The organism is Actinoplanes sp. ATCC 53533, from assembly GCF_003947245.1.
The window spans coordinates 114,022-170,269 of the sequence record NZ_QHHV01000046.1; the positions used below are offsets into that span (position 1 = coordinate 114,022).

The following is a 56,248-nucleotide window of genomic DNA, read 5'->3' on the forward strand; positions in this document are numbered from 1 at the left end:
CGGCTGACCCGCTGGGCGGCCGCGGAGGCCGTGCTGGCGGAGCGGTTGCGCCTCGCCGGGGACCTGCACGACATCGTCTCGCACGGCCTGGGCCTGATCACCGTGCGCGCCGCGGCTGCCCGCCTGAACGGCGATCCCGCCGAGGCCACGGCGGCGCTGGCCGACATCGAGGCCGCCGGCCGCGACGCCACCGCCGAGCTGCGCCGGATGCTGACCGTGCTGCGCACCGCCGGCGACGCCGGGCCGCGGCTGCCGATGGAGGACCTCGGCGGGCTGCCCGCGATCGTGTCCGGCGCGCGGGCCACCGGCGTGCGGGCCCGGCTGACGCTCGATCCGGTCGGCGCGGTGTCGCAGGGGGTGCAGGTGGCGGTCTGCCGGACGGTGCGGGAGGCGCTGCACAATGTGGCCCGGCACGTCGGGCCGAGCGACGTGCGGGTGCATGTGTACCGCGACGGCGACACGGTGGTGACGACCGTGCACGACGGCGGCCCGGACGGCCCGTGGCCGCGCACACCCGGCGCCGGGCACGGCCTCGACGGCCTGCGCGAACGGGCGGCCGGGCTCGGCGGCACCCTGCACGCCGGCCCGGTGGAGAACGGCTTCCGGGTGGTCGCGCGGATCCCCGACCGGGCCGGCGCGTGACCGGCCCCGTACGGGTGCTGCTGGTCGACGACCAGCCGCTGCTGCGCCGCAGCCTCGCGATGATCATCGACAGCGCGCCGGACCTCACCGTGGTCGGCCAGGCCGGTGACGGCGCCGACGCGCTCGCCGTGGCCCGCCGGACCCGGCCGGACGTGGTGCTGATGGACGTCCGGATGCCCCGGCTCGACGGCTTGCAGGCCACCCGGCGGATCTGTGCCGCCCCGGAGCTGGCGGCGACCCGGGTGGTCGTGCTGAGCATGTTCGAACTGGACGAGTACGTGCACGAGGCGCTGCACGCCGGCGCCTCCGGCTTCCTGCTCAAGGATGCCCGGCCGGAGGACCTGATCACCGCGATCCGCCGCACCCACGCCGGCGAGTCGCTGTTCGCGCCGTCCATCCTGACCCGGCTCATCGAGCACTACGTCGCGGTGCCACGCACGCCGCCCCGGCCGGCGCCGCAGCCGCTGACCGCGCGGGAGACCGAGGTGCTGACGCTGATCGGGCGCGGGCTGTCCAACGACCAGATCGCCGGGCGACTGATCATCTCCATCAAGACGGTCAAGACGCACGTGTCGCATCTGCTGGCCAAGCTCGCCGCCCGCGACCGCGCGCACCTGGTGATCGCCGCCTACGACGCCGGCCTGGTCACGCCGCGACCACGCTGAGGCTCCCCAGTCCGCCGATCGCAGCGCGGCGCGGCGTTCGGACAGGGCTTCGTTCATACCCGCCAGAAAGCGGCGGACCAGGGCCGGCTCCGCGTCGCTGCAGGCCGCCATCACGTGGTCGACGCGCTTGCCCGGCCGCGCCGCGCGGCGCGGCCGGATCTCGCGGGAACCGCCCCGGCGGTGCCGGGACAGCCAGCTCACGCTGGTGCGGCTCCGGCACCGTCGCCGCGCTCAGTTCGTGAGCATGCCGCGCAGCAGGCTCTTGCCGGAATGCGCGGCGTTATCGTCGTACGCCTCCGCCGACACGTCAACCAGCCGGTAGCGGTTCAAGTCCGCGCCCGGCGGCAACGGCAGCACCACGTCGGCGGCGCCGGACAGCGCGGCGCCGGAGAGGTTGCCCATCGCCAACATCCTGGCCGGGTTGTCCGGGTCGATCAGCCAGACCTCGTAGTATCCGGTGGTCAGCGGCAGGTCACGCACGTCCAGCCGGAGCCGGTCACCGGCGATGACCTCCGCCGCACCCCCGGCGGCCGGCGGCGCACCGCCCAGCCGGGCCAGGTTCGCCTTCGCGGTCACCGCGGGCGGCGCCGGCCGGTCGATGAAGCGCTGCACCGTGACGGTGCCGGCGACAGCGAGCACCGCCGCCGCCGCCGCTGTCAGCGCGGGCAGGACCCAGCGCCGCGCACGCCGCGCCGGCTGCCGCACGGGAGCGCTGACGGCGGCCTCGATACCGGCCCAGACCCGATCGGGGGGCGGCGGCAGCGCCCGCAGGCCCTGCGTCTCCGCACCCAGCTCGGCGACGTGCCGAAGCTCGTCGATTTCCGCGCCGCACCCTGGGCACTCGGCCAGGTGGACGGCCTCGTCGGTGTCCGCCGCCTGCTCAGAGAGCGCGAGTAGGACCAGCCGATCGGGATCCAGATGCCGCACCGTCCACCTCCCACCGTCGCCGTAGATTCGCCATGCCCCGCCGGATGTGACTCTTGATCGTGCCCAGCGGCAGGCCGGTCAGGGCCGCGATCTGCGGATGGGTGAGGTCGTCGTAGAACGCCAGCTCCAGGCTGCGTCGTTGCTCGGCGGGCAGCCGGGCCAGTGCATCGGCGACGACCAGTCGATCCAGCACCCGTTCAGGGCTCTCCTCCTCCGCGACCGGCTGGGCCCGGACCGTCGTGGCCACCCGTTCCTCGCGGGCCGCCGAGCGCAGCCGGTCGACCGCCTTGCGCCGGGCTATGCCGAGCAACCAGCCGAGCATCCCACCACGTTCCGGATCGAACGTAGCGCGACCCTGCCAGGCCGCCACGAAGGTCGTCTGCGTGACGTCCTCCGCGTCGGCGCGGTTGCCCAGCAGGCGTACGCCTAGGTAGAGCACCGCCCCGCCGAAGCGGTCGTACGCGAGGCGGAGCGCCTGCTCGTCGCCGGCCCGGAAGCGTTCGGCGAGTTCGTCGTCGGGACTCATCGGCCTCCTCTCCACCTGCTCATTCGCTCCCTCACCGCGCCGTGGACGCACCGGGATCAATTTTTCTCAGATGCATCTAGCCGCTACGAGCCGAACGAAACCACCGGATGTCCGACCGACCACGAACTCGCAAGGAGAAATTCGATGCGCTTCCTGCCCCTGCGTCGCGGCACCGCTGTCGGCGCGGCCGCACTGGTCACCTTCTGCGGTCTCGGTGCGCTGACCGCGACCCCGGCCTTCGCCGCCACCTCACAGGTCTCCGTCGTGCACGGCATTCCCGGGCAGAACGTCGATGTCTACGTCAACGGCGAGAAGACCCTGCCGGACTTCGCACCCGGCAAGGTCGCGGGCCCGCTGTCGCTGGCGGAGGGCAGCTACGACCTCGTGCTGACCAAGCCCGGCGACGACATCGGTCAGGCCCTGCTCAAGGTGGACGACGCGGAGATCCCGGGCGGTGCGAACATCAGCCTCGTGGCGCACCTCAGCGCTGACGGCACGCCGACGCTGACCCCGTTCCCGAACGACGTCAGCAAGGTCGACGCCGGCCAGGCCCGGATCATCGTGCGGCACACCGCGGCGGCCCCCGCCGTCGACGTGCGCGCGGCCGGCGAGCCGGTCTTCGAGAACCTGACCAACCCGAAGGAGGCCAAGGCCGACCTGCCCGCGGGCGACGTCGAGGCCGATGTCGTGCTGGCCGGCACCGACACCGTGGCCGTCGGGCCGGCGGACCTGAACCTCAAGGAGGGCACCGCGACGATCGTCTACGCCGTCGGCTCGGCCGAGGACAAGTCCCTCGACCTGGTGACGCAGTCGATCACCGGGCTGCACTCCGCACCGGGCGGCGTGCCCAGCGGCAGCGGTGGCCGGGCCGATGGTGGCCTGAGCCCCGCCTGGTACGGGATCGCGGCAGCCGGTCTGCTGATGCTGGCCCTCGGCGCGCGCCGGTCGGTGCTGGGCAGCCGATGACGCTCGGATCGTCGGGCGCGTCCCGCGAGGGGCGCGCCCGGCTCCTCATCGGCTGCGGGCTGGTGGTGATCGTCGTGGCGGGCGTGGCCGCATACCGGTCGCGGCCCGAGCCGACTGTCGGCGGCACCGCGGTCGCCGCCCTTGAGTCAGCGCCGGCCGCGGCGTCGGCCCCGGCCGCGCCGACCGGCTCGTCGGCTGCTCCCCGGGAGGCGGCACCAGCCGACGAGGTCGTTCCGGCGCGGTTGCGGGTCCCCGCGCTCAAGCTCGATGTCACCGTCGCCGCCGTCGGCGTCGATGCCGAGACCGGTGAGCTCGCCGTCCCACCGAGCGTCGACCGGGTCGGCTGGTACCGCTTCGGCCCGGGAGTCACCGCCAGGGCCGGGTCGATCGTCGTCGCGGGTCACGTGGACAGCGCGGACCAGGGCAGGGGTGCCTTCTTCCGGCTGAGCCGCCTGGCTCCGGGCGACACGATGACGCTGGCCGGTCCGGACGGCGCGGACCGCGCCTTCGAGGTGGTGGCCCGTGAGCGCTATCGCAAGACGCGCATTCCGCTGGACAGGTACTTCGCCCGCGACGGTGCGCCCCGGCTGACGCTGATCACCTGCGGCGGGCCGTTCGACGCGAAGACCCGGCACTACCGGGACAACATCGTCGTCACGGCGAAACCGACGTCCTGACCATTGATCCACCCGCCCGGGTGACGCCCGGGCGGGTTGTCCGCCGGTAGGCTCACCGCACCGATCCCCCTCCCCCGCACCTCCACCGTTCGGTGGAGGTCGGACATCGACCGAACGGGGGAGGTCGGGAGTTCGGAATGGGACCCATATTTTTGCATTAATTTGGGCTCAAGAAAGCCTCAATTTTCGCTGGGAAATTGGTGTTAAATGGCGGCTGCTCCTAACCTCTGCATGCCGGCACCGCCCAGAACGGCACATGACCTGGTGGGGCCGGAAAATCCGCCACCAAACGGTTACAGAAGAGGTGCCACCCATGCGCAGGCCGACACGTCGTCGGGCCGCCCAACGCCGGGGCCCGGACCGTCGCATCATCGCCGCAGTCGCCGTACTGGTCGCGTTCGGCGGGGTGATCGGTATCACCCAGATCTCCAACGCGGACGAGAGCAAGACCGTGGCCTGCGAGGCCCCCGCCGCCGCACCGGCCGCGCCGGCCGGCAAGAACGCCGCGACGGACCCGAAGGTCGGCACCTACACCGACAAGGACGGCGACGTCCAGCACAAGGGCGACGGGCAGCTCGCCAAGGGTGAGAAGGCCCCCGCGCCGAAGCCCGTCGAGGAATGCGTCACCGGCAAGACCAAGGTCAAGCAGGTCAACGGACTGCAGATTCTCGCGAACAGCTGCGAGGACAGCGACCTGGACGCGCACGACGGCTTCCAGAAGGGCAACCGCTGCGTCTCCACCGAATTCGGTGAGGTCGGCGACCAGAGCAGGAACCCGACGCTGCTGATCACGGAATTCCCCAAGTCGGTCAAGGCGAACACCCCGTTCACGCTGAAGGTCAGCACCCGCAACCTGGTCCGCGACCGCTTCCTCGCGGCCGGGCAGGGCGGCTACTACGTGGAGAGCTCGCTGCTCACCGCCGAGGGCCTGGTCCGCGGCCACTTCCACACCGCCTGCCGGATGCTGTCCAGCACCAGCGAGGCGGTCGACCCGGCGCCGGCGCCGGCGTTCTTCGTGGCGACCGAGGACAAGCGCGGCGGCGCGCAGCCCGACACCGTGACCATCCGGGTGCCGGGGCTGCCGCAGGAAGGCATCGCGCAGTGCGCCTCGTGGGCCGGTGACGGTTCGCACCGCGTACCGATGATGCAGCGCGCCAACCAGACCCCGGCCTTCGACGCGGTGCGCGTCAAGGTCGAGGGCGGCGACCAGGACGAGGAACCGCCCGCCGACGACGACGGCGACAACGGTGGGAACAACGGCGGCAACGGGAACAACGGCAACGGCGGGAACAACGGCGGCGACAACGGCAACGATGACGGCGACAACGGCAACGGGAACAACGGCAACGGGGACAACGGCGGCAACGATGACGGGGACGACGGCGCTGAGCCGACCCCCGGCGCCACCGCGACCCCGCGGACCGGAGACGGCGCCACGCCGCCCAAGACCGGCACCGTGACGATCCCGCCGAGGAACGACGCCGAGGCGCCGAAGCCGGCCAAGACCACCAAGCCCGCGACGGCGAGCGACGACGAGCCGGCCGACGACGACAACGCCGCAGCGGACGACCAGGCGCAGGCCGTGGACGGCGAGACCACCAAGCCGGCCACCACCAAGAAGCGGATCGCCCCGGCCACCGAGGAGCCGGCCGCCGACGTCGTGGCGGACGACAGCGACGACGGCGCGCCGGACCTGCAGGCGGTGCAGAACGTGCAGACCGGTGACGACTCGAAGCTGGCGCTGACCGGCGCGAACTCGATGACGTTCATCATCGGCGGGGCGCTGCTGATGCTCTGCGGCGTGGTGGTGCTCCGCGCGACCCGGCGCCGCCGGGCGGTCGACCGGGACTGACAGCGGTACGGTTCGGGCCCGCCACCGGCCGCCGAGTCCACTCAGGACCTCAGATGCTAGATCTTGGGTGTTCCGAACCGGTAGGTTGCGCGCATGGAGGCATTTGATCAGCTCGCCGAGCTCTACCAGGGCGAGCACAGCCACAACCCGTTCCAGGCCGCGCTGGTCGAGAAGGTCGCCGCGCTGGTGCCGGTGACCTCGCCGATCCTCGATCTGGGCTGCGGCACCGGCGTGCCGACCGCGCGGATCCTCACCGGCTCCGGGCACCGCGTCGTCGGCGTGGACATCTCCGAGGGCATGCTCAAGCTGGCCCGCGAGCAGGTTCCGGCCGCCGAGTTCGTGCGCGCGGACTTCCGCGAGCTGAACGGCGACCTCGGCACCTTCGGGGCCGTCACCGCGTTCTTCTCGCTGCTCATGCTGAGCCGCGCCGAGATCAAGCAGACCCTGACCAAGATCGCCGACCACCTGGAGCCCGGCGGCTGGTTCGCGCTGGGCATGGTCGACCTGGACGCCGACAGCCTGCCGGTGGAGTTCCTCGGCGTGCCGGTGTTCGTGACCGGCTACCCGCAGGACCAGCTCGCCGAGAGACTGACCGAGGCCGGCTTCCGCGTCGAGAGCATCGAGACGGTGCTGTTCACCCCGACCGGCACCCCGCCGGAGAGCCAGATCTTCGCCCTGGCCCAGCTACCCGCCTGACACCGGCCGCGCGGCGCCGCTCGGCTCGCCGCTCGCCTGGCACCGGCGAACGGGCCCTGAGGCGTGCCCCCGTCACCACGCCCACGCCTCAGGGCCCGGGCCGCCGTTGCCGACGGGCGGGAAGATCCGGTCCAGCTCGTCCACGGTCGCCGCGGAGAGCTCGGTGTCGAGCGCGAGCAACGGCAGGTCGAGTTGCTCAGGCGTGCGCGGGCCGAGCACCGGCGCGGTGACCCCGGGCCGCGACAGCAGCCAGGCCAGCGCGACCGTGGCCGGCTCCTGGCCGAGCCCGGCGCACAGCTTCTCGAACTGTTCGAGCGCCGCGCGGTGCGGCTCGACCCGCTCCGGCGCGTGCAGGACGCTGCGGCCGGCGATCCCCTCGCGCTGCTTGCGCAGCGCGCCGGACAGGGCGCCGAAGTGCAGCGGCGAGTACGGCAGGATGCCGATGCCCAGCTCCCGGGCGGCCGGCAACACCTCCATTTCGACGTGCCGGGTGAGCAGGTTGTACTTGGGCTGCTCGCTGACCAGCCCCAGATAGTGGCGCCGGTCGGCGGCGGCCTGGGCCCGGGCCAGATGCCAGCCGGCGAAGTTCGACGAGCCCGCGTACCGGATCTTGCCCTGGCCGGTGAGCGTCTCCATCGCCTGCCAGATCTCCTCCCACGGGGTGTCCCGCTGGATGTGGTGCAGCTGAAAGAGATCGATCCAGTCGGTGCGCAGCCGGCGCAACGACGCCTCGCAGGAGGCGATGATGTGCCGGGCGGAGAGGCCGCCGTCGTTGGGCCAGTCGCTCATCGGCTGGTAGACCTTGGTGGCGAGCACGACCTTGTCGCGGGCGCCGGACCGGTCGAACCAGCTCCCGATGAACCGCTCGCTGAGCCCGTCGCCGGTCTCCCGCCCGTACATGTTGGCGGTGTCGACGAAGTTGATCCCCGCGCCGAGCGCGCGGTCGAGGACGGCGTGCGACTCCGGCTCGCCGATCTGCCAGCCGAAATTCATGGTGCCGACGCAGAGCCGGCTGACCCGCAGACCGGTACGGCCGAGCTGAACGTATCGCATGGCGGAAACCGTAAGGTCGCCGGCGCGTTGGCCCGAGCCGTTCGACCGTGCTCGAATGGTCGAATGATCCGGCTCGCATTCGCCCCCGCCGACCTCGCGGGCGTCCGGTTCGCCCACTCCCCGATGGTCGAGGTGATCGCCAGCAGCGTGGCACTGACCAAACCGGACCAGTTCTGGATGTACGCCTCGTGGCGTGCCCAGGTGCGCCCGGCGCTGGCCGCCGCCCGGCTGGAGACCTTCCGGGCGGTGCTGGCCCGCCCGCGCGGCTGGATGCCGGACTTCCTGACCCCGGTGCCCGCCGTCGCCCGGCCCCTGCTGCGCGACGAGCTCGCGACGGTCGCGGCCACCCCGCTCGATCAGGTGGCGGCCGAGGTGGCCTACGCGTGGCGCGGGATCGCGGACGTGCCGCCGGTCATCGCGCGCTTCGACCGGGATCCGGCGGGCGGGCTCGCGGTGCTGCTGCGGGAGATCCGGCAGTACTTCGAGCTGGCGGTGGCGCCGTACTGGCCGCGGCTGCGCGCGGCGGCCGAGGCGGAGATCGCCCACCGCGCCCGGTCGGCGGCCGAGGACGGTCCCCGGGCCCTGGTTCGGTCCCTGCACCCGACACTGAGCTGGGACGAGACCTCGCTGCGGATCGGGCACGGCGACGACGCGGTGGACTTCGGCCTGGACGGCCACGGGCTGACGCTGATGCCGTCGGGCTTCGCCGGGCCGAAGGTGTTCGCGATGACGGAGCCGACGCAGGGGCGCGCGTTGTGGTATCCGCCGCGGGGCTACGGCACGCTGTGGGACGGCACCGGGCGGGTCGCGCCGTCGGCGGCGCTGGCGGCGCTGCTCGGCCCGACCCGCGCGGCGGTGCTGACCCTACTGGCGGTGCCGCACAGCACCGGCGAGGTGGCGGCGGAGCTGGGCCTGGCGGCGGCGACGGCGTCCCATCACCTGACCACCTTGCGCGACGCGGGCCTGATCGCCGGCTCGCGGGTCGGGCGGAAGCTGGAATACCTGCGCACGGGACTGGGCGAGCAGCTGGGTGGTGGCGCGGGCTGATCCCCACCGGGGCTGGTCACAGCGCCGCGCTGCACGCCCTGGTCTTCCGGTCGGTCCCGGCGTCGGGCTGGTGCCCGGCGGTATTCCGGGAGGTGCGCTTGTCGCGCGGCAGCAGGATCCCGACCAGCACGGTGCCGACCGCCAGGATCACCACGCCGACCAGGCTGGTGTAGGCCACGGCGTCGGCGAAGGAGGAGCCGACCGCCTCGGCCATCTGCCGTGCGCCGTCGGCGAGTTGGTCGGCCTGGGTCTTCAGCTGCGCGGCCTGTTCGGCGTTGCCGGCGGTCGCGGCCCGCTCCCCGAGCTGCCGCGCCTGGTCGCCGATGTCCCGGGCGACGGCGTACCCGGCACCGACCGAGTCCTGTGCCTGGCTCAACGCCTCGGCCGGGAGCCGGCTGCCCGTGGTGGCGTCGGACAGGTGTGCGGCGTACGAGGTGGACAGCAGCGAGCCGAGGATGGCGATGCCGATCGCGCCGCCGAGCTCCGTCGAGGTGTCGTTGACCGCGCTGCCCACGCCCAGCTCCGACTCCGGGAAGGCACTCATGATCGCGTCGGTGCAGGGTGCGAGGGCCAGGCCGATCGCGAGTCCCAGGATGATCAGGGGCGCCACGAGATCCCCGTACGAGGATGCCGCGTCGACCTGGGTGAGCAGCACGAGCGCTGCCGTGCCGCCGAGCATGCCGACCAGGATCGTGATCCGCATGCCGAGCTTCGGGGTGAGATAGCCGGTCAGCGCGGAGCCGGCGAAGACCGCCCCGGCGAGCGGCAGCATGCGCAGGCCGGTCGCGAGCGCGTCGTGTCCCAGGACGAACTGCAGATACTGGGTGAGGTAGAAGAAGGCGCCGAAGACCACCAGGAAGAACAGCACGACGGCGAGGTTGGCGCCGGTGAACCGGCGGTTGGCGAAGCGGCGCATGTCGAGGAGCGGGTGCGGGTGGCGGAGTTCCCAGAGCACGAACGCCACGAGCCCGGCGCCGGCGACGGCCGTGGCCGTGATCGCCCTGGTGTCCCAGCCGGAGTACGGGACCTCGATGAGGGTGTAGACCAGCGCGCTGATCCACACCACCGACAACAGCCCGCCGATGTAGTCGATCCGGTGCTGCCGCACGGCCCGGGACGGCGGCACCAGGACCAGCGCGCCGACGACGGCGAGCCCGACCACCGGAACGTTGATCAGGAACGTGGCCGACCAGGTGTAGTGCGCCAGCAGCAGGCCCGCGACCAGCGGTCCGGCCGCGATGGCGAACCCGGCGGTGGCCGTCCACAGGGTGATCGCCTTGGTCCGCTCGGCGCGCGGGAAGGTCGCGGCGAGCAGGGAGAGCGTGGCCGGCATGATGAGCGCCGCGCCGACGCCCATCACGGCGCGGGCCGCGATGACTCCCACCGCGCCGTCGACGAGTGCGCCCAGCACGGCGCCTCCGCCGAAGATGACGAGCCCGAGAATGAGCGCGCCGCGCCGGCTGTATCTGTCGCCGATCGCGGCGAACAGCAGCATCAGGGCGGCGTACGGGATGGTGTAGCCGTCGATGACCCACTGCAGGTCGCTGCTGGACAGGCCGAGGTCCGCCGTCATCGAGGGCGCGGCGACCGTGAGGGCGGTGTTGGCCATCACGATCATCAACAGGCTCAGGCAGAGCACCAGCAGCGCCCACCAGCGCCGGGGGTAGGGCCCGGCCATCTTCTCCACCGGTTCGTTCATGACGAGACGCATGGGCAGGAGCCGCCCTTCCTCAAGTATTTGCACACCGCTGTGCATTTGCACAGTGGTGTGCAAGTTACTTCATTGCACACCACTGTGCAAGTTGCGTAGAGTGCAGCCATGAACCCGCGTGACAGCAGCCGCGCCGACCTCAACCGCCGGCGCATCCTCGACGTCGCCCTCGCCGAGCTGCTCCGCGACCCGGACGCGTCCATGGACCAGATCGCGCGCGCGGCGGGCGTTGTCCGCCGCACGGTGTACGCGCACTTCCCGAGCCGCGAGGCGCTGATCAGCACCCTGCTCGACGGCGCCGTGGAGATGGTCGCGGCGGCGAACATGACGGGCCTGGAAGGCGTGGCGGACCCGGCGGAGTCGCTCGTGCGCTCCACGCTGGCGGTCTGGGACGTCGCCGACCGCTACCGGATCCTCGTCGCGCTCGCCCAGCGCAGCGTCACCGTGCAAGGCATCCGCGATCGCCTCGCCCCGGTCCGCGAAGCGTCCGTGGAGATGCTTCAGCACGGCCTCGATCAGGGCCTGTTCACGTCCCCGCTGTCGGCACGGGCCCTGACGTTCCTCCACGAGCAGATGCTCATCGCCCTCATGGAAGCGGTGAACGACGGCCTGCTGGAGGCCGACGCGGCCGGCCCGGCCGCCGCGGTCACCATGCTGACCGTCTCGGGCGTGCCCGCCTCCCGGGCCACCGAACTCGTCGCGAAGCTGAGCGCCGGGACCGAACGCTGATCTCCGCCCGGTGCGGCGTGGTCAGCGGCCGGAACCGCTGCACTGGGCTGAGGCGTACCTGCCCTCGGCGGTGGTGGAGCTGAGCAGCTTGCCGTCCAGGGTGATGGTGCAGGTCACCGGTCCGGCATCGCCGCCACGCTTGCGCTGCGCGTTGAGTATCAGCGGCTTGCGCTCCCCCCTCGGAAAGGTCATGCGCCACGGGAAGGGAATCCCGCTCAGGCGGATGATGTCGCCGTCCTGATCGGTGTAGGTGACGCTGCCCACGTTGCGTGATCCGCTGGCCGTCACCTGGTAGACCACCTCCGGGGAGCCCGGGTTCGCGGAGGTGGCCGGCCCGGCCGCGCCGGCTGGGCTCTCCGACGGGCCGCCGGTCGCGGTGGGTGTCTGCTTCTGCCCGTTGCCGGTACGGGTGGGCAGCGGCGCGGTCACCTCGGTGGCCGGGCCCGGCCCCTGGGCGTCGCTGCCGTCGTCGGGGCCGAACTGGTCGATGGCGAGCATGCCGGCGACGAACAGCGCGCACGCGGCGAGGACCGCCACCACCCAGCGGGTCGCGCGGCGGCCCCGGCGGCGCGGTGGCGTCCCGCCCGCCCAACCGGCGTCCGAGCCGGCATGCGGTGCCATGCCGGCGAACGGGCCGGCGTGCGGTGCCTCGTCGCCCGCCGGTGCCGGGCCGGCGAACGGTGTCGTGTCGGCCGGCGGCGGCTCATCCGGGCCCGGCACCGACGCGGCGTCGCCGAGGGCCGAGGTGGAGGCCTCGGTCAGCCAGGGGTCCGCGGGCGGGGCCAGCCGCACCGGATCGTCGTCGTGCGGCCCGGGACCGCCGGCCGCGGCGGCGCGGCGACCCGGCCCATCGGGGTGCGGGTCGTCGCCGGCGAAACCGCCGCCATCGAAACTGGTCACAACGCCGAGGCTACGGCCCGGCCGCCACACCGTCACCACGATCTTGCCCTGGTCAGCGGGCTTTGGCATGATCACCGCTGGCGTGCCACCGCGCGCCATGGACGTCATCCCGGCGGGAGGCCTGGTGCGCGGGCGATGGCTCATCGGGGCGGCAGCGGCCCTTGTGGTCGGGCTGGCCGCGCTCTGGCTGGGAACGTCCCTCCCCCACCGCGACGCCGCCGGGCGTGAACCGGCCGTGCCGCTCGCCGACATCCCGGCGCCCGGCGCGTCCGGCAGCGTCCTGGTGTCGGTCGCGCCCGCGGTGCGGTCCCCGGCCACGACGCCTCCCGCCTCCGCCGCGGCGGCGCGGCCGTCGGCCACGGGCAGCCCGTCGGCCAGGCCCGGCTCGGCGCCGCTGGCGGGACGGATCCGACCCAACGTCACCTACCGCGGGAAAGCCACCTTCTACGACGCCGGGAACGGCGACGGCGCCTGCCTGTTCGGCCCGGCCGACGACATGATGATCGCGGCGATGAACCAGACCGACTACGAGTCGGCCAAGGCCTGCGGGGCGTATGTGCGGGTGCGCGCGGCCAACGGAGCCTCGGTCACGGTCCGGATCACCAACCTGTGCCCGTTGCCCTGCGCGCCGGGGCAGATCGACCTGAGCCCGCAGGCGTTCGCCAAGCTGGCCGAGCCCTCGCTCGGCGAGGTGCCGATCACCTGGAAGCTGCTCAGTCCCGACCTGTCCACCAAGATCTCGATCCGGTACAAGACCGGGTCCAGCCGGTGGTGGTGCGCCCTTCAGGTGATCAACCACCGCAACGCGGTGGCGCGGCTGGAGGTCCGCGCCGGCGGCGGCTGGCGGCGACTGCCCCGGGAGAGCTTCAACTACTTCGTCTCGGACCGCGGCGACGGATGCGGCGACGCGATCCGGGTCACCGACATCTACGGACAGCGATTGACCTTCACCGGCGTCGCGATCTCCCCCGATGTCGTGCAGCCCACCCGCGAGCAGTTCGACCGGCACTGAGCCCGCCCCGTCCCGGTGGACGGGCGGCCCGGGCCATCAGACCGCCAGGAGCCGGCGTCCCGCGGCCGCCGGCCGGACACCCGGCCCGTCGGCCGGCACGGCGTCCGGTCGATGGCCGGCGGCCGCGACAGCGACCTCGTCGATCGTGATGCCCAGGCCCGGCGACTCCCCCAGGACGAACGCGCCGTCCTCGACGGACAGGTCGGCGGACACCCCCACCGGCGGCAGCAGATCCTGCAGCTCGCTGACCATGTGGTTCGGCACGGACGTCGCGGCGTGCAGCAGCCCGACGGGGGTGGTGCCGATCGGGCTGACCGGCAGGTCGTGGGCGTGCGCCAGGGCGGACACCCGCAGGAAGTGGGTGACGCCCCAGACCGCGGCGGTCTGGACGATGTCGACGGCCCCCGTGGCCAGCAGCGGGCGGAACTGTTCCAGTCCGGTGAGGTTCTCGCCGGTGGCGACCGAGGCCCGGACCCCGGCGCTGACCGCGGCCAGGCCCTCGGCGTCCCACCGCCGCACCGGCTCCTCGACCCAGGTGAGGTCGATCGTGCGCTCGATCTCGCGGACGTGGCGGACCGCCTGCTTGCGGGTCCAGCACTCGTTGGCGTCAAGCATGAGACCCGGCCGAGTTCCGCCCGCGGCCTCGGTCAGCACGTCCCGCACCAGCGCCAGGCGGTGCCGGTCCCGGTCGACGTCCAGGCCGCCCTTGAGCTTGGCCGCCCGCAACCCGTGCCGGGCGTAGACCTGGTAGGTCGCGACCAGCTCGTCGTCGGTCAGGCCGATGTCCAGGCCCGAGGCGTACGCCGGCACCCGCCGGTCGCGCCCGCCGAGCAGCCGCCAGAGCGGTTCACCGGCGGCCCGCGCCTTGATGTCCCACAGGGCGCTGTCGAGCGTGCCGATGGTGCCGAACACCGGCCCCGCGTGGCCCGCTTTGAAGGTCTGCCGCAGCATGCGGTCGTACAGCGCGGTCACGCAGCGGGGATCCTCGCCTTCGATCGCCGCGAAGATGGCCTCGATCTCCACGTGCGAGCCCAGGCCCACCCCGGTGATGCCCGCGTCGGTCTCGACCAGGACGATCGGCACCGCGATGACCCCGTCCGGGTAGACCCCGTTGGCGTCACCGACGGGCCGGCCCCATCGCTGGACCGTGGTCAGCGTCCGATACCCGGTGATGCGCATGTCAGCCCTTCATGGAACCGGCGGTCACACCGTCGGCGATCTGGCGTTGCAGGAAGAGGTAGATCACCAGGACCGGCACGGCGGCGATCAGCACTCCCGAGGCGAACAGGGGAATGTCGGACGTGTACTGCCCGCGCAGGGACGTGACGCCGACCATCAGGGTCCGGCGTTCCGGCGAGGGCGTCATCAGCAGGGCGATCAGCACGTCGTTCCAGCAGAACAGGGCGTTGAGCACGCCCACCGACAGCAGCGCGGGGCGCCCCATCGGCAGCATGATCCGGCGGTACACGCCGTACGGGCTGTTGCCGTCGATCCTGGCCGCGTCCACGATCTCGCTGGGAATCCTGCTGTAGTAGCTGGTCATCAGGTAGATCGTGAAGGGCAGGAACTGCGCGACGTAGGCGAGGATCAGCCCGGGGTAGGTATCGATCAGGCCGGTGTCGGCCATGGTCCGGGCGAGCGGCACCATGATCACCTGGAACGGTACGAACAGCGCGGCCAGGCAGCCGAGGAACAGGGCCCGCGAGCCACGGAACCGCAGGTGGCTCATGGCGAAACCGGCCATCGAGCCGATCAGCAGGAGCAGGGCGACGGCGCCGGTCACGACGATGAGCGAGTTGACGAAGTATCGCGCCATGCCACCGCTCTCCCACGCGGTGCTGATGTTGTCCCAGCGCAGCGCGGAGCTCAGCGAGAACCGGTCGAAGATGTACTCACGCCGCGTCTTCATCGCGACGTTGGCGGTGAACAGCATCGGGTAGATCGTGGCGATCGCGAGCGCCGCCATGCCGGCCGCGATCACCCATTTGCCCAGCCGGGATCCGCGCATCAGTCCTCCTTCAGGCCGCGGCGCAGGATCGCGATCTGCGCCAGCCCCACCACGAGCATCACCAGGAAGAGCACCGTCGACGCGGCCGAGGCGAGCGCGGGCCGGCTCATCTGGCCCTGCTGGATCCAGATGTAGTACTCCGGCAGGTAGGTCGACCCGCCGGGACCGCCGCTGGTCATCACGAACAGCAGGCCGAACATCGACGTCAGCATGCCGATCATGGTGGTCACGAACACGAACTGGATGGTGCGGGACAGGCCGGGAATGATGACGTGCCGGATGACCTGGGGCGTCGACGCGCCGTCGACCCTGGCCGCGTCCAGCAGCGTCGGGTCCAGCGTGGCGAAGCCGGACAGGAAGACCACCAGGCCCATGCCGAAGGTGGCCCAGATGTGCACGCCGACCACCGAGAAGATGGCCACCGACGAGTCACCGAGCCAGTCCACCGGGTCCAGCCCGACGAACCCGAGGACGGCGTTGAGCGGGCCGTCGACGGAGAGCAGCAGGTTGAAGATCGCGCCGATGATCACCGGCGACAGCACGGCGGGGAAGAAGTACACGCTGCGGAAGAACCGGTTCCCGGGCACCCGCAGGAAGATGAACGTGGCCAGCAGGCCCGGGATCGCGACCGCGACCGGCAGCAGCAGCACGAGCAGCCCGACGTTGCGCAGGGCCGTCCGGAAGACCGGATCGTCGAACAGCTCGGCGTAGTTGCTCAGGCCGACCCGCATCCCGTTCTGGTCGCCGTCGCCGGTGAAGGAGAAGTTGACGCCGAGCAGCAGCGGCCACAGCCGGAAGACGACAATGATCAGCAGCGCCGGCGCGACGAGCACGAAGGGAGCGAGCCGTTCACCGAGCGGCCGTCCGGGCCCGCGAGCCGCTGGCGCCTGGTCGGCCCGCCCCGCCGGAGCGGAGCGGACCAACAGGGGTGAGTCACCGGTCGGCACGGGCTCAGGCCTTGTCCGAGGCGGCGAGCTGCTTGACGGCCTGGTCGACGGTGATCTCGCCGGCCAGCAGTTGCTGGGACACCCGGCCCATCACGTCCTGGGTCTTGGCGGAGAGCGCCACGTGCAGCGCCGGCTTGCCGTCCTTGATCTCCGCGCTGATGGCGGCCGCGGCGGGACCGCCGTCGGTGACCGTCACCGTGGTGTCGGAGGCGATGGAGCCGGCGTCGGTGGAGTACGCGGCCAGCGCGTCGGTACTCGTCAGGGACCGGACCATGTCCGCCGCGAGGGCGGGGTCCTTCGTCCACTTCGCCACGCCGTAGCCGACGCCGCCGTCGTAGGCGAGGCTCGGAGCGGCGCCGGCGGTGACCACCGGTGCCAGCATGACGCCGAGGTTGTCGGCGCCCAGGATCGGGTTCATCTCATGCCAGCCCCCGACGTCCGACATGAGACCGATCATGCTCGCGGCCTTGCCGCCCTCGAACTTGGTGAAGGCGTCCATGAACATGGCGGTGGAGTTCGGACCCGTCGTGTTCAGGCCCTTGTCGTTGACCTCCTGCCACAGCGCGAAGAGCTTCCGCACGTTCGGGCTGTTCCAGTTCCGCTCGCCGGCGATCCACTTGTCGTACTCGTCGGGAGACAGGATGCCGGAGCCCATGCCCGACATCCAGAACTGGATGCCGTAGCCCTCCTTGTTGCCCTGGGAGAAGCAGGGCACGCCGGCGGCCTTCTTGATCGCGGCGCAGGCGCTGATCATCGCGTCCCAGGTGGCCGGCGGCTTGCCCGGGTCGAGGCCGGCCTTGGCGTAGAACGTCTTGTTGTAGTAGATCGGGTGACCCTGCAGGGTGATCGGCGCGGCGTAGATCTTGCCGTCCTTGCCGAACGCGTCCCAGCCGGCCAGCCGGGACTTGTCCGGCGCCACGTACTCATCGAGCGGAAGAAGCGAGTCCGCCCGGTCGCGGAGCTGGCCGCCGCCGTTGAAGAGGATGACGTCGGGGCCCTTGCCGGACTGAATCGCGGCGCCCAGCAGGGTGTAGTACTGATCGAAGGGCTGAGCCACGAATTCGACCGTGGTGCCGGGGTGCTTCTTGGCGAAGTCGGCCTTCGCCTTGGCGACGTAGTTGGTCGCCGTCTTGTCGCTCGACTTCCAGTCCCAGACCACGATCTTGCCGGCCGAGCCGCTGGTCGAGGATTTCTTGCTGGAGGCGCTTCCACACCCGGTCAACACCAGGCTCCCGATCAGGACGGCCAACCACAGTGCACGCTGCTTCATGGCTGCTCACTCTCAATGGCGGGCTGGCCGGCGCACCGGCCGACGCGGCGAAGTGAGGCGAAACATAACTCGTATGATGTTTGCCGTCAAGACAGTGCGCTAGGGTATGCCGCGTAGGACGCGTGGCACCGCCCGCGGCGGGCCGGTGGAGGGAACATGGCGGCACCTTGGCAGACGACACCGGCCGGATCGGAGTCCCCCGGCTGGGTGCGGCGACCGGCCAGCCTCGGCAAGGCCCTCACCGGAGAGCTGGTGGAGCGCATCGTCCGCGGGGTGCACCCGCCGGGGACGTCGTTGCCGCCGGAGCCCGTCCTGTGCGAGACCTTCTCGGTGAGCCGGACCGTCGTTCGGGAGGCCGTGAAGATCCTCCAGGAGAAGGGGCTGGTGCAGGTCCGCCAGGGCGCCGGCACCATGGTCAATCCGCCGGCGATGTGGGACATGCTCGACGAGCTGGTCCTCGCGGCGACCATCGCCGACGACGACGGCCTGGAGATCCTCGACGACCTCGTCGCCACCCGGCGCGTGCTGGAGTCCGACATGGCGAATGTCGCCGCCCGGCTGGCCGGGCCGGACACGATCGAGCAGCTGCGCGCGCTGGTGGACCGCATGGACGAGCTCGTCGACGACCACGTCGTTTACGAGGAGCACGATCGCGCCTTCCACGACACGATCATGCGGACGTCCGGGAATCGCATCGCCCGCGCCGTGGTGCGGTCGCTGGAGAGCCAGGTCATCACCATCGCCCGATACATGGGCCGGCCCGAACGGGCGCTGTGCGAGGCGTCCAACCTCGGCCACCGCCGCATCTACGAGCGCGTCGCCGCCCAGGATCCCGACGGTGCCGCGTCGGCCATGTGGAGCCACATCACCGACGCCTGGCTGGTCCGGCGGACCGGCCCGGGCGATCCGGTGCGCCTGAACCGTTAGGGGATGGCTGGCGGATCATGGCGTCGCCGAGACGCCCCGTTACGGGCGCGCGGCGGCCTTGAGGGGCTGGACCTCCGGCATGGTGCCGTTGACCCTCAGATGGTCGCGGAGCCAGCCCTCGGTGTTGCTGACATGCAGGAGGGCGGCGGCCTGGGCGAGCGGGCCGTCCTGTTTGACCAGCGCCAGATAGATGGCCTCGTGCTCGGCGAGGGTGCGGCCGGCGGCGTCCCCGTCGACGAGTCCGCGCCAGATCCGGGCCTGCAGGGTCTGGCTCGAGATGCCGTCCAGCAGAGACACCAGGGTGTCGTTGCCGGTGGCCGCGACGACGGCGCGGTGGAACGCGGCGTCGTGGTGGTTGAGCAGCTCGACGTCGTCGCGCGCCTCGCGCATCGCGTCGAGGTGCCGCTTCACCTCGGCCAGGCCGGTGTCGCCGATCCGGGTGGCGGCCAGCGCCGCGGCGACCGGCTCGAACAGGCGCCGGACCTCCATGAGCTCGAGCAGCGTGCCGGTGTCGCCCTGCAGCAGCTCGACCGCGCCGACCAGGCCGCCGAGGAGAAGGTCGGGCTGGAGACTGGTGACGTAGGTGCCGTCGCCGCGGCGGATCTCGAGGACGCGAGCCACGGCGAGGGCCTTGACCGCCTCGCGCATGAGGTTGCGGGACAGCCCGAGCTGGGCGGCGAGCTCCGCTTCCGGCGGCAGCTTCGAACCGGGAACCAACTCACCGGCCTGGATGAGCTCGCGGATGCGGGCGATGGCCCTGTCGCTCAGTGACACCGGCGGACACCTTCCTGGCTCACCACGCGAGCGCGGCTCGCCCCGGGCACAGGATATCAGTGACATCCCATGTCTGTGGCGATCGGCCCCGCCGCCCGCCCGGGACGGCGAAACCACCGGGGTTGTCTACCAGCAGACGTCCTACCTTTGGCGAGGTGACGAGGGCGTCCCGGGGCGGCCGCCGCGATCGTGTCGCCCGCCGCGAGGCGGTCCAGCAGGGCCCGCTGTTCCGGCCGTTCCCGCGGTGCCGCGCCGGAGCCCGGCCCGGTCGGCGGCACAGCGGTCACCGGCCCAGCCATCCGCCGTCGACCGCCAGGACGGCGCCGTGGACGTACGCCGCCGCGTCGGAGGCGAGGAAGACCGTCGCCCCGGCGATGTCGGCGGCGGCGCCCCACCGGCCCGCGGGTATCCGGTCCAGGATGGCCGCGGCCCGGACGGGGTCGTCGCGCAGGGCCTGGTTGTTGTCGGTGGCGATGTAGCCCGGAGCGATCGCGTTGACGTTGACCCCCCACGGCGCCCACTCGTTGGCCAACGCCTTGGTCAGGCCCGCGACGCCGTGCTTGGCGGCGGTGTAGCTCGGCACGGTGATGCCGCCCTGAAAGCTCAGCAGCGACGCGGTAAAGATGATCTTTCCGTACCCGCGGGCGATCATGGCACCACCGAGCGCCCGGGCCAGGACGAACTGCGCGGTGAGGTTGACCTGCAGCACCAGGTCCCAGTCCGGGTCGCGGTGCCGCTCGGCCGGCGCCCGGCGGATCGTGCCCGCGTTGTTGACCAGGATGTCGACCGGACGCTCGCGGCGGGCCAATTCCTCGCCCAGGTCACGGACGGCGGCGGGGACGGCGAGGTCGACCCGGATCGCCTCGAACGACCGGCCGGCGGCGATGACGTCCTTCTCCACCTCGCTGCCGGCCGCCTCGAGGTTGGCGCTGACGCCGATGACGTCGGCGCCCGCCGTGGCCAGCGCGTGTGCCATGGCCCGGCCGATGCCGCGCCGGGCACCCGTCACCACGGCGAGCCTTCCGGTCAGGTCGAAGGGGTTCACGAGCCGGCTCCCTCGCGTGCGCAGTCGATCAGGACCTTCATGACGTCCCCGCCCGTCTCCAGGGCGTCGAATGCCGACGCCGCCTCGGCGAGTGGCACCACCTTGCTGATCAGCAGGCCGGCCGGCACGGTCCCGTCCGCCACGAGCTCCACGGCCCGCTCGAAGTCCGCGCGGTCGTACAGGCGCGCTCCCACCAGGGTGAGCTCCCGCCAGAAGAAGCGGTGCAGGTTCACCGGGCGGGGTTGCGGGTGGATGGCCACCAGGCAGAGCCGGCCGCGCACGCCGAGAACGTCGACGGCGGCGGCGACGCCCCCGGCGGCGCCGGAGACCTCGAAGCTGACGTCGGCGCCCGCGCCGCCGGTCCACTCGTCCGCCAGGCCGGCGACGTCGTCGGTGGCGGGGTTCCAAGTGGACAGACCCATCCGCCCGGCCACCGCCCGGCGGTAGTCGCTGAGCTCGGCGAGGCGGACATCGGCGCCGCGGGAGCGCGCGACCAGCCCGATCAGCACGCCGATCGGCCCGCCGCCGATCACCACGACCCGCTCGCCGGCCCGCACGGCCGCGCGGCCCACGTCGTGGACGGCCACGGCGGTCGGCTCGACCAGCGCCGCCCGGTCCAGCGGGAGCGTGGCGGGCAGGCGCACGAGGGTCGAGGCGGGCACCGTCCAGCGCTGCTGCATGGCACCGGGCGAGTCGATGCCGATGAAGTTCAGCCGGTGACAGATGTGCTGGTGGCCGGCCACGCAGGCCGGGCAGTCACCGTCCCACCGCAGCGGCATCACGGTCACCTCCTGCCCGGTCCGCCACTCCGCCACGCCCGGCCCGACCCTGGTGATCCGGCCGGACATCTCGTGGCCGAGGACGGCGGGCGGCTGGACGCGGGCGTCCATGCTCCCGTGATAGATGTGCAGGTCGGTGCCGCAGATGCCGACGAACGCGGGGGCGATCTCCACTTCCCCGGGGCCCGGCGGTGCGGTCGTGACCGGTCCGGTCTCCAGCGTTCCGGGCGCGGTGTAGCGGACGGCGAGTTCGGTCGTCATGGCAGGGTCCCTTCGTCACGGGCACCGACGGTCAGCAGCACAGTCGATCAGCTCCTCGTCGAGGCCAACTGGTAGAAAGTCGTGGCGGTGCCGGCGAGGACGGCGTGCCGCTCCGCGGGCCGGAGATCGCCGAGCAGTTCCTCGACGGCGGCGGCCCACCCGTTCCAGCCGCCCGCGATCACGCAGACGGGCCAGTCGGAGCCGAACATGAGCCGGTGCGGCCCGAACGCCTCGAGCAGCAGGTCCCATACCGGGCGGAGGTCGGCGGTCGTCCAGGACGCGTGGTCGGCCTCGGTGACCAGTCCGGACACCTTGCAGCACACCTGGGGGTGCGCCGCGAGCTCGCCCATGTCCCGGCGCCAGGCGGCGAGGTCGCCCCCGGCGATCGGCGGCTTGGCCGCGTGGTCCACGACCAGCCGCAGGCCGGGCAGGCGTTCGGCCAGGCGGATCGCCTGCGGCAGTTGGCCGGCCCGGATGAGGACGTCGTAGCCGAGTCCCCGCTCCGCGAGCGCGCCCAGGCCCCGCTCGACGGCGGGCCGCTGCAGCCAGCCCGGGTCGGTCTCGGCCTGGACGATGTGCCGCAGGGACCGCAGGAGATGCCCGCCGGGCCCGGCGCGGAGCCGGTCGACCGCATCGCCGAGCGCCGGGTCGGTCAGGTCCGCCCAGCCGACGACGGCGCCGACCCGCGGCTCCCGCCCGGCCATCGCGAGCAGGTCCTCGGTCTCCGCCGGGGAGGTCACGCACTGCACGACCACGCTGGCGGTCAGCCCACGGCCGGCGATGGTCCGGGTCGCGGCGGCGTGCAGGTCGGCGAGGACGAAGGTACGGCGGATGGGTGCGTAGGCCGGTTCGTCGAGCCAGTCCTGCGGGCGCCGGGCCAGGTCCCACACGTGGTGGTGCGCGTCGACCAGGGACAGCGGATCGTCAGACACGGTCGGCCCACACGGGTCCGTCGGGGTAGCGGTATTCCTTGAGCGAGGCCGGCAGCATCCGCGCGCTCAGCCCGGGCAGGATGGGTGCGAGATAGCGGCCGTGCTCGACGCGTACCGGATCGACGAAGTGCTCATGCAGATGATCGACATACTCGATCACCCGGTCCCGCATCGTCGCGGAAACCGCGACGAAGTCGAACATCGACAGATGCTGGACCATCTCGCACAGCCCGACGCCACCGGCATGCGGGCAGACCGGCACCCCGAACTTCGCGGCCAGCAAGAGGATCGCGATGTTCTCGTTGATCCCACCGACCCGGGCGGCGTCGATCTGCACGATGTCCACCGCACCGGCCTGCAGCAGTTGTTTGAACACCACCCGGTTCGCGACGTGCTCACCGGTGGCGACCTTGATCGGTTGGACCGCCCGACGGACGGCTGCGTGGCCGAGGATGTCGTCGGGCGAGGTGGGTTCCTCGATCCAGTACGGGTCGTACGGGGCGAGCCGGCGCATCCAGTCGATGGCAGGCTGCACGTCCCAGCGTTGGTTGGCGTCCACCGCGATCCGGATGTTGTCACCGACCGCCTCCCGGGCGGTCTTCATGCGCCGCACATCGTCCTCGACGCTGGCACCGACCTTCAGCTTGATCTGCGTGAAGCCGTCAGCGACCGCCTCACGGGCCAGCCGGGCGAGTTTCTCGTCGGAGTAGCCCAGCCAGCCCGGCGTCGTCGTGTACGCCGGATAGCCACGCTCCAGCAACAGGGCGATGCGTTCGGCGCGGCCCGGCAGGGCCCGCCGCAGGATCTCCAGCGCCTCGTCCGGGGTGAGCGCGTCGGAAAGCCAGCGGAAATCGACCTGGGCCACGATCTGCTGAGGTGACATCTCGCCGAGGAACCGCCACACCGGCATCCCGGCACGCTTGGCCGCCAGATCCCAGGCCGCGTTGACCAGCGCCCCCGCGGCCATGTGAATCACGCCCTTCTCCGGGCCGAGCCACCGCAGTTGCGCGTCGTGGGTGAGCGACCGGGCGAAACCACCGAGGTCACCACACACCTCGGTCACCTCCCGGCCGACCACATACGGGGCCAGCGCGGCGATGGCGTTCGCCTGCACGTCATTGCCGCGCCCGGTAGTGAACGCCAGGGCGTGTCCCTCGATGCCGTCCTCGGCGTCGGTGCGCAGCCGGACGTACGCGGCGGAGTAGTCCGGCTCGGGGTTCATCGCGTCCGAGCCGTCCAGCTGCTCGGATGTCGGGAAACGCACGTCCAGGACGTCCAGCGCCACGATGCGGGCGGATTCGGGAGAAGACATGGTTGCGGCTCCTGTCAGGGGTGGGCGATGTCAGTCCTGGACCTTGCCGCCGGTGATCCGGGAGACGATCAGCGCGGCCAGGATGATCAGCCCGTTCAGGGCGCCGATCCACTGCGCGGGGATGCCCGCGAGGGTGAGCACGTTCTGGATCATGAACAGCAGGAGGATGCCGGTGAACGCGCCGACCATGCTGCCCTTGCCGCCGTTGAGGCTGATGCCGCCGATGACGGCCGCCGCGAAGACGGTGAAGATGTAGCCGTTGCCCTGGGCCGAGGCGACCGACGCCAGCCGGCCGGACAGCAGGAGACCGGCCAGGGCGGCGAGCAGGCTGCCGGTGACGATGACGATCCACAGCACCCGGTCGGTGCGGATGCCGGCGGCCTTGGCGGCGTCGACGTTGCCGCCGATCGCGTAGAGCGACCGGCCGAAGCTGGTCCAGCCGAGCACGACGACGGCCACCGCGAACAGTGCCAGGCAGATCCAGATGGACGCGGGTGCGCCGAGCCACTGGGTCGTGCCGAGGTAGAGCATCGACGGCGGCAGGCGGAAGAAGGTCTGGCCGCCGGAGATGCCGGTCAGCGCGCCGCGCAGCACGATGAGCATGCCGAGCGTGACGATGAACCCGTTGAGCCCGAACCGGATGATCAGGACCGCGTTGACGACGCCGATGAGCGCGCCCACGGCGAGGGTGACCGGGATCGCCCATCCCCCGGGCAGCAGGCCGAGCCCGTGTCCCGCGCCGGCCGGCACCACGAGCCAGGCCGCCACGCCGGGGGCGAGGCCCATGGTGGATTCGAGGGACAGGTCCATCTTCTTGACGATCAGGATCATCGTCTGGGCCAGCACGAGCAGCGCGATCTCGGACATCGTCTGCAGCACGTTGAGCAGGTTGTCCGGCTGCAGGAAGACCGGGCTGACGATGTATCCGACGACCAGGATGATCAGGATCGCCGGGACGAGGGCGAGGTCGCGCAGCCGCGCGAGGGGGATCCGGCCGCCGAGCAGGCCGCGTCCCTTCGCGGCGGCCGCCGTCGCGTCCGGTGCGGGGCTGTCCGCGAGGGCGGTGTCAGGCATCGAGGTCCATTCCTTCCATGGCGGCGACGAGTTCGTGGTCGTGCCAGCCGCGGTCGATCTCGGTGGTCACCCGGGCCTGGAACATCACCAGCACGCGGTCGCACACCCGCAGGTCGTCGAGTTCGTCGGAGGCGATGAGCACGCCCGCCCCGGACCGGGCGGTCTGTTCGACCTTGTCGAGGAGGAACTCCTTGGACCGCACGTCGACTCCCGCCGTCGGGTTGATCAGCACCAGCAGCCGCGGGTCGTCGGCCAGCGCCCGGGCCATGACGACCTTCTGCTGGTTGCCGCCCGACAGCCCGGACACGGCCAGGTGCGGGCTGGGCGTCTTGATCGCCAGGTTCTCGATCAGGCCGCCGGCGATCGCGTCCCGGCGCCGGGAGTTGATGAAGCCGTGCCGGCCCAGCCGGGCCGGCACCGACAGCGTGCCGTTGTCCGCGACCGACATGTCCGGGACGAGACCCTGATGGTGACGGTCCTGCGGCACGAACCCGGCGCCGGCGGCCAGCGCGTCGGGCACGCTGCCCGGGCGCGGCCGGCGCCCGGCGATCTCGACCTGGCCGCTCGCGGCCGAGCGCAACCCGACGACCGTCTCCGCCAGCTCGGTGCGCCCACTGCCGGCGGCGCCGGCCAGACCGACGATCTCACCCGCGCCGACGGTGAAGCTCACTTCCCGGTACGCGCCGTCGGCGCTGATCAGCCCGCGCACGCTCAGGGCGGCCGGCGCGGCGGCGTCGACCGTACGGGTGCTGTCCCGGCGCTGGGCTCCGGTGGTGTCACCGGTCATGGCGGCGACGAGATCGGCGCGCGGCAGGTCGGCCACGGGCGCGGTCACGATGTGCCGGGCGTCCCGGAAGACCGTCACCACGTCGCAGATCTCGTAGATCTCCTGCAGGTGGTGGCTGATGAACAGGAAGGTCACGCCCTGGGCCTGCAGGTCGCGGATGCGCCCGAACAGCCGGTTGATCGCGGCCCCGTCGAGCTGGGCGGTCGGCTCGTCGAGAATGATGAAACGCGCCCCGAAGGACAGCGACCGCGCGATCTCCACGAACTGCCGCTGCTCCACCGACAGGTCGCCGGCCGGGGTCCGCGGGTCGACCTCGACCGACCACTCGGCGAGCAGGCCGGCGGCGCGGCGGCGCAGCGCGGGCCAGGCGATCAGACCGGAACGCCCGCGGTCGTGGCGGTTGAGGAAGAGGTTCTCGGCGACGGTCAGCTCCGGGATGATTGTCGACTTCTGATAGACACACGCCACCCGCTGCCGCCACCCGTCGCGGTCGGCGAGCCGCGGCGCGGGCCGGCCGGCGAAGGTCACCGCGCCCTCGTCCGGGGCCTGCAGCCCGGTCAGGATCGACACCAGCGTGGACTTGCCGGCCCCGTTGCGGCCGACGAGCGCGTGCGTCTCCCCCGCCGAGACCGTCAGGTCGACCCCGTTCAGGGCGACTGTCGGCCCGTACTTCCTGGTGACGCCCGTCGCCTGGACGACGGGCGGTTCCGCGGGGTTCCGCGCGTCGCCGGCGCGGGCGGGTGCGTCAGGCATCCCAACCGCCTTCACAGTCGTCAGCTGAGGTTGTTGCCCCACAGCGACTTGTCGTCGCTCTTGAGGCTCGTTTCGCCGCCGTAGGTCGCGCCGTCCCTGGTGACCAGCGGGGCGGACAGCTGGTCTTCCAGCAACCCGTCGCGGACCTGGATGATCGTGCTGTCGTGATCGGTCGGGCCGGGCTTGAACGTCTGCCCGTCGATCGCGGCCTTGACGTAGAACAGGGCGTACTTGGCGTAGAGGTCGGCGGGCTGCGACACGGTGGCGTCGATCTGGCCGGACGCGATGTTCTTCAGCTCTTCGGGGATGCCGTCGTTGGAGACCACGAAGACGTGCTTCGGGTCCTCCGGCGCGACCAGCAGGCCCTTCTGCTTCAGCACCTGCAGCGTGCCGGACAGCGCGAAGCTGGACTGCATGTAGATGCCCTTGATATCGGGGTTCGCGGTGAGGTCGGTCTGCAGCTTCTGCGCCGCGATCGCGCCGTCCCAGTTGGTGGCCTCCCCGAAGACCTTGATCTGCGGGAAGTCGGCCTTCATGCAGTCGTTGAACGCCTCGGTCCGGTCCCGGCCGTTGATCGAGTCGAGGCCGCCCTGGAGCATGACGACCTTGCCCTTGCCGCCGAGCTTGGCGCCGAGGAACTGGCACGCCTTGGTGCCGTAGGCCCGGTTGTCCGCCCGGACCACCATCGCGACGCTGCCCGAATCGGGACGGGTGTCCACGGTGACGACCGGGATCTTCTTCGCGGCCAGCTGATCGAGCGTGGGCGCGATCGCCGCGGTGTCCTGCGGCGCCATCACCACGCCCTGGACGCCCTGGCTCATGAAGGTCTGCACGTTGGCGGCCAGCTTGGCGACGTCGTTCTGCGAGTTGGTGGTCTTCAGGGTCAGCCCCAACTGGTCACCGGACTGGGGCGTGTACTTGATGAACGAGTTCCAGAAGTCGGTGTCCGAGCGCGGGTAGTCGACACCGACCACGGGCTTGCCGCCCGCCGCCGGGTCGGAGTCGGAGCCGGAGCCACGGTTGCAGGCGCTCACGAGAAGCAGCGCGGACGTGACGGTGACGATGGTGCGGAGCACGGCTGTGGGACGCATCGCTGCTCTCTCCTGCTGGTGTGCCAGACGGACGGGCGATGTTTCGAGTCCGAGAACGCCATGTGACGCCCAAGTTGGACATGGGATGTATGTATAGACCGCCGCGCAGGCTGTGTCTATCACCTCACTCGTCTTCCCGAGAATCGGCCGCTTTAAATACGTTTTATGGCGTCAAGGGTGTTTCGCCGCCGATGTCGAGACATCCAATCTCTCCCCTTGACATCACGGGCCCATCCGCATGAGATTCATCGACAACTTCCGAGCCACCGAGGCCCGCTTGCTGGAGGACTTCATGTCGCCTTCTGGGATGTCCCGCCGGATCCTGCTGTCCGCTGTCGGGCTGACCACCGCCACCGCGGGGCTGGCGGGGGCGGTCGGCGCGGGACCGGCACTGGCGTCGAAACCGCACGCCGGCGCGCCCGACCTGCGGAGGTTCGCGAACCTGCGCTTCGGGATGTTCAACCACTTCAACGTGGGCACGTTCACCGATGAGGAGTGGGCCCGGCCGAACCAGGACCCGAAGCTGTTCGCGCCACCGCAGGTCGACTGCGACCAGTGGGCGCGGGCCGCGGTGGCGGCCAAGATGAGCTACGGGGTGCTGACCACCAAACACCACGACGGCTTCAGCCTCTGGCCCTCGAAATTCGGCACCTACAACGTGTCCACCAGCGGCTACCAGCACGACGTCGTCGCCCAGTACGTCAACGCGTTCCGGTCCCGCGGCCTGAAGGTCGGCCTGTACTTCTCGATCTGGGACCGCAGCCACACCGTCGAGGCATACGACACCCGGCACGGCGTCGGCGCCAGCGAGGCGATCCAGCCCGGCGACCTGGCCTACGTGCTCGGGCAGATCCGCGAGCTGCTCACCGGCTACGGCAAGATCGACATGTTCATCACCGACGGGTACGCGTGGCAGATGGGTCAACAGGCGCTGCCGTACCGGGAGATCCACCGGCTGGTGAAGTCGCTCCAGCCGGGCATTGTGATGATCGACCACGGCGGCCTGTCCCAGCCCTGGCTCGGCGACGCGATCTACTTCGAGGAGCCGCTGGGGATCACCGCCCCGGACGGCAACCGGTACGCCGGCATGCAGGGGCAGACCATCAGCAACGGCTGGTTCTGGCATCCCAGCACGCCGACGACCGAGCCGATGGGCCGGGACGCGATCCTCGACCACCTGGCCGACCTGGAACCGAAGTGGACGTCGCTCATCCTCAACTGCCCGCCCAACCGCGACGGCCGGCTCGACGACAACATCGTCGCCCGGCTCGGCGAGGTCGGCGCGGCCTGGCAGCCCGTCAGGCGCTCCGCCCTGCCGGCCCAGCCTGCCCGGTGCGAACACCAGGTCACTCCCGTCAACGCGTACGCCACGGCCTTCCACACCGGCGAGGGCCCGCTGCGCGCCATCGACGGGCTGAGCGACAAGGGCTTCGAGACCTGCTGGTCGACCTGGAACCTGCCACTGCCGCAGTCGATCACCCTGGACCTGGGTGGCGTGTGGAGCGACATCTCCACATTGGAGTACCTGCCGAAGCAGTGGAACCGGCACTATCTGACCGACGGCGACATCACCTCGTACACGATCTCGACCAGCGTGGACGGGGTCACCTTCAGCAAGGCGACCGCCGGCACCTGGCCGGGGACCATGGCGACGAAGATCGCCGAATGGCCGCAGCGGAAAGCGGCGTTCGTGCGGCTGGAAGTGCACAAGGGAACCGGCGGCTACGCCAACGTCAGCGGTCTGCATGTCGGCGGCCGGCGGGTCGAGCCGGTGCGGCTCTCCGGGCCGCCGCTGGCCGGTCGCCGATACCGGGTGGAGGCCCGGCACAGCGGCAAGGTGGCCGCGATCGCCGGCACCGACATCGTCCAGGCCGCTTGGAACGGCGGCGACGGCCAGAAATGGGACCTGCTGGCCGCCGGCGACGGCTACTACGAGGTCCGCAACGTGGCCTCCGGCACGCTCATGGAGGTCGCCGGGCTGTCCCGTGCCGACGGCGGCAACGTCGCTCTGTGGCCGGACGACGATGTGCCCCAGCAGCATTGGGCCATCACCCCGATCGGCGCCGGCTACCACATCCTGGTCAACCGGCTCAGCGGCCTCGCCCTCAACGTCGCCGCGGCCGGCACGACCGACGGCGCCGACATCAACCAGTTCACGTACGGCTCCGCACCGCACCAGCAGTGGAAGCTCATCACGCTGCCCTGACCCCACCCCACTCCGCCACACCGGCGCCGGTTTCCCGGCGACCATCGGCTCCGTTGGTCAATCTTCGCGTGTCGGGACCGTACTTCCGTTCGTGGCGAGGAGTTGTGCCGTGCGTTCCAGGCAGCGTTTCCGGGCGGGAGACAAGTCGTAGGGCATCTTGGTGACTGATGCGAAGGCGCTCAGCTGAGTGACCTTCTCCTCCGCCAGGTCGGCGTCGTAGATCTCGAAGAGCTTCTCCTCGGCCGCGTCCAGCCCGGCTGCCTCGACGGCCCGGTCCAGGGCCATGTGGTGGGCGCATCGCTGGACGGCGAGTTCTTCCACGCGCGGGTCCTCGGGCTCCGCCCTGTCGTCCAGGGCCGCCTCGGCCGCGTCCAGACGGTCCTGCTCCGCCCGCAGGTCAGGGTGGGTGGCCAGCACGATGAACACGCTGGCCTGGATCGCGGCACCCAGCGGGCCGAAGACGCGTTCCGTGACCAGCAGCGCGTCCAGGTCGGCGGGACGCAGGGCGCCCGGGGGCAGGTGGCCGAGCCGGTCCGTGACCAGTTCGGAGAGCAGTCCCAGCGGGCTGCCCACGGCTTGGAGACGCTGGATGGCCGCGCGTTGGCGTTTGATCTCCGCCTCCTGGGCGGCCAGGGTCTCCTCCAGCCGGCCCAGCACCTCCCCGATGTCCCGGGTCTCCTCGAAGGCGGCCCGCACGTCGTCAAGGCTGATGCCGGCCTCCGCCATCTTGCGGATCCACAGCAGACGGATCATGTCGTCGTAGCCATAGCGGCGGCGACCGTCCACGCCCCGCTCGGGCTCCGGCAGCAGACCGATCTGGTGGTAGTGGCGAACAGCGCGCGGCGTGGTCCCAGCGAAGACGGCAGCATCACCGATCTTGACCTGCCGGGGAGGCATGGCGAAGGAGTACGTCACAGACGGAGCCTTTCGTGCTGAGATGCCTCGAGGAGACCACATGCCGCTACGGCAGGTGCAACAACACCACCCCGGAGATCACGAACAACCGGACCTCTCCTTCGCCATCGAGGTGTGTCCCTCGTGCCAGCGAACTCTGTCCCCGTTTCAACGCCGGACCCGCTGTCGTGGTTCGTTGGCGTAATGCTGGGCCGGCATGTGCTCACAGTCAGCCCAGGATCGCTCGGATGACCGCGGTGGCCCCGTTCAGTTTCAGCAGGTGTACGACGTACCCTCCCGGTTCAGGCTTGGCTTCGGGTTCGTCGCATCCGACTCCCCCGCCGCCGTCGGCGTGTATCGCCACAGCGCATCCGGGCTCTGCCAAGAAACCGCCACCGCCGCCCAGGCCGTTGGGGTTGGTCAGTCGCACCCTGACACCGCCGTCCTCCACAGAAGCCGACACCGTCCACCTGCGGAGTGAGAATTCGACCGAACCGGAGAAGGACACCTTGCAGTCGCCGTCGGCACACTCCGGGTATTTGGTGCCGCCCTCGCTCGGCGCCTTCGTCTTCCGTGGTGCTTGGGGCTTTGGTGCCGTCTCCGCTCCCCGTGACTCGTCCTCGTCCACTATGGGGGATGCGGAAGGTTCGGCATCACGGGCACTTGGGGAGGAAGAAGCGCGGTAGTCGGTCGCGCTGGGGGCGGTGTCAGGGCTCGACCACGTGGCACCGGAGGACGATTCCGCCGTGGAGCCGCAGCCGGCCATGGCCAGCACCAGCAGTAGCGCCCCGATCACGGTGCGTTTTGTGAAGGAATGTGGGCAGTGCTGCATGCGCGGAGTCTAGCGACCCCGACTTTGCCGGAGCCCTGCCCGTGATCCACCTCGCCGGCGCCGAGGATACCGAGGGGCGTGTTCGGGCCTGGGTCGTCCTGGGCGATCCGGGCCAGGTCTCCTTCCGGTACGGCGGCCTGCCAGTCAATGCCCGGCACGGTCCGGCCGAGGACGGTTGCGAAGAGCCGAACCACTGCCCGTTCCGCGGCGTCCCGGGCCTCGACCACGCCCGCCTCGGCCAGCACGTCCCCCGCGCTGACGGCGTCGGCCATAGTGGGCCTATCGGACGAGGTCCGGGTCAGCCATGTCGGCGCGGGACCGGTGGTGGCCCTTTCGGATCGGGCGACGTCGGCACTGGCCGGGCGGGCGGATCTGGTCCTGCGACTGGTCCGCTACCCGATGATCCAGAACGACTCGTAGGCCATGCGAAGTTTCCTCGATCGGAGCCGGAGTGGCCAGGCCCCCGTCGTGGCCAGCCTGTCAGACGCGGGGGATGGTTCGCGTTCCGGCAGCGGTCTGGTCGGGGCGTGGAAGCACCAGACCGCGTCGGTGCCGACCGGTGAGGCGGACAGGATTCTGCTGTGGGTCCGGTGCCCGATCATCCGGAACGGCCAGGAAGCTTCGCGGTGCTTCCTGCAGCCGACCATTCGGAACGGTAGCGGCACCCTGGGCGGGTTCTAGCTGATGATCGATTACGTGCCGCAGGCGCTCCTGGGCGATCCGCCGACCGGCTCTGGTGTGCCGACTGCCGCTGACCACCGGAACGTGCCGGCCGGCCGCCCGGCACAGCGGCAAGACCGCCGAGGTCGCCGGCACCGCGAACGGCGCGACCATCGTGCAGCGACCGTACGCCTCGGCAGCACACCAGCAGTCGCGGATCGCGGCGGCATGATCCGGGCCGGGGCTGTGCCGGGTGTGACACAGCCCCGTGCGGATCAGGGGGTGCTGACCGCGAACTGGTTGATGGTGACGGCGCCGCCCAGCGCCTGGGTGGCGTAGTTGAAGACGCCGAATCGGTAGCCCATGAAGAACTGCCAGGCGTTGGTGAGCGTGAACGCCGGGCCGAGGGCGGTAAAGGTGGTGCCGTTCGTGCTGTACGAGAACGTCGCGGTCCGGCCGGAGCCGGGCTGGATGTTCGCCGTGACCCGCAGCCAGATCCGGCCGCCGGTCACGGTGGCGCCGGCGGCTTCGGTGCCGGTGCCGGTGGTGGCCCAGCTCGCGTTCATGGTGAGGCCGTTGGTCATGGACACCCGGGTGACGCCGTTGTCCTTGCGGATGCCGATCCAGGCCGAGGAGTCGCGGAGCATGGCCAGCCCGGACCGGTCGCCGTTGGCCATGGCCGAGTAGTCCAGCTGGATCGTCGCCGTGGACGACGGGCCCTGGATGCGGCGGGTCAGCGTGTTGCGGGCGTTGTACAGGTCGTTGGTGACGGTGGCAGTGGACAGTTTCAGGCCGTTGTTCACGGTGAACTTCGTGGTGTCCGGGTTGTGGTTCCATTCGTACTGGTGGCCGAGCGGGCCGCCGGTGAACGTGTCCGTGCCGGTCATCGGGGTGACGGGGCGCCACGGCAGGTTCGGTCGTGGGTAGCTGGCTCCCCATCGTCCGTTGACGGTGGTCAGGACGGGCCAGTCGCTGTTCCAGGTGATCGGTGCCAGGGTGGGCATCCGGCCGCCGGGGTAGGCGTCGGTGAAGGCCATGTACCACCAGTCGCCGTTCTGGGTCTGCACGAGGCCGCCCTGGTGCGGTACGCCGCCGCCGGTGATGGGGCCGGGCAGGTCGAGCAGGACCTGGCGTTGTTCGTACGGGCCCCAGGGGCTGGTGGAGCGCAGGACGTACTGGCCGTTGGCGGGGCGGGTCAGCCAGATGTAGTAGTAGTTGCCGCGCTTGTACATCCGGGCGCCTTCGAGCGTCCCGATGCTCGACGGGGTCTGGTAGACCGTCTGGGCCCGTACCTGTGAGGTCAGGTCCGGGGATAGTTGGGCGACGCTGATGGTGCCGTTGCCGTAGGCGACGTAGGGGGTGTCGTTGTCGAAGAGCAGGCCGGCGTCGTAGTAGCAGTTGTTGAGCCGGGCTTTCTTCGACCAGGTGCCGTCGACCGTGGTGGCGGTGTAGACGTAGGTGCGGTTGAATTCGGTGCAGCCGAGCCAGTAGTAGGTGTTGTTGCTGGGCCGGTGGTTGAAGGCCGAGGCCCAGATGCCCTTGACGTAGGCCCGGCCGCCGGTCAGGTCGTAGGCGGTGGAGTCGAAGTCGAGGCGGGGCACGGAGTGTCCGGCGTATTCCCAGTTGACCAGGTCGTAGGAGCGCAGGATCGGCGCGCCGGGTGAATAGTGCATGGTCGACGCCGAGTAGTAGTAGGCGTCTCCGACGCGGATGATGTCGCCGTCGGCGAAGTCCTGCCACACCACCGGATTCGTGAACGTACCGGGTGCCGGCGGCGGGGATGTCGGCGGCGTGGAGGTCGGTGGTGTGCTGGTGGCCGGTGAGGTCGGGGTCGTCTCGCCGGTGCACGCCACGCCGTTGAGGGTGAAGGTCGCCGGTGCCGGGTTGCTCGAGCCGGACGTCGCGTTGAATCCGAAGCCGGCACTGCCTCCGGTGGGCACGTTCCCGTTGTACGAGGCATTGGTCACGGTCACCTGCGCCCCCGACTGGCTCACCGAGCCGCTCCACAACTGGGTGATGGTCTGACCGGCGGCGAACGACCAGCCGAGCTGCCAGCCGGCGAGCGGGTCCCCGAGGTTGTCGATGGTCACGGTCGCGCCGAACCCGCCCTGCCACTGACTGGTCACGGTGTAGGTGACCCGGCAGCCGGCCGCGGCCTGAGCGCTGGTGGTGCCGGCGAGGCCGCCGACGACGACGGCGAGAGCGAGACTCGCGGCAAGCCACCGGCGTGGACGCGTGCGTTTCATCGTGGTCTCCTTCCGGGGATGCGTGGGGGCCCCGCCGGCCCGGACGGTCCGGGCCGGCGGGTGTCGGATGGCGGTGCGGCGCTCAACCGACGCGGCAGACGGGTGCGGCGCTCGGGCCGGGGCCGGTGCCCTGGAAGCCGAACTCGGTGGTGCCGCCCGCGGCGAGCTGCCCGTTGTAGTCGACGTTGCGGAAGTTGACCGTGCCGGTGGTCCCGGCGTTGGTCGCGCTCCACGCGTTGGTCACCGCGCTGCCCGACGGCAGGCTGACCGCGACCGTCCAGCCGTTGACCGCCGTGGAGCCGGCGGTCACGCGGACGGTGGCGACGTAGCCGCCGGTCCACGCGTTCAGCGACACGCTCGCGGTGCAGCCGCCGGACGACGGCGGAGAGGTGGTGGGTGGCATCGTGCCGCCCGCGTTGAGTGCGTTGAGGACGGAGGTGTAGGCGGCCTTCTTGTTGCCGGAACCGTCGAACAACAGCGGATTGTCGGAACGCCACGAGTCAGTGTCACGAATGCCCCACACGGTGATGCCGGTGCAGCGGGTCACCGCCAGGCAAGCCTTGGTGACCGTGCTGTAGATGTTGGCCTGGTTGCCGCCCTGCTGAACATCAAGCTCGGTGATCTGCACATCCACCCCCAGATCAGCGAAGCGCTGCAGGTTGGCCTGATAGGTCGAGTCGATACCCGTGCCCAGATGCGACTGGAAACCGACGCAGTCGATCGGCACGCCACGCGACTTGAAGTCACGAACCATGTTGTAGATCCCGGTCGACTTCGCGTTGACGCCATCGGTGTTGTAGTCGTTGTAACAAAGCTTCGCGGCGGGATCCGCGGCACGCGCGGCCCGGAACGCCGCCTCGATCCAGTCGTTACCGGTCCGCTGCAGGTTCGAATCACGCCGGCCACCACCACCGCCGTCGGCGAACGCCTCGTTCACCACGTCCCAGGCGTAGATCTTGCCCCGGTAATGCGTGGCGACCTGCGTGACATGGTTGATCGCCGCATTCCGCAGCGCCGTGCCCGACATGCCCTGCGCCCAACCCGGCTGCTGCGCGTGCCACAACAGGGCATGCCCACGAACCTTCGCGCCCATCGCATTGCCCTGATTGAGGATCCGGTCACCGTTGCCGTAGGTGAAATTGCCCTGCGACGGCTCGGTGGCGTCCCACTTCATCTCGTTCTCAGGAGTGACCGAGTTGAACTCCGTGGTGAGGATCCGGGTGTATGTCGAGTCACCCAGCCGGCCGGCCGCGATCGCGGCACCGAAGTACCGGCCGGTCTGAGCCGCCGACGCGCCCAGCGTGCTGGCCGCTTCGGCGGTGCCGACGGCAGCGATGCCGGCAGCGATCACCATGCTCGCGGTCGCGGCCGAGAGCACCAGGACGCGTCGTGGTCCGGGGTTGGATCGGGGGGTCATGACGGGATCTGCCTTTCTGCGGGGACGAAGCGTCGCAGCGCACTCCGCACGGCGCATGACGGGGACGAGGCACGCGCGTTCGAGCCGCGGGGAATCGACTGCAAGACGGCGTTGGGGAATGGGCCGGGCCTATGTCGGGGATGTTACGGGAGCGCTCCCACAGATTCAAGAATATGAGTGGATATCGCGCTGCGGATCCTTGCCGATATACCGTCGAGCGGCGGCATAACACTTTTTTTCGAGCTCATTCGAAGAATAGTGAATCGGTGGCGCCGATCAGTCGGTCGCGGCGAAGATTCGCTGCTGGATCTCGCGGCGGTAGTCGTCCAGGGTGTTGTCGATGTGGGTCGCGGCCGCCCGGGCCGCGCCTTCCGGGTCGCCGGCCCGGATCGCCCGGTAGATGGCGTCGTGTTCGTCGACGGCCTTGGCCGCGTGGCCGCCGATCGAGCCGGACAGCCCGATGAGGCTGGACTGCGCCTGCAGCCGGCGAGCCTCGCGCACCGCGATCTGGAGAAACATGTTGTGCGAGGCGGTGGCGATGCTGGTGTGGAAGGCCTCGTCCCCCTCGTTGAACAGTGCCTCCTGCCCGGTCTCGAAGCCGCCGCGACACACCTGCGCCGCCTTCCCGATGGCCTGCAGCTCGGCGGGGGTGGCCCGGCGCGCGGCCAGGCGGCTGGTTTCCATTTCCTGCGCCCGGCGGAACTCGAAAAGCATGTAGACGTGGTCCAGGTCGACGGGGAGGAAGAAGGGCGCCCACCGGCCCGCGCCGAGCAGACCCTCGCCGTCGGCGACGTAGAGACCGCGGCCCTTCTGGGCGCGGACGCGGCCGAGCGCCGACAGAATCTTGACCGCCTCGCGGACGACGGTGCGACTGGTGCCCAATTGCCGGGCCAGCTCGATCTCCGTCGGCATGCGGTCGCCGGGACGCAGCTGCGACTGGGCGATCAACTCCAGGACCCGCTCGGCGGCCACCTCGTAGCCCGGCCGGTAGCCACGCTCCGCGCTCCCGGCTTCGGTCACCGCCGCTCCTCTCGCAGATCGCCCCGATGGATACGACTGGCACGCGCCCGATCGCATGCTACCGTCCCGGCCGCGCCGCCATCCGTGCCCGCCGGCCGGCGCACCTCCGCCTGCTTCGACCTCAGCGGGCCGGCCCGGCGACAGGCACTTTTGACGCGACATCCGCGGTCCATAGCTCGGACTCATTGACGAGCTGACCCCGGAGGCAACGTCGATGAGTATGAAGTAGTCAAGCGAAGCCCAGCTCTGCATACTGGTCGGTGCCGCGGGGTCGATCCTCTGTGCGCAAAGGCTGTTCAGCGAGCGGGCCGGGGTCGTCCGGAGGCCGGGAGGTCCACTCGCCGCCGCGTTCGATAAGTCGTACTCATTGGAGGTATCTGGTGAGGCCGGTGCCGCGTAGGATCGAACCGCCTGGCGGGCTGGCGGGCCCCGGCGGACCGACCGGGAAGGCGGATCCGACGTACCCCATGAACGACACCGAACTGGTGATCGCCGCTCGGGCCGGCGACCGCGCCGCCCTGGACGAGCTCGCCCGGCGCTACCTGCCGCTGGTCTACAACCTCGCGTGGCGGGCGATGGGCGGCGACGCCGATGTCGACGACGTCGTGCAGGACATCATGATGCGCGCCCTGCGCCAGTTGCCCGGCCTGCGCGAGCCGCACAGCTTCCGGCCGTGGCTGGCGGCGATCGCGATGCATCAGGTCAGCACGCATCTCGCCCGGGAGAGCGCCGCCGCACGCCAGGCCACCGGGCTCGACGAGGCGGCCGGCCGGGCGGACCCGGCTGCCGGGATCGAGGATGTGATGCTGCTGCAGGCGGAGCTGGCCGGCCAGCGGCGGCAGGTCCGGCATGCCGGTGGGTGGCTCGCCGGCGAGGAACGGGCACTGCTCGGGCTGTGGTGGCTGGAGATCGCGGGACGGCTCAGCCGGGCCGACGTGGCCGCGGCCCTCGGCGTCGGCGTCGCCCACGCCGGGGTACGCCTGCAGCGGATGCGCGATCAGCTCGAGGTGAGCCGTTCGGTGGTGGCGGCCTTGGATGCCGCGCCCGGCTGCGACCAGCTCGGCGCCGTGACAGCCACCTGGGACGGCGTGCCGAGCCCGTTCTGGCGCAAGCGCATCGCGCGGCACGTCCGGTCGTGCGCCTCCTGCGCGCGGACAGCAGAGGGGATGGTGCCGGCCGAGCGTCTGCTCGCCGCGCTCGTCCTGCTCCCCGTGCCCGCCGTCGTCACCGCCGCGGTCGTGACGAAGGCCGGACTGATCGGCAAGGTGACCGGCGCCGCGGTGGGCGCGGCGTGGTCGGGCACCAGCAGCGTCGCGGCGTCCGCCGCTGGCGCGAAGGGCTGGCTCCTCGGGCTCGTCCAGGCGACCGCGGCGCATCCGGTCGCCGCCGCCGTCGCCGCCGGCACGCTGGCGCTCGGCGTCACCGTCACGACGACCGGCCTGGCCACGGTAGACCCGCCGTGGTCGAGCTCCGCACCGGAGGCCCGGGAGCCGACCACGGCACCGTCGTCGGGCCTGCTGCGCGTGGGCCCGGTGTCGCTGGAGTCCGGGAGCGCCGGCGGCGGCTTCGTCACCGTCTCGGGCGACCTGGCGGAGCTCGCCCGGGTCGGCCCGGGCAGCGACGCCGCGGCCCGCCGGCGCGCCACCTTCGAGGTGGTGCCCGGCCTGGCCGATCCGGCCTGCTTCTCCCTGCGCGCTCCGGACGGCCGCTACCTGCGCCATTCATCCTGGCGGTTGCGGCTCGCCCGGAACGAGGGCACCACTCTGTTCCGGGGCGACGCGACGTACTGCGACCGGCCCGGCCTCGGCGCCGGGTCGGTGACGCTGGAGTCGGCCAATTTCCGCGGCCGGTTCCTGCGCCGCGTCGGCGCCGCCCTCTGGGTCGACCCGGACGACCACAGCACCGGGTTCCGCCTCGACAGCACGTTCCTCGTGCGTCCCCCGCTCGCCTGAGCGGTCCGGCACGGCGGGAGCGCGCTACCGGCGTCCCGCCATGGTGAGATGGGCGACGACCCGTTCGAGGATGAAACGCTGCCCCGCGATCGTGGGGTGGACGCCGTCGTCCTCGATGAGGTCGGCGAGGCCGTGCTCGAGCATCGCGGTGTGCAGGTCGAGACAGTCGGGCACCACCGTGCGGACGATCGCGGCCACCTCGGCCACGGTGATCGCCTCCCAGCGCAGCGGCTGGCCGGTGAAGTAGCCGCCGACCCGCGCCGGATCGACCAAGGCCGCCGCGCGCACCGGCGGGTACGCCAGCATCTGGGCGAGTAGTTCGACGTGCAACTCGTCGGCGAGCGGCACGACGAGGTCGCCGGACATCGACGGACGAGCTACCGGCCGATGCAGGTGGGGGTCATGCCGGCGCCGGCGCCGGTGCCCTGGAAGCCGAACTCGGTGACCTGACCCGCACCGAGCCGGCCGTTGTAGTCGACGTTGGTGAACCTGACGGTGCCGGTGGCGCCGCCGGCCGAGGCGCTCCAGGTATTGGTCACGCCGGCACCGGCCGGAAGTGCCATGTCCACGCTCCAACCGCTGGTACCGGCCGAGCCGGCGGTCACCCGTACCGTCGCCACGAATCCACCGGTCCATGAGTTCACCGACACCGACGCGGAACAGCCGGCACCGCCCGGTGGGGGCGTGGTCTGCCCAGGGGTGGACGGCGCGGGCGTCGTCGGGCTCGGCGGGGTGGTCTGGAACTGCGCGAAGAATTTCCAGATCTCGCCCTTGGTCCAGGTCGTGACGCCGCTCTCGGCGTAGGTTCCGTCCACCGGGCCGGGCATGTGCCCGTTGTCGAAAGCCGCCCACCGCACCGGGTATCCGGCGCGGCATCCCGAGTACGTGGTGGCGGTGTGGGTGCGGCTGCCCGAGGCCGGCTCGGGTGGGTTCTGGGCGGCGCAGCCGTTGTTCCGGACGAACGTGTCACGCAGGGCTCGTCCCTGCGAGATGGTGAGCACCGTGTCGCCGATGCCGTGCAGCCCGAAGTAGGCGATGGGCTGACTGCCGCCGCTGCACCCGCTGATCTGCGCGCCGGCGATGACGGCGACGGCGCGGAAGACCGTCGGCCGGGCGCAGGCGAGGGCGTAGCTCATGCCGCCGCCCCAGCTGAAACCCGTGGCGAAACGCTGCGTCGGGTCGACGCAGAGACCCTCGTCGAGTCTCCTGATCATGTCGTCGACGAAGGTGACGTCCTCGCCGTTCGAGTTGGACCAGCCGTTGCCGAGCCCCTGCGGAGCGACCAGGATCGCGCTGTTGTTCGACTGTTCCTGCTGGCCGTAGTAGGACCAGGCGGTTCCGCTGGTCCCGCCCGAGTTGACCTCGGCGGCGGTGCCGCCACGCCAGTGGAACGCGAAGATCAGCCGGTACTGGTTGTCGCTGTTGTAGTTGGCGGGGACCCGCAGGATGAAACTGCGGCTCTTGCCGCCGCTCTGGATGGTGTGCGTACCGGTCTGCAGGGTCGGCGCTTTGCCGCATCCCGCGGACGCCGCCGCGACGGCGACGTCCGCGGCCGACGCGGTGCCGACGGCCAGCGTGGTGCCGGCCGCCGCCAGGGCGAGCAGTGCCGCGACGGCGCAGGGCCTGCGGTGGAAACCATGCGTTGACATCAGGAGACTCCCAGCGTCGAGGCGCGCCGCAGCGGCAGTTCGGCCGGTCCGCCGCCGGTGGCGAACTGCCACCAGTTGATGTTGAGCAGATAGCCGCTGCCGCCGGCGAAGCGCAGGTACAGGTCACGCGTCCCGGTCGCGCCGGCGGTCGGGCAGGTGACCGTCGTCCAGGTCTGCCAGCCTCCGGTGCCGGGCACGGTGCAGGTGCCCACGAGCGTGCCGTCCGGGCCGCCCAGGCGCAGTTCGATGCGGCCGCCGCTGGTCGCCGAGGCCACCCTGGCGGTGAAGGAGGCCGCGCCGTTCCCGAAGGCGGCGCCCTTGACCTTGATCCAGTCCCCGTTCTCGATCCAGCCGACGTTCATGCCGCCCTCGCTGGACGGCTCGGTCTCGACCCCGGTCTCCCAGGCGATCGTCTCGGCTTCCTGCCGGGCGAAAGGATTGAGGGTGCCGACCTGCGGCGCGCCCGCGGTGGTCATCGACATCGTCGGGATCGTGCCATCGGGGTGGTAGCTGAACTTCTCCACCGCGACGGAGCGGGTGTAGCCGCCACCGCCCGGCAGCGCGCCGTTGTGGTAGAAGAAATACGAGCCGCCGTTGAAGTCGATGACGCCGGCGTGGTTGGTGAAGCTACCGCCCTGCCGGGGCATGACCGTGCCGCGATAGGTCCACGGGCCGGTCGGCCCGGGGGCCGTCGAGTAGGCGATGAACTCCGAGCAGCATTCCGCCGCGAACACGTTGTAGTACACGCCGTTGCGTTTGTAGACCCACGGGCCCTCCTCATAGAGCGTCGGGCGGCTCGGGTTTCCGCTGCGGGCACCGAAACCGGCCGCGGTCAGCGGGACCTGCGTCGGCGCGCCCGAGAACGAGGTCATGTCGGCGTTCAGCCGCACGTACCACAGGTTGGGGTTGCCCCAGTGCAGGTAGGCCTGCCCGGTGTCGTCGATGAAGACGGTCGGGTCGATCTCCCCGTTCTCCAACAGGGGGCGACCGAGCGCGTCCTGGAACGGGCCGGTGGGGCTCTGCGAGACGGCCACTCCGATGGCCATCCGGCCGGTGGCGCGGTTCTTGACCGGCACGTACCAGTAGAACCTGCCGTCGCGGTAGATCGCCTGGCCGGCCCACGCGTCGGCACTGGCCCAGGCGAACGTGGTCAGGCTCAGCGGAGAATCGTGATCGGTCCAGTTCACCAGGTCCGCCGACGACCAGACCCGCCAGTCCCGCATCGTGAAGTACGTCGAGCCGTCCTCGTCGTGACCGGTGTAGAGGTACACCCGGCCGTTGTGCACGAGGGGGGCCGGATCGGCCGTGTAGCTGGTCTGCACGATGGGGTTGTCCGCCCGGGCGGGTGCCGGCGTGACCACGACCAGGCACAGCAGCACGGACATCCCGGCGATCCCCCGCCTGACGGTGGCGCGACTCGGCGTCATTCTCTTCACGGTCGGCGCCCTCCCGAATTGGGCCAGCTCGCACAGTTGGCGTTGACAATCCCGCCCGGCATGGGCTCTCCCCCGCCGAGATCAGGAAGGGGGATCGATTGCTGAACGTCGATGCGCATGAGATTGCCAGATTGTCACGAGGCATTCAAGGGCCACCGCCGAAACGAATCCGAAATCTGCCGGCCCGCACTTCGGGGCGACGCCGGACCTTGGCCGGACACCATTCGTAACACATTTTCCGAAGCGGATCGGGAAATGGCATGGCGCCGAGAGACCCGCAATGAATTTCTGTTATGAGCACCGCCGCGGAACGGTCAGGGCCGGACCCGGTCAGCCTGTCGCTGATGTGGGTAGCGGTGCTCAGGACCTTGGCCACACCCCGGCGCCAGATCGAGGCCCGCCTCGTTCGCCGGGGCATCACCGCCGACTCCCGCCGCCCAGGCCGCGGTTGAAGACGGTGATGGCGTGGCCGCGGGTGCGGGCCTCGACAGCCCCACCCCAACGCGTCCTTTGCTCTGCTTCCCCCACGGAAACACCCGCTGGTCGATGCCCGGCAGCAACCGGAAAGCAGGACCCGCACCTCCCACCCGGTGTTTCCTATCGGGAAGCAGAGCAAAGGGGCGAGCAACCACCACTATCCCCGGCCGCCCGGCCCCCGGCGGCACCGGAGAACATCATCGTTCCCGAACCGCCCACACGGGTCCGTCGGGATAGCGGTATTCCTTGAGCGAGGCCGGGAGCATCTGCGCACCCAGCCCCGGCACGGTCGGGGCGAGATAGCTACCGTGCTCGACACGTACCGGATCGACGAAATGCTCATGCAGATGATCGACATACTCGATCACCCGATCCCGCATCGTCGCCGACACCGCGACGAAGTCGAACATCGACAGATGCTGGACCATCTCGCACAACCCGACGCCACCGGCATGCGGGCACACCGGCACCCCGAACTTCGCAGCCAGCAACAGGATCGCGATGTTCTCGTTGATCCCACCGACCCGGGCGGCGTCGATCTGCACAATGTCCACCGCACCGGCCTGCAACAACTGCTTGAACACCACCCGGTTCGCGACATGCTCACCGGTAGCCACCTTGATCGGCCGCACCGCCCGACGGATCGCCGCGTGGCCGAGGATGTCATCAGGCGAGGTCGGCTCCTCGATCCAGTACGGGTCATACGGGGCCAGCCGGCGCATCCAATCAATCGCCGGCTGCACGTCCCAGCGTTGGTTGGCGTCCACCGCGATCCGGATACCGCCACCGACCGCCTCCCGGGCGGTCTTCATCCGCCGCACATCGTCCTCGACGCTGGCACCGACCTTCAACTTGATCTGCGTGAACCCCTCGGCGACCGCCTCACGGGCCAACCGGGCGAGTTTCTCGTCGGAGTAGCCCAGCCAGCCCGGCGTCGTCGTGTACGCCGGATAGCCACGCTCCAGCAACAGGGCGATCCGTTCGGCCCGGCCCGGCAGGGCCCGCCGCAGGATCTCCAACGCCTCGTCCGGGGTGAGCGCGTCGGAAAGCCAGCGGAAATCGACCTGGGCCACGATCTGCTCGGGTGACATCTCGCCGAGGAACCGCCACACCGGCATCCCGGCACGCTTGGCCGCCAGATCCCAGGCCGCGTTGACCAGCGCCCCCGCGGCCATGTGGATGACGCCCTTCTCCGGGCCCAGCCACCGCAGTTGCGCATCGTGGGTGAGCGACCGGGCGAAACCACCGAGGTCACCACACACCTCGGTCACCTCCCGGCCGACCACATACGGGGCCAGCGCGGCGATGGCGTTCGCCTGCACGTCATTGCCGCGCCCGGTAGTGAACGCCAGGGCGTGTCCCTCGATGCCGTCCTCGGCGTCGGTGCGCAGCCGGACGTACGCGGCGGAGTAGTCCGGCTCGGGGTTCATCGCGTCCGAGCCGTCCAGCTGCTCGGACGTCGGGAAACGCACGTCCAGGACGTCCAGGGCGATGATGCGCGCGGAAGTGGGCATGGCGACGACTCCTATGGTGCGGGTGAACGGCTGCCGTCAGGGCGACCGGCCGGCTGGGCAGCAACCGGTGTCAGCGGCGATCGCGGTGGTTGCGGTATTCGGCGACCACCAGTTCGGTCAGCTCGTCGGCCGACACCTCGGCGGTGGGCCGGTCGAAGGTGATGGTGCCGTGCTGGAGCAGGTTGACCCGGTCGCAGACGTCGAGCACCTGGGCGTAGTTGTGGGCGATGATGATGACCGAGACGTCGCCGCGGGCCTTGAGGTCGCGGATGAGGTCGAGGATCAGGGCGCCTTCCTTGGCGCCCATGGCGGCGAGCGGCTCGTCGAGCAGCAGGACCCGGGCGTCGGAGTAGACGGCCCGGGCGACTGCCACGGCCTGCCGTTGCCCGCCGGACAGTTTCGCGACCTCGGCGCCCACGTCGGGGATGTGCACGCCCATCTCGGCCAGGTGCTCCCTGGCGAGCCGGCGCATGGCCCGGTTGTTGAGCAGTGGCCCGATGCGCAGTTCCCGGTTGAGGAACATGTTGTGGAACACGGAGAGTTCGTTGATCAGGGCGAGGCCCTGGTAGACGGTGTCGATGCCGAGGGAGCGGGCGTGGTCGACGCTGCGCAGCACAACTTCCTGGCCGCCGACGACGATCCGGCCGGCGTCCGGGCGGTGATAGCCGCAGATCAGTTTGATCAGGGTGGACTTGCCGGCGCCGTTGTCGCCGATCAGCCCGAGCACCTCGCCCTTCTCCAGGCGCAGGCTCACGTCGCGCAGCGCGGTGAGCGCGCCGAACCGCTTGACCACGTGGTCCACCCGCAGCGCGGTGCCCAGCTCGGCGCCGTCCGGGGTGGTGGGGTTCGCTGTCATCAGGCGCCTCCCCTGCGCCGCAGCCGGGACAGGTACTGGTTCGCGATCATCGAGATGAGGATCGCGCTGCCGAGGATCAGCTGGAACGGGTTGGCGCTGATCCCGATGAGGTTGAAGCCGTTCTGCAGCTCGGCGAGGATCAGCGCGCCGAGGAGCGCGCCGATGACGGTGCCGGAGCCGCCGGCCAGTGCGGTGCCGCCGATGACCGCCGCGGAGATCGCGGTGAAGACCAGCGCGGTGCCGCCGCCGATGTTGGGGTCGATGCTGTTGATCCGGAACGCTTCGAGCAGCCCGGCGAGCGCGCCGAGCATGCTGGCGATCATGAAATTGCCGATCTTGATGCGGTCCACCCGGATGCCGGCCTCGGTGGCACCGATCGGGTTGCCGCCGACCGAGATGGTGTGCAGGCCCCAGCGGGTGCGGGTGAGCACGATGTGGAAGATCGCGACGATGACGAGGCACCAGGTCAGCGAGGCCCAGTCGCCGGCGCCGAAGATCTGCTGGATCCGGCCCCGCGCCGCTTCGGGAATCTGCGCGGGGTAGGCGTGTGACGTGGTGAGCAGCACGCCGAGCAGGAGGTAGAACGAGCCCAGCGTCGCCACCAGGGACGGCACCTTGAGCTTGGTGACGATGAAGCCGTTACAGAATCCGATGCCGCCGGCGGTGGCGAAGGCCAGCAGGAGCGCCGGCACGACCGGCACCCCGTAGAGGTCCACCGCGTAGTGCACCAGGAACGGGGTGAGCGCGGCGACCACCCCGACGGACAGGTCGATCTCGCCGCTGACCAGCAGCAGCACGATGCCGACGGCGACGATGGCGGTCGGCGCGGTCGCCTGCGCGATGTTGCGCAGGTTGTCGTGGGTGAGGAAGACGTCCTGGGACGCCCGGAAGTAGAGGGCCATGCCGAGGGCGACGATCAGCACGCTCGCCTCGCGCCAGCGCACCAGTACGGTGCCGGCCCGGCCCAGCACGGACAGGGTGCGCCGGCCGCGGCCCGCGGCCGGCACCCCACCCTGCCCGGCAGGGGGCGCGCCGGCCTGCCCGGCGGCCCCTTCCCGAACTGTTTCGTGCATCAGTCCACTCCGGTCAGTGTGGTTGTTCGCCGGACGACGGTCACCCGTGTGCGATCGGCCCGGACCGCTCGACGAGTTTCACGTCGGTGGCCGAACCCTCGTACCGGGTCTGGGTGTTCTGGTATTGGGTGACGTTGTCCTTGGTCACGAACAGCAGGCCGGTGTTGGTCTGCGGCGGCGAGATGAGGCCTCCGGTGACCTGGTAGAGGTACAGGTAGAGCACCGGCAGGAAGCCCTGCAGGTAAGGCTGCTGATCGATGGTGTAGTCCAGGTCGCCGGCCTTGATCGAGGCGAGCGTCTCCGGGATCAGGTCGAAGCCACCGGCCACCTTCAGGCCCTTGCTCCGCAGGTCGTACTTCTTCACGATCTGGCCGATCGACTGGGTCGACCCGGCGTCCACCGCGAGCATGCCGGCCAGGTTCGGGTGCCCCTGGGCGTACGCGTCGATGATGGACAGTCCCTTGGTGACGTCCGCGTTGGTGGCGACGGCGGTGAAGGTGACCCCGCCGCCGGCGTCCTTGAACGCCTGCTGCGCGCCGTCGATCCGGGGCTGGATGTTGAGCTGGCCCGGCGTGGCGATGAAGCCGACCACCTCGCCGGACTGCACCTGGGTCAGCGCCCGCTGGCCCAGGGCGTATCCCGACTCGTAGAGGCCCTGCCCGACGTAGGTGAGCCGGTTGGTGCCCGCGTCGTCGCGGGCGCCGTCGGCGTTGTAGGACACGACCGGGATGCCGGCGTCGAGCGCCTGGTCGACCGGTGCCTTGAACGCGGTCTTGTCCACCACCGCGAGCGCGAGACCGTCGGCCTTGCCGCTGATCGCGGTGTTGGTCGCGTTGACCATCTCGGCCACCACGGAGTTGGCCGAGCCGGTCCACTGGTACGAGCAGCCGAGCAGCTTACACGCGTCCTCGGCGCCGTACTGGGTGGGTGTGAAGAAGGGGTTGGTCGTGACGTGGTTGACGAAGACGAACTTCCAGTTCGGCGTCTTCGGGAAGTTGCCGATCGCGTCGGCGGCGGCCTTCTTGTCGTCGGCGCAGGCGGAGAGGAGCCCGGTCGCGGCGAGCGAGGCGCTCACCAGGCCGGTGCCGGCGAGCAGGCGGCGCCGGGTGACGCTGCCGCCTCGGAGTTTGTCGGCCGCCGCAGCGACCGCGGGATCAACAGCACGCATCTTGCACCCTCCTTGGTGTCAGCGCGCTACACCGAACTGGTAGACGGTGGTGGTGCGGTAGGTCTGCCCGGGCCGCAGCACCGTCGACGGGAAGTTCGCGTGGTTGGGCGAGTCGGGGTAGTGCTGGGTCTCCAGCGCGAAGCCGTCGCCCTGCCGGTACATCCGGCCGCCGGTGCCGACCAGGGTGCCGTCCAGGAAGTTGCCGCCGTAGAACTGGATGCCGGGCTCGGTGGTGCGGACGGTGAGCTGCCGGCCGCTCCTCGGATCGGTCGCCCGGGCCGCCGTCTCGAGGCGGGTGTGGGTCTTGTCCCGCCGGTCGAGCACCCAGTTGTGGTCGTAGCCCCGGCCGATGAGCAGCTGCGCGAAGCCGTCGCGGTTGCGGGCCCCGATGGCGGTGGCCTCGCGGAAGTCCATCGGGGTGCCCGCGACCCGGTCGATCGCCCCGGTCGGGATCAGCGTCGAGTCGACCGGCGTGTACCGGCTCGCGTTCAGGAACAGCTTGTGACCGTCGATCGTGCCCGAGCCCTCGCCGGCCAGGTTGAAGTAGGCGTGGTTGGTGAGGTTCACGATCGTCGGCTTGCTGGTCGTGGCCAGGTAGTCCATCCGGATCGCACGGTTGTGGGTGAGGGTGTAGGTGACCGTGGTCGTCAGCGCACCCGGGTAGCCCTGGTCACCGTCTGGACTGGTGAGCCGCAGCCGCAGCGACACGCCGTCACTGGTGGTCGCCGGGGTGGCCGCCCAGACGTGCTTGTCGAAGCCGACCGTGCCGCCGTGCAGGCTGTTCGGGTCGTTGTTGATCGGCAGTTGGTAGCCGACGCCGTCGAGCGTGAACTGCCCCTTCGCGATGCGGTTGGCGTACCGGCCGGTGATGCTGCCGAAGTACGGGCTCTTCGTCTCGTAGTCGCGAAGGTTGTCGAAGCCGAGCGTCACGTTGGCCGACTTGCCGCGGCGGTCGGGCGTCTCGATGGACTGCAGGATCCCGCCGTAGGTCAGAATGCGCACCCGCATGCCGTTGGCGGTCAGGGTGTACCGGTCGACGGCCACGCCGTCGGCGGTCCGGCCCCATGCTTGTTTGGTGATCGTCGCGCGGTCACCGGCGTACGAGGTGGAAGCGGCGACCGTGCCGGCGCTGCCGGTCACCAGTGCCACTACGCCGATCCGGACGAGGGTGCGGCGGAACGAGGTCATGTGCATGTGGATCTCCTCACTCAAGTGAAGGAGGCGGCGTTTTCCTTGGTGACCATTTCGGTTCCGGTGTCGACGCTGGGCTGCACCGTCTCTCCCCGGGCGGCCGCTACCGCGGTCTCGATGCCGAGCGATCCCATTTTCGCGGGGAACTGCGCGACGGAACCGGTCTGGTCGCCGGCCTTGATCGCGGTCAGTTCGTCGGGTGAGGCGTCGAAACCGATCACGGTGATGTCGCCCGGCTTCTTGCCCGCGGCCTTGATGGCCTGCAGGGCGCCGATGATCGGCGGACCGCACGCGCCGTAGATGGCGGTCAGGTCGGGATGGGCGGTGAGCATGTCCTGCGCCGCGTTCAGGCCCTTGGTCTGGTCGCAGTCGGTGGCCGGCTCGCTCACGACGGTGGCCTTGCTGCCGAGGGTCTCCTTGAGGCCCTTGACCCGGTCGTCGAGCGACGGGTTGCCCACCCGGCCCTGCAGGACCCCGATCTTGGCGCCGGCCTTCAGGTTCCCGGCCAGCCAGGTGCCGGCGAGCTTGCCGCCGGCCAGGTTGTCGGTGGCCACGACCGAGCTCTTGCCGGCCCAGCCGGGAATGTCGTTGTCGACCAGGACCACCTTGATACCGGCCTGCACCGCCTTGTCCAGCGCGGTCTGCACGGCGGGGCTGGTCGGGGTGATCGCGATGGCCTTGACGCCCTTCGCGATCATGTTCTCGATGTGGTTGATCTCCCCCTCGTCGTCGGTGCCGCTCTTGCCCTGGCCGTAGATGACCTCGACGTCGGCCTGCGCGGCGTCGTACTTCTTCACCGCGTCGACCATGATGTCGTAGAAGTCGACCGGGAACTTGGTGATGAAACCGACCTTCAGTGGCTCGCCACCGCCGGCGTCGGCCTTTCCGGTATCTCCATTGGATGAACAGGAGGCGAGCACCAGACTCGCCAATGTCATCGCGACAATCGATCTTCCTCGCATTTTTCCTACCTCCGTTGACTACGCCGGTACCGGCGTCAGCCGTTTCCGCCCACGATCAGCGACACGATCTTTTCCTTGTTCTCCGGCCGGGGAATCAGCTCACCGACCGTGCGGCCGCGGCGCATGACCACGGCCCGGTCCGCTATCTCCATCACGTGATCCATCGCGTGCGAAACGACGATGATCGCGAGTCCTTCGGCGCGCAGCCGCAGGATGAGGTCGAGGACGTGGCGGGACTCCCGGACGCCCAGGGCGGCCGTGGGCTCGTCGAGGATCACTACCTTGGTGGCGAACGCCGCCGCCCGCGCTACGGCGATCGCCTGGCGCTGGCCGCCGGACATGAGTCCCACCGCCGCGTTCACGTCGGCCACACCCACCTCGAGCCGGCGCAGGACCTCCACGGTCGCCGCCGCCATGGCCCGCCGGCGGACCAACCGGAGCCCCCGGGGCAGCCACCGCGGCGTGGTCAGCTCACGTCCGGCGTAGAAGTTCGCCGCCGGGTCGAGATTGTCGAACAACGCCAGGTCCTGGTAGACGGTCTCGATGCCAAGAGCCCGGGCGGCCGCCGGTGAGCCCGGATCGACCGGGACGCCGTCCATCTCGACCGTTCCCGAGTCCAGTCGGTGCACCCCGGAGACGCACTTGATGAGGGTCGACTTCCCGGCGCCGTTGTCGCCGAGCAGGGCCAGCACCTCGCCCCGCCGGGCCTCGATGTCGACGCCGCCGAGCGCCACCACCGCGCCGAAACGCTTCGTCGCGCCCCGCACGCTGAGCACAGGCTCGTTCATGAGCGCACCACCTGGAGGATCCGGAGCCGCTCTTCCAGCCGCCCGCGAACGACGTCGAGCTCGACGGCGAGCAGGATCACCACGCCGATCACGATCGGCTGCAGGAAGGCGTTGACGTCGAGCAGGTTCATCGCGTTGCGGATGACACCGATCATGAGGGCCCCCACGAGCGCGTTGCCGACGTGGCCACGGCCGCCGTGGAAGCTCGCCCCGCCGATCACCACGGCGGCGATCGCGTCCAGCTCGGCCAGTTCGCCGAAGGTCGGCGAACCCCCGTTGAGCCGGCCGGCGTTGACGACCGCCGCGATCCCGGCGGCCAGTCCACTCAGGACGTACACCGAGACGACCACCCCATTGACCGGAATGGCGGCCCGGCGGGCGGCATCCGGATTGCCGCCCACCGCGAAGATCCAGCGGCCCCAGACCATCGCCCGGGTCAGCAGCAAGGTCACCAGCGCCAGCCCGATGACCAGGAATGCCGAGTACGGGAACCAGCCGATCGAGCCGCCGCCGAGCTGCTGAACCACCTCCGGCATGCCACTGATCGGCTGCCCACCGGACAGCCACAGCGCCAGGCCCCGGGCGATGCTCAGCATGGCCAGGGTCATGATGAACGGATGCGGCAGCCGGCCCCAGACCAGGAGCGCCCCGTTGACCGCGCCGACCGCCGTACCGGTGGCGAGCATGGCCAGGATGACCAGGGGGCCGGATCCCATCGACCCGAACATCATGGCCCCCACCACCGCGGACAGTGCCAGCGTCGACCCGACGGACAGGTCGATACCCCGGGTCACGATCACCAGCAGCTGGGCCAGCGCGAGGATCGCGATCACCGCCGTCTGGCTCAGCACGTTGCCGAGGTTGCGCGTCGTGAAGAACACCGGCGACAGCGCACCCGCGGCCAGCACGACGACCAGCAACATCAGCGCCGGGCCGACGCGCAGGGCGGCGAGGCCCAGACCGGCCGCGTCGCGGCGCGGGCCGGCGACCGGCGGACCGGACGGTGGCGGCCCACTGGCCGGCGGTTTGCGGCGTTTCGGGCGGTAGCCTGCCGGCCACTCGCGGCGCGACCCACCGGACGGATTCAAGGTTTCGTGGCGCGTGGATGCCGTATCCGGCTGGGCGTCGCGCTCAGTGGCGTCAGATGTCATATGAACCTCCACCATGGCCAGAGCAGGCTGGCGAACAGGTGAGTGACGTGCGGTGACGTGCTATGACGTGTTGTGACGTGTTGGTAGGCGGAATCTATCCGCGGATTCACCCAATGTCTAGAGCCGGACGCGACTCGAAATGCACCGTGCCGGAAACATTTCTTGTCCTATTCGCCCTTAATACGGCCATCTGGCGTGGAGTGCCCCTCGACTTTTCGGAAGTATTCATGGGATCAATCGAGGATTGGGCCCGCCGTCCGCGTCACGACCCGCGCCCGGACACCGGAGCCCGATCCGCCCGTCGCGGCTAGGCTCTTGCGATGCCTGTGTTCCTGGCGGTCGACCTCGGTGCCGAGACCGGCCGCGTGCTTCGCGGCACGCTCGATGGGGGTCGGCTGGACGTGCGTGAGGTGCACCGGTTCGCCAACCGGCCGGTGGCGTTGCCCCAGGGGCTGCACTGGGACGTGCTGGCGCTGTTCGCGGACATGTCGGCGGGCCTGACCGCGGCGCTGGCCGACCGGGGCCGGGACAGCGTCGGCGGGATCGGCATCGACGCGTGGGGCAACGACTTCGCGCTGCTCGACCGCGACGGCCGGCTGATCGGCAACCCGTGGCATTACCGCGACCGGCGGACGGAGTCCAGCACCAAGCTGGTCGCCGAGCGGGTCGATCCCGCGCTGCTGTACCGCACCACCGGCACCGCGACCTTGCCGATCAACACGACCAGCCAGCTCGTGGCGATGGAGGGCTCGCCGCAACTGGCCGTCGCCGAGCGGCTGGCCATGCTGCCCGACCTGTTCGGGTACTGGCTGAGCGGCCGGCTCGTCACCGAGCAGACGATCGCGAGCACCAGCCAGCTGCTCGACGTCGCCACCCGTCGCTGGGCGACCGGCGTCATCGAGGCGCTCGGCATACCGGGCCGGCTGTTCGGCGCCGACGTCGTGGCGCCCGGCACCCAGGTCGGTTCGTTGCTGGCGGACCAGCGGGTGCCGCTGTGGGCGGTCGCGGGGCACGACACCGCCTCGGCCGTCGCCGCGGTGCCGGCCGGGGCGGGCAGCTTCGGATACATCTCCTCGGGCACCTGGTCGCTGGCCGGCCTGGAGCTCACGGCCCCGGTGCTGACCGACGCGGCGCGGCTGGCCGGCTTCTCCAACGAGGCCGGAGTCGACGGCACCATCCGGTTCCTGCGCAACGGGACGGGCCTGTGGCTGCTCCAGCGCTGCCGGGCGGCGTGGGGCTCGCCGCCGTACGGCCAGCTCGTCGCCACTGCGGGCACCGCACCGGCGTTCCGGTCCCTGATCGACCCGGACGCGCCCTGCCTCATCGCGCCGGACGACATGCCGGCGCGGCTGGCCGAGCTCTGCCGGGCGAACGCCGAGCCGGTCCCGGCGGACCGGGCCGCGATGGTGCGCTGCGTGCTGGACAGCCTCGCCTGCAAGCACCGGTGGACCCTGGAGCGCGCCGAGGCGCTGGCGGGCAGCCGTGCCGATGTCGTGCACATCGTCGGGGGCGGGGCGGCGAACCCGTTGTTGTGCCAGCTGACCGCCGACCTGACCGGCCGGCTGGTGCTGGCCGGGCCGGTGGAGGCCACCGCCGTCGGCAACCTGCTGGTCCAGGCGCGGGCGGCCGGTGAGCTGTCCTCGCTGGCCGAGGTGCGGGAGGTGGTGCGTGCCTCGCTGCCACCGCGGCGGTTCGAGCCTCGATCGTCGGCCGCGACCGACGCCGCGTACGCTCGCTTCCTGACCCTGCTCGACAGCGATGACAGGATCTGACATATTCTGCATCGACCACGTACGGGCAGGGGAGGTGTCTCGGTGCTGATCGCCGAGCGGCGTCGACGGCTGTTGGAGCAGGTTCGTGACCGGGGCTACGCCTCGTTCCGGGAGCTCGCCGAGGCGCTGGAGATCTCCGAGTCCACGGTGCGCCGGGATCTGCGCTCGATGGTGGCGGACGGCCTGCTCGCGGCGACGCGAGGCGGTGTCGGCCCGCTACCCGCCCCGGCCGCGCCGTCGGGCGCGGCCGCCGCGCCGGCCGGGAGCCTCCCGCCGGCCTCCCCCCGACGGCGCCTCGCCCGACCCGGCGCGCGCCGAGCGGGAGGCCATCGCGGCGCACGCCGCCGCGCTCGTCGTGCCGGGAAGCGCCGTGCTGCTCGGCCCGGGCCGCACCACCACCGCCCTGGCCCGGCGGCTCACCCGGATCAGTCACCTGACCGTGGTGACCAACTCGATTCCGGTGACCCAGGAGCTCATCGGGTCACCGCAGATCGACGTCGTGCTCGTCGGCGGCGCGCTGCGCCGTTCGATCGGCGCGATGGTCGGCCCGATCACCGAGCAGGTCCTGCAGGGCCTGCGGGGCGCCCAGGTGTTCCTCTCCGGCGACGGCGTCACCACCGAGCGCGGCCTCACCACGCCCAACGTCTTCGCGGCCGCCACCGATCAGGCGATGACGGCCGCCGGCAAGCAGGTCGTCGTGCTCGCCGACCACACCAAGCTCGGCCACGACACGATGTGCCAGACCGTACCGAGCGAGCGCATCGACGTGCTGATCACCGACGGCGCGGCGGACCCCGACGTGGTACGCCGGCTGCGCGCCGAGGGAATCGACGTGCAGATCGCGTAACGCGGCCCGCCGTCGCGTTCGTCGCCGATTTCGATCATCGCTGGTCATTTCGATCCGGCTATTGACAGCAGTTGCCACAACGTGGCTACGATCTGCCCAAGTTCGAGTCAAAGCCTTTCAACTTCTGGCACCCGCGCTGTTGTCCTCGCCGCGCGGGGCCCTAGTCCGCCATGCCCCCATGTGAAGGGACGCCAGCGATGCCTCGCCCCAGCCAGCTCATCCGCACCGCCGCAGCCGGCGCCACGTCGGCCGCGCTCATCCTCGCGGCCGGCTGCACCAAGGCCGCCGACAGCGGCGAAACCCCCAGCGCGAACGGTTCGGCAGCACAACAGGTCCAGGCCACCTCGGGGGCCACCGGATGCACGCCGGAGCGGTACAACGGCGGTGTCCCGAAACTCGACCTGAAGAGCATCACCGTAGGTTTCGCCCAGTCGGAGAAGGAAGCCAATCCGTTCCGGATCACGGAGACGCAGTCCATCAAGGACGAGGCGGCCAAGCGCGGGATCAAGCTCATCACCACCAACGCGCAATCCGACCTCAACAAGGAGATCGCCGACATCCAGGGCATGATCGCCCAGGGCGCCAAGGCGCTGATCATCTCGCCGCTCAACTCGGAAGGCCTGGACCCCGCGCTCAAGGCGGCCCAGGACGCCAAGGTGCCGGTGATGACCATCGACCGGCTGCTCACCACCAAGACGGCCTGCCAGGACTACCTCGGCTGGATCGGCTCCGACTTCGTCGTGCAGGGTCAGCGGGCCGCGGACGCCCTGATCGCGGCGACCGGCGACCAGGGAGAGGTCGCGATCCTGCTCGGCGCGTCGGGAGTCAACGTGACGGTCGACCGCACCAAGGGCTTCAAGGACCAGCTGGCCGCCAAGAATTCCAAGCTGAAGGTCGTCGCGGAGCAGACCGGCGACTTCACCCGGGAGAAGGGGCAGAAGGTCACCGAGCAGCTCATCTCGGCCAATCCCAAGATCGGCGCCATCTACGCGGAGAACGACGAGATGGCGCTCGGCGCGGTCGCGGCGCTCAAGGGAGCCGACAAGAAGCCCGGCGACGTCAAGATCATCACGATCGACGGTACGAAGGGCGCCGTCCAGGGCATCCTCGACGGCTGGATCGCCGGTGTCATCGAGTCGAACCCGCGCTTCGGCCCGCTCGCCTTCCAGGCCCTCGAGGACTTCTACAGCGGTAAGGGCGTCGTCGAGAAGACCATCATCTCCGACAAGGAATACACCAAGGACAACGCCAAGTCCGAACTCGCCAACGCCTACTGACGCCCGAATTCGGCTACCCGGGGGAGGGTGCGGCCCCTCCCCCCGGTGCCCACCCCGTGGAGAGTGAGCGGCCCCCGAATGACCACATCCGCCATCGACGTCCGCTCGGTGAGCAAACACTTCGCCGGTGTTCGTGCCCTGCACGACGTCTCCCTCGAACTGCACCCCGGCGAGGTGCACGCGCTGGTCGGCGAGAACGGCGCGGGCAAGTCCACGCTGATCAAGCTCATCACCGGGGTGTACCGGCCGGACGACGGCGAGGTGCGCTATCTCGGCGAGCCGGCCACCTTCGCGCACCCCCGCGACGCCCAGGCCGCCGGCATCAGCACCATCTACCAGGAGGTCAACCTGGTGCCCATGCGCAGTGTCGCCGGCAACCTGTACCTGGGCCGGGAACCCACCAACCGGTTCGGCCTCATCGACTTCCGCCGCATGCACCGCGAGGCCAGGACCATCCTGGCGGGCTACGGAATCGCCGTCGACGTGCGGCGCAAGCTCGGCGAGCTCGGCCTCGGCGTGCAGCAGATGATCGCCGTCGCGCGGGCGCTGTCCACCGATGCCCGGGTGGTGATCATGGACGAGCCGACCTCGTCGCTGGAGCCCCGCGAGGTGGATCTCCTGCTCGACGTCGTCGAGCTGTTGCGCCGCCGGCAGGTCGCGGTGCTCTACGTGACGCACAAGCTCGACGAGGTCTTCCGGATCTGCGACCGGGTGACCGTCCTGCGCGACGGGCGCCGGGTGCATACCGGCCCGGTCGCCGGAACCACCAGGCTGCGGCTGGTCGCCACGATGCTGGGCCGCGACGTCGACCAGATCCGCCGGCACGGCGCGACGACCTTCGACGACCAGCAGCGCGAGGTCACCGGCACGCCGGTGCTGCGGGCCGAGGGGCTCACCCGCCGCCCGCTGCTCGACGGCGTCAGCGTCGAGGTGCACGCCGGCGAGGTGGTGGGCCTGGCCGGGCTGCTCGGCTCCGGCCGCACCGAGACCGCCAAGGCCATCTTCGGCCTCGACGGGCTGGACGCCGGAACCGTCAGCGTCGACGGCGCCTCCGCCCGGCGCTGGAACCCGGCGGCCGCCATCCGCAGCGGAATCGGGATGGTGCCCGAGGACCGCAAGTCCTCCGGGATCGTCGGGGAACTCAGCGTTCGCGACAACATCGTGCTGGCCGCGTTGCCGAGGCTCACCACCGCGGGGTTCGTCTCCCGGCGCCGGCAGGACGAGATCGTGGACACGTTCATCAAGCGGCTGCGGATCAAGGCGTCGAGCCCCGATCAGCGGGTCCGTGAACTGTCCGGCGGCAACCAGCAGAAGGTCCTGCTGGCCCGGATGCTCTGCCTGCATCCCAAGGTGCTCATTCTCGACGAGCCGACCCGCGGGATCGACGTCGGCGCCAAGGCCGAGATCCAGTCGCTGATCAGCGAGCTCGCCGCGCTCGGCCTGGGCGTCCTGCTCATCTCCTCGGAACTGGAGGAGGTCGTCGAGGGCGCCGGGCGG

51 protein-coding genes and 1 pseudogene (2 of these 52 running past the window's edge) are annotated in these 56,248 nt (G+C 70.7%); 18 read left to right on the forward strand and 34 right to left on the reverse strand.

The annotated features are described in order from the left end of the window. Both DMB66_RS16455 and DMB66_RS16460 read left to right on the forward strand, forming a co-directional pair. On the forward strand, window positions 1-642 hold the 3' portion of the coding sequence (locus tag DMB66_RS16455; protein WP_125804952.1) for a sensor histidine kinase. The gene continues 210 nt to the left of window position 1, outside the view; only the last 642 of its 852 coding nucleotides appear in the window; the start codon falls outside the window, past its left edge; the stop codon is at window positions 640-642. A gap of 20 nt (window positions 643-662) precedes the next feature. Then, complete coding sequence (locus tag DMB66_RS16460) at window positions 663-1,307, forward strand: response regulator transcription factor (protein ID WP_255440779.1); 645 nt, start codon at window positions 663-665, stop codon at window positions 1,305-1,307. A gap of 231 nt (window positions 1,308-1,538) precedes the next feature. Here DMB66_RS16460 and DMB66_RS16465 read toward each other — a convergent pair whose 3' ends face one another. Then, window positions 1,539-2,234, reverse strand: a complete 696-nt coding sequence (locus DMB66_RS16465; protein ID WP_125804954.1) for an anti-sigma factor — start codon at window positions 2,232-2,234, stop codon at window positions 1,539-1,541. Further along, window positions 2,188-2,760, reverse strand: coding sequence for an RNA polymerase sigma factor (locus tag DMB66_RS16470; protein ID WP_125804955.1), 573 nt, complete (start codon window positions 2,758-2,760; stop codon window positions 2,188-2,190). The genes DMB66_RS16465 and DMB66_RS16470 overlap by 47 nt, the downstream gene beginning before the upstream one ends. A gap of 144 nt (window positions 2,761-2,904) precedes the next feature. Here DMB66_RS16470 and DMB66_RS16475 point away from each other — a divergent pair, with 144 nt between their 5' ends. From DMB66_RS16475 to DMB66_RS16495, 4 genes are all read left to right on the forward strand, one after another. After that, window positions 2,905-3,726 (forward strand): DUF4397 domain-containing protein, encoded by an 822-nt coding sequence (locus DMB66_RS16475; RefSeq protein WP_125804956.1) that lies wholly within the window; start codon window positions 2,905-2,907, stop codon window positions 3,724-3,726. Next, window positions 3,723-4,403: a class F sortase gene (locus tag DMB66_RS16480; RefSeq protein WP_125804957.1), complete on the forward strand. Its 681-nt coding sequence runs from the start codon at window positions 3,723-3,725 to the stop codon at window positions 4,401-4,403. Before DMB66_RS16475 ends, DMB66_RS16480 begins: the two co-directional genes overlap by 4 nt. Before the next feature lie 313 nt (window positions 4,404-4,716). Further along, window positions 4,717-6,255, forward strand: a complete 1,539-nt coding sequence (locus DMB66_RS63745; protein WP_233624601.1) for a hypothetical protein — start codon at window positions 4,717-4,719, stop codon at window positions 6,253-6,255. Window positions 6,256-6,348: 93 nt separating this feature from the next. Next, entirely contained in the window at window positions 6,349-6,951 is a 603-nt protein-coding gene (locus DMB66_RS16495; RefSeq protein ID WP_125804958.1) for a class I SAM-dependent methyltransferase, read from the forward strand. A 72-nt stretch (window positions 6,952-7,023) separates the two neighbouring features. On the opposite strand, the gene DMB66_RS16500 is transcribed toward DMB66_RS16495, so the two are convergent. Beyond that, window positions 7,024-8,004: an aldo/keto reductase gene (locus DMB66_RS16500; protein ID WP_125804959.1), complete on the reverse strand. Its 981-nt coding sequence runs from the start codon at window positions 8,002-8,004 to the stop codon at window positions 7,024-7,026. A 63-nt stretch (window positions 8,005-8,067) separates the two neighbouring features. On the opposite strand from DMB66_RS16500, the gene DMB66_RS16505 reads away from it, so the two are divergent. Beyond that, a complete protein-coding gene (locus DMB66_RS16505; protein WP_125804960.1) occupies window positions 8,068-9,051 on the forward strand; it encodes a helix-turn-helix domain-containing protein in 984 nt (327 codons plus the stop codon). Window positions 9,052-9,067: 16 nt separating this feature from the next. On the opposite strand, the gene DMB66_RS16510 is transcribed toward DMB66_RS16505, so the two are convergent. Beyond that, complete coding sequence (locus DMB66_RS16510; protein WP_199752401.1) at window positions 9,068-10,750, reverse strand: MFS transporter; 1,683 nt, start codon at window positions 10,748-10,750, stop codon at window positions 9,068-9,070. A 120-nt stretch (window positions 10,751-10,870) separates the two neighbouring features. Here DMB66_RS16510 and DMB66_RS16515 point away from each other — a divergent pair, with 120 nt between their 5' ends. After that, window positions 10,871-11,491: a TetR/AcrR family transcriptional regulator gene (locus DMB66_RS16515; RefSeq protein ID WP_125804962.1), complete on the forward strand. Its 621-nt coding sequence runs from the start codon at window positions 10,871-10,873 to the stop codon at window positions 11,489-11,491. A gap of 21 nt (window positions 11,492-11,512) precedes the next feature. On the opposite strand, the gene DMB66_RS16520 is transcribed toward DMB66_RS16515, so the two are convergent. After that, the gene (locus tag DMB66_RS16520) at window positions 11,513-12,391 is read right to left on the reverse strand and encodes a hypothetical protein (RefSeq protein WP_125804963.1); all 879 of its coding nucleotides are present in this window, start codon (window positions 12,389-12,391) and stop codon (window positions 11,513-11,515) included. A 67-nt stretch (window positions 12,392-12,458) separates the two neighbouring features. On the opposite strand from DMB66_RS16520, the gene DMB66_RS16525 reads away from it, so the two are divergent. Continuing rightward, entirely contained in the window at window positions 12,459-13,403 is a 945-nt protein-coding gene (locus DMB66_RS16525) for an expansin EXLX1 family cellulose-binding protein (RefSeq protein ID WP_125804964.1), read from the forward strand. A gap of 36 nt (window positions 13,404-13,439) precedes the next feature. Here DMB66_RS16525 and DMB66_RS16530 read toward each other — a convergent pair whose 3' ends face one another. The 4 genes from DMB66_RS16530 to DMB66_RS16545 all read right to left on the reverse strand — a co-directional run bounded on the left by DMB66_RS16530 (window position 13,440) and on the right by DMB66_RS16545 (window position 17,628). After that, window positions 13,440-14,582 (reverse strand): mandelate racemase/muconate lactonizing enzyme family protein, encoded by a 1,143-nt coding sequence (locus tag DMB66_RS16530; RefSeq protein WP_125804965.1) that lies wholly within the window; start codon window positions 14,580-14,582, stop codon window positions 13,440-13,442. A gap of 1 nt (window position 14,583) precedes the next feature. Beyond that, window positions 14,584-15,411: a carbohydrate ABC transporter permease gene (locus DMB66_RS16535; RefSeq protein WP_125804966.1), complete on the reverse strand. Its 828-nt coding sequence runs from the start codon at window positions 15,409-15,411 to the stop codon at window positions 14,584-14,586. After that, complete coding sequence (locus DMB66_RS16540) at window positions 15,411-16,244, reverse strand: carbohydrate ABC transporter permease (protein WP_233624602.1); 834 nt, start codon at window positions 16,242-16,244, stop codon at window positions 15,411-15,413. The genes DMB66_RS16535 and DMB66_RS16540 overlap by 1 nt, the downstream gene beginning before the upstream one ends. A gap of 118 nt (window positions 16,245-16,362) precedes the next feature. Beyond that, window positions 16,363-17,628, reverse strand: a complete 1,266-nt coding sequence (locus tag DMB66_RS16545) for an ABC transporter substrate-binding protein (RefSeq protein WP_125804967.1) — start codon at window positions 17,626-17,628, stop codon at window positions 16,363-16,365. Between the two features lie 156 nt (window positions 17,629-17,784). Between DMB66_RS16545 and DMB66_RS16550 the strand changes: the two genes are divergently transcribed. Continuing rightward, window positions 17,785-18,555 carry a FadR/GntR family transcriptional regulator gene (locus tag DMB66_RS16550; protein WP_199752403.1) on the forward strand — a complete coding sequence of 257 codons (771 nt, stop codon included), beginning with the start codon at window positions 17,785-17,787 and terminating at the stop codon, window positions 18,553-18,555. A gap of 39 nt (window positions 18,556-18,594) precedes the next feature. Here the strand turns inward: DMB66_RS16550 and DMB66_RS16555 are convergent, their stop codons facing one another. From DMB66_RS16555 to DMB66_RS16590, 8 genes are all read right to left on the reverse strand, one after another. Beyond that, window positions 18,595-19,329, reverse strand: coding sequence for a FadR/GntR family transcriptional regulator (locus tag DMB66_RS16555; RefSeq protein ID WP_125804968.1), 735 nt, complete (start codon window positions 19,327-19,329; stop codon window positions 18,595-18,597). 283 nt (window positions 19,330-19,612) lie between these two features. After that, entirely contained in the window at window positions 19,613-20,374 is a 762-nt protein-coding gene (locus tag DMB66_RS16560; protein ID WP_125804969.1) for an SDR family oxidoreductase, read from the reverse strand. Continuing rightward, the gene (locus DMB66_RS16565) at window positions 20,371-21,414 is read right to left on the reverse strand and encodes a zinc-binding dehydrogenase (protein WP_125804970.1); all 1,044 of its coding nucleotides are present in this window, start codon (window positions 21,412-21,414) and stop codon (window positions 20,371-20,373) included. Before DMB66_RS16565 ends, DMB66_RS16560 begins: the two co-directional genes overlap by 4 nt. Window positions 21,415-21,461: 47 nt before the next feature. Beyond that, complete coding sequence (locus tag DMB66_RS16570; protein WP_125804971.1) at window positions 21,462-22,346, reverse strand: amidohydrolase; 885 nt, start codon at window positions 22,344-22,346, stop codon at window positions 21,462-21,464. Next, the gene (locus tag DMB66_RS16575; protein WP_125804972.1) at window positions 22,339-23,658 is read right to left on the reverse strand and encodes an enolase C-terminal domain-like protein; all 1,320 of its coding nucleotides are present in this window, start codon (window positions 23,656-23,658) and stop codon (window positions 22,339-22,341) included. The genes DMB66_RS16570 and DMB66_RS16575 overlap by 8 nt, the downstream gene beginning before the upstream one ends. Window positions 23,659-23,688: 30 nt before the next feature. Beyond that, window positions 23,689-24,732 carry an ABC transporter permease gene (locus tag DMB66_RS16580; RefSeq protein WP_125804973.1) on the reverse strand — a complete coding sequence of 348 codons (1,044 nt, stop codon included), beginning with the start codon at window positions 24,730-24,732 and terminating at the stop codon, window positions 23,689-23,691. Further along, the gene (locus DMB66_RS16585) at window positions 24,725-26,272 is read right to left on the reverse strand and encodes a sugar ABC transporter ATP-binding protein (protein WP_125804974.1); all 1,548 of its coding nucleotides are present in this window, start codon (window positions 26,270-26,272) and stop codon (window positions 24,725-24,727) included. Before DMB66_RS16585 ends, DMB66_RS16580 begins: the two co-directional genes overlap by 8 nt. A gap of 20 nt (window positions 26,273-26,292) precedes the next feature. Next, complete coding sequence (locus tag DMB66_RS16590) at window positions 26,293-27,363, reverse strand: sugar ABC transporter substrate-binding protein (protein WP_125804975.1); 1,071 nt, start codon at window positions 27,361-27,363, stop codon at window positions 26,293-26,295. Window positions 27,364-27,601: 238 nt separating this feature from the next. Between DMB66_RS16590 and DMB66_RS16595 the strand changes: the two genes are divergently transcribed. After that, window positions 27,602-29,569 carry an alpha-L-fucosidase gene (locus DMB66_RS16595; protein ID WP_199752404.1) on the forward strand — a complete coding sequence of 656 codons (1,968 nt, stop codon included), beginning with the start codon at window positions 27,602-27,604 and terminating at the stop codon, window positions 29,567-29,569. Window positions 29,570-29,626: 57 nt separating this feature from the next. Here DMB66_RS16595 and DMB66_RS16600 read toward each other — a convergent pair whose 3' ends face one another. The 3 genes from DMB66_RS16600 to DMB66_RS16610 all read right to left on the reverse strand — a co-directional run bounded on the left by DMB66_RS16600 (window position 29,627) and on the right by DMB66_RS16610 (window position 31,567). After that, window positions 29,627-30,484: a MerR family transcriptional regulator gene (locus DMB66_RS16600; protein WP_199752405.1), complete on the reverse strand. Its 858-nt coding sequence runs from the start codon at window positions 30,482-30,484 to the stop codon at window positions 29,627-29,629. Window positions 30,485-30,692: 208 nt separating this feature from the next. After that, complete coding sequence (locus tag DMB66_RS16605; RefSeq protein ID WP_125804976.1) at window positions 30,693-31,091, reverse strand: hypothetical protein; 399 nt, start codon at window positions 31,089-31,091, stop codon at window positions 30,693-30,695. 164 nt (window positions 31,092-31,255) lie between these two features. Further along, window positions 31,256-31,567 carry a hypothetical protein gene (locus DMB66_RS16610; protein WP_125804977.1) on the reverse strand — a complete coding sequence of 104 codons (312 nt, stop codon included), beginning with the start codon at window positions 31,565-31,567 and terminating at the stop codon, window positions 31,256-31,258. Window positions 31,568-32,031: 464 nt separating this feature from the next. On the opposite strand from DMB66_RS16610, the gene DMB66_RS60885 reads away from it, so the two are divergent. Continuing rightward, window positions 32,032-32,187, forward strand: coding sequence for an RICIN domain-containing protein (locus DMB66_RS60885; protein WP_148112743.1), 156 nt, complete (start codon window positions 32,032-32,034; stop codon window positions 32,185-32,187). 43 nt (window positions 32,188-32,230) lie between these two features. Here the strand turns inward: DMB66_RS60885 and DMB66_RS16615 are convergent, their stop codons facing one another. From DMB66_RS16615 to DMB66_RS16625, 3 genes are all read right to left on the reverse strand, one after another. After that, window positions 32,231-34,201, reverse strand: coding sequence for a family 43 glycosylhydrolase (locus DMB66_RS16615; RefSeq protein WP_125804978.1), 1,971 nt, complete (start codon window positions 34,199-34,201; stop codon window positions 32,231-32,233). Between the two features lie 82 nt (window positions 34,202-34,283). Continuing rightward, window positions 34,284-35,618, reverse strand: a complete 1,335-nt coding sequence (locus tag DMB66_RS16620; protein WP_125804979.1) for an endo-1,4-beta-xylanase — start codon at window positions 35,616-35,618, stop codon at window positions 34,284-34,286. A gap of 276 nt (window positions 35,619-35,894) precedes the next feature. Beyond that, window positions 35,895-36,638 (reverse strand): FadR/GntR family transcriptional regulator, encoded by a 744-nt coding sequence (locus DMB66_RS16625; RefSeq protein WP_233624603.1) that lies wholly within the window; start codon window positions 36,636-36,638, stop codon window positions 35,895-35,897. A gap of 467 nt (window positions 36,639-37,105) precedes the next feature. Here DMB66_RS16625 and DMB66_RS16630 point away from each other — a divergent pair, with 467 nt between their 5' ends. After that, window positions 37,106-38,590: a sigma-70 family RNA polymerase sigma factor gene (locus DMB66_RS16630; RefSeq protein ID WP_125804981.1), complete on the forward strand. Its 1,485-nt coding sequence runs from the start codon at window positions 37,106-37,108 to the stop codon at window positions 38,588-38,590. 24 nt (window positions 38,591-38,614) lie between these two features. On the opposite strand, the gene DMB66_RS16635 is transcribed toward DMB66_RS16630, so the two are convergent. The 11 genes from DMB66_RS16635 to DMB66_RS16685 all read right to left on the reverse strand — a co-directional run bounded on the left by DMB66_RS16635 (window position 38,615) and on the right by DMB66_RS16685 (window position 50,855). Next, a complete protein-coding gene (locus tag DMB66_RS16635; RefSeq protein WP_125804982.1) occupies window positions 38,615-38,956 on the reverse strand; it encodes an SGNH/GDSL hydrolase family protein in 342 nt (113 codons plus the stop codon). 11 nt (window positions 38,957-38,967) lie between these two features. Beyond that, complete coding sequence (locus DMB66_RS16640) at window positions 38,968-40,239, reverse strand: cellulose binding domain-containing protein (protein WP_125804983.1); 1,272 nt, start codon at window positions 40,237-40,239, stop codon at window positions 38,968-38,970. Further along, a complete protein-coding gene (locus DMB66_RS16645; RefSeq protein WP_233624604.1) occupies window positions 40,239-41,624 on the reverse strand; it encodes a glycoside hydrolase family 43 protein in 1,386 nt (461 codons plus the stop codon). The genes DMB66_RS16640 and DMB66_RS16645 overlap by 1 nt, the downstream gene beginning before the upstream one ends. A 725-nt stretch (window positions 41,625-42,349) precedes the next feature. Beyond that, complete coding sequence (locus DMB66_RS16650; protein WP_125804985.1) at window positions 42,350-43,666, reverse strand: L-fuconate dehydratase; 1,317 nt, start codon at window positions 43,664-43,666, stop codon at window positions 42,350-42,352. A gap of 70 nt (window positions 43,667-43,736) precedes the next feature. Next, complete coding sequence (locus tag DMB66_RS16655; protein WP_125804986.1) at window positions 43,737-44,522, reverse strand: ATP-binding cassette domain-containing protein; 786 nt, start codon at window positions 44,520-44,522, stop codon at window positions 43,737-43,739. Then, window positions 44,522-45,595 carry an ABC transporter permease gene (locus DMB66_RS16660; RefSeq protein WP_125804987.1) on the reverse strand — a complete coding sequence of 358 codons (1,074 nt, stop codon included), beginning with the start codon at window positions 45,593-45,595 and terminating at the stop codon, window positions 44,522-44,524. The genes DMB66_RS16655 and DMB66_RS16660 overlap by 1 nt, the downstream gene beginning before the upstream one ends. A gap of 40 nt (window positions 45,596-45,635) precedes the next feature. Next, entirely contained in the window at window positions 45,636-46,763 is a 1,128-nt protein-coding gene (locus DMB66_RS16665) for a sugar ABC transporter substrate-binding protein (RefSeq protein WP_125804988.1), read from the reverse strand. Window positions 46,764-46,781: 18 nt separating this feature from the next. Continuing rightward, on the reverse strand, window positions 46,782-47,957 hold the full coding sequence (locus tag DMB66_RS16670; protein WP_125804989.1) for an aldose epimerase family protein: 1,176 nt from the start codon (window positions 47,955-47,957) through the stop codon (window positions 46,782-46,784). 14 nt (window positions 47,958-47,971) lie between these two features. Then, complete coding sequence (locus DMB66_RS16675) at window positions 47,972-48,892, reverse strand: sugar ABC transporter substrate-binding protein (RefSeq protein ID WP_199752406.1); 921 nt, start codon at window positions 48,890-48,892, stop codon at window positions 47,972-47,974. A 59-nt stretch (window positions 48,893-48,951) separates the two neighbouring features. Continuing rightward, on the reverse strand, window positions 48,952-49,704 hold the full coding sequence (locus tag DMB66_RS16680; protein WP_125804991.1) for an ATP-binding cassette domain-containing protein: 753 nt from the start codon (window positions 49,702-49,704) through the stop codon (window positions 48,952-48,954). Continuing rightward, the gene (locus DMB66_RS16685; protein WP_199752407.1) at window positions 49,701-50,855 is read right to left on the reverse strand and encodes an ABC transporter permease; all 1,155 of its coding nucleotides are present in this window, start codon (window positions 50,853-50,855) and stop codon (window positions 49,701-49,703) included. The genes DMB66_RS16680 and DMB66_RS16685 overlap by 4 nt, the downstream gene beginning before the upstream one ends. A gap of 320 nt (window positions 50,856-51,175) precedes the next feature. Between DMB66_RS16685 and DMB66_RS16690 the strand changes: the two genes are divergently transcribed. From DMB66_RS16690 to DMB66_RS16705, 5 genes and pseudogenes are all read left to right on the forward strand, one after another. Continuing rightward, window positions 51,176-52,627: a rhamnulokinase family protein gene (locus DMB66_RS16690; RefSeq protein ID WP_125804992.1), complete on the forward strand. Its 1,452-nt coding sequence runs from the start codon at window positions 51,176-51,178 to the stop codon at window positions 52,625-52,627. Between the two features lie 42 nt (window positions 52,628-52,669). Then, window positions 52,670-52,819, forward strand: a pseudogene (locus tag DMB66_RS65880) (DeoR family transcriptional regulator); the annotation flags it as partial. Window positions 52,820-52,832: 13 nt separating this feature from the next. Beyond that, window positions 52,833-53,474: a DeoR/GlpR family DNA-binding transcription regulator gene (locus DMB66_RS16695; RefSeq protein ID WP_199752409.1), complete on the forward strand. Its 642-nt coding sequence runs from the start codon at window positions 52,833-52,835 to the stop codon at window positions 53,472-53,474. A gap of 197 nt (window positions 53,475-53,671) precedes the next feature. Further along, entirely contained in the window at window positions 53,672-54,751 is a 1,080-nt protein-coding gene (locus tag DMB66_RS16700) for an ABC transporter substrate-binding protein (protein WP_125804993.1), read from the forward strand. Between the two features lie 78 nt (window positions 54,752-54,829). After that, window positions 54,830-56,248, forward strand: the 5' portion of a protein-coding gene (locus DMB66_RS16705; RefSeq protein ID WP_125804994.1) for a sugar ABC transporter ATP-binding protein. 123 nt of this gene lie beyond the right edge of the window; the window shows 1,419 of its 1,542 coding nt (coding positions 1-1,419); the start codon lies at window positions 54,830-54,832; its stop codon lies off the right edge, out of view.

What these genes read in the sequence shown, in the direction of transcription:
- DMB66_RS16470 (WP_125804955.1), bottom strand. Translation starts at nt 2,760, where the DNA reads ATGAGTCCCGACGACGAACTCGCCGAACGCTTCCGGGCCGGCGACGAG.
- DMB66_RS16475 (WP_125804956.1), top strand. Translation starts at nt 2,905, where the DNA reads ATGCGCTTCCTGCCCCTGCGTCGCGGCACCGCTGTCGGCGCGGCCGCA.
- DMB66_RS16480 (WP_125804957.1), top strand. Translation starts at nt 3,723, where the DNA reads ATGACGCTCGGATCGTCGGGCGCGTCCCGCGAGGGGCGCGCCCGGCTC.
- DMB66_RS63745 (WP_233624601.1), top strand. Translation starts at nt 4,717, where the DNA reads ATGCGCAGGCCGACACGTCGTCGGGCCGCCCAACGCCGGGGCCCGGAC.
- DMB66_RS16495 (WP_125804958.1), top strand. Translation starts at nt 6,349, where the DNA reads ATGGAGGCATTTGATCAGCTCGCCGAGCTCTACCAGGGCGAGCACAGC.
- DMB66_RS16500 (WP_125804959.1), bottom strand. Translation starts at nt 8,004, where the DNA reads ATGCGATACGTTCAGCTCGGCCGTACCGGTCTGCGGGTCAGCCGGCTC.
- DMB66_RS16505 (WP_125804960.1), top strand. Translation starts at nt 8,068, where the DNA reads ATGATCCGGCTCGCATTCGCCCCCGCCGACCTCGCGGGCGTCCGGTTC.
- DMB66_RS16510 (WP_199752401.1), bottom strand. Translation starts at nt 10,750, where the DNA reads ATGAACGAACCGGTGGAGAAGATGGCCGGGCCCTACCCCCGGCGCTGG.
- DMB66_RS16515 (WP_125804962.1), top strand. Translation starts at nt 10,871, where the DNA reads ATGAACCCGCGTGACAGCAGCCGCGCCGACCTCAACCGCCGGCGCATC.
- DMB66_RS16525 (WP_125804964.1), top strand. Translation starts at nt 12,459, where the DNA reads ATGATCACCGCTGGCGTGCCACCGCGCGCCATGGACGTCATCCCGGCG.
- DMB66_RS16530 (WP_125804965.1), bottom strand. Translation starts at nt 14,582, where the DNA reads ATGCGCATCACCGGGTATCGGACGCTGACCACGGTCCAGCGATGGGGC.
- DMB66_RS16535 (WP_125804966.1), bottom strand. Translation starts at nt 15,411, where the DNA reads ATGCGCGGATCCCGGCTGGGCAAATGGGTGATCGCGGCCGGCATGGCG.
- DMB66_RS16545 (WP_125804967.1), bottom strand. Translation starts at nt 17,628, where the DNA reads ATGAAGCAGCGTGCACTGTGGTTGGCCGTCCTGATCGGGAGCCTGGTG.
- DMB66_RS16550 (WP_199752403.1), top strand. Translation starts at nt 17,785, where the DNA reads ATGGCGGCACCTTGGCAGACGACACCGGCCGGATCGGAGTCCCCCGGC.
- DMB66_RS16565 (WP_125804970.1), bottom strand. Translation starts at nt 21,414, where the DNA reads ATGACGACCGAACTCGCCGTCCGCTACACCGCGCCCGGAACGCTGGAG.
- DMB66_RS16575 (WP_125804972.1), bottom strand. Translation starts at nt 23,658, where the DNA reads ATGTCTTCTCCCGAATCCGCCCGCATCGTGGCGCTGGACGTCCTGGAC.
- DMB66_RS16580 (WP_125804973.1), bottom strand. Translation starts at nt 24,732, where the DNA reads ATGCCTGACACCGCCCTCGCGGACAGCCCCGCACCGGACGCGACGGCG.
- DMB66_RS16585 (WP_125804974.1), bottom strand. Translation starts at nt 26,272, where the DNA reads ATGCCTGACGCACCCGCCCGCGCCGGCGACGCGCGGAACCCCGCGGAA.
- DMB66_RS16590 (WP_125804975.1), bottom strand. Translation starts at nt 27,363, where the DNA reads ATGCGTCCCACAGCCGTGCTCCGCACCATCGTCACCGTCACGTCCGCG.
- DMB66_RS16595 (WP_199752404.1), top strand. Translation starts at nt 27,602, where the DNA reads ATGAGATTCATCGACAACTTCCGAGCCACCGAGGCCCGCTTGCTGGAG.
- DMB66_RS16610 (WP_125804977.1), bottom strand. Translation starts at nt 31,567, where the DNA reads ATGGCCGACGCCGTCAGCGCGGGGGACGTGCTGGCCGAGGCGGGCGTG.
- DMB66_RS16615 (WP_125804978.1), bottom strand. Translation starts at nt 34,201, where the DNA reads ATGAAACGCACGCGTCCACGCCGGTGGCTTGCCGCGAGTCTCGCTCTC.
- DMB66_RS16620 (WP_125804979.1), bottom strand. Translation starts at nt 35,618, where the DNA reads ATGACCCCCCGATCCAACCCCGGACCACGACGCGTCCTGGTGCTCTCG.
- DMB66_RS16630 (WP_125804981.1), top strand. Translation starts at nt 37,106, where the DNA reads ATGAACGACACCGAACTGGTGATCGCCGCTCGGGCCGGCGACCGCGCC.
- DMB66_RS16635 (WP_125804982.1), bottom strand. Translation starts at nt 38,956, where the DNA reads ATGTCCGGCGACCTCGTCGTGCCGCTCGCCGACGAGTTGCACGTCGAA.
- DMB66_RS16640 (WP_125804983.1), bottom strand. Translation starts at nt 40,239, where the DNA reads ATGTCAACGCATGGTTTCCACCGCAGGCCCTGCGCCGTCGCGGCACTG.
- DMB66_RS16645 (WP_233624604.1), bottom strand. Translation starts at nt 41,624, where the DNA reads ATGTCCGTGCTGCTGTGCCTGGTCGTGGTCACGCCGGCACCCGCCCGG.
- DMB66_RS16650 (WP_125804985.1), bottom strand. Translation starts at nt 43,666, where the DNA reads ATGCCCACTTCCGCGCGCATCATCGCCCTGGACGTCCTGGACGTGCGT.
- DMB66_RS16655 (WP_125804986.1), bottom strand. Translation starts at nt 44,522, where the DNA reads ATGACAGCGAACCCCACCACCCCGGACGGCGCCGAGCTGGGCACCGCG.
- DMB66_RS16660 (WP_125804987.1), bottom strand. Translation starts at nt 45,595, where the DNA reads ATGCACGAAACAGTTCGGGAAGGGGCCGCCGGGCAGGCCGGCGCGCCC.
- DMB66_RS16665 (WP_125804988.1), bottom strand. Translation starts at nt 46,763, where the DNA reads ATGCGTGCTGTTGATCCCGCGGTCGCTGCGGCGGCCGACAAACTCCGA.
- DMB66_RS16670 (WP_125804989.1), bottom strand. Translation starts at nt 47,957, where the DNA reads ATGCACATGACCTCGTTCCGCCGCACCCTCGTCCGGATCGGCGTAGTG.
- DMB66_RS16675 (WP_199752406.1), bottom strand. Translation starts at nt 48,892, where the DNA reads ATGACATTGGCGAGTCTGGTGCTCGCCTCCTGTTCATCCAATGGAGAT.
- DMB66_RS16680 (WP_125804991.1), bottom strand. Translation starts at nt 49,704, where the DNA reads ATGAACGAGCCTGTGCTCAGCGTGCGGGGCGCGACGAAGCGTTTCGGC.
- DMB66_RS16685 (WP_199752407.1), bottom strand. Translation starts at nt 50,855, where the DNA reads ATGACATCTGACGCCACTGAGCGCGACGCCCAGCCGGATACGGCATCC.
- DMB66_RS16690 (WP_125804992.1), top strand. Translation starts at nt 51,176, where the DNA reads ATGCCTGTGTTCCTGGCGGTCGACCTCGGTGCCGAGACCGGCCGCGTG.
- DMB66_RS16700 (WP_125804993.1), top strand. Translation starts at nt 53,672, where the DNA reads ATGCCTCGCCCCAGCCAGCTCATCCGCACCGCCGCAGCCGGCGCCACG.